The 53,599-nt window shown below is 73.6% G+C and carries 54 protein-coding genes; 37 read left to right on the top strand and 17 right to left on the bottom strand.

The annotated features are described in order from the left end of the window. Window positions 1-81: 81 nt before the first annotated feature. From ADK60_RS24940 to ADK60_RS24960, 5 genes are all read left to right on the top strand, one after another. Window positions 82-1,788 (top strand): lipid II flippase MurJ, encoded by a 1,707-nt coding sequence (locus ADK60_RS24940; RefSeq protein WP_107094709.1) that lies wholly within the window; start codon window positions 82-84, stop codon window positions 1,786-1,788. Then, a complete protein-coding gene (locus tag ADK60_RS24945) occupies window positions 1,778-2,761 on the top strand; it encodes a polysaccharide deacetylase family protein (RefSeq protein WP_079008674.1) in 984 nt (327 codons plus the stop codon). Before ADK60_RS24940 ends, ADK60_RS24945 begins: the two co-directional genes overlap by 11 nt. Next, window positions 2,758-3,873 carry a glycosyltransferase gene (locus ADK60_RS24950; RefSeq protein ID WP_053649033.1) on the top strand — a complete coding sequence of 372 codons (1,116 nt, stop codon included), beginning with the start codon at window positions 2,758-2,760 and terminating at the stop codon, window positions 3,871-3,873. Before ADK60_RS24945 ends, ADK60_RS24950 begins: the two co-directional genes overlap by 4 nt. Window positions 3,874-3,937: 64 nt before the next feature. Continuing rightward, a complete protein-coding gene (locus ADK60_RS24955; RefSeq protein WP_159400572.1) occupies window positions 3,938-4,759 on the top strand; it encodes a YveK family protein in 822 nt (273 codons plus the stop codon). After that, window positions 4,756-5,922: a GNAT family N-acetyltransferase gene (locus ADK60_RS24960; protein ID WP_053649037.1), complete on the top strand. Its 1,167-nt coding sequence runs from the start codon at window positions 4,756-4,758 to the stop codon at window positions 5,920-5,922. The genes ADK60_RS24955 and ADK60_RS24960 overlap by 4 nt, the downstream gene beginning before the upstream one ends. A 12-nt stretch (window positions 5,923-5,934) precedes the next feature. On the opposite strand, the gene ADK60_RS24965 is transcribed toward ADK60_RS24960, so the two are convergent. Then, complete coding sequence (locus tag ADK60_RS24965; RefSeq protein WP_107094710.1) at window positions 5,935-7,266, bottom strand: glycoside hydrolase family 26 protein; 1,332 nt, start codon at window positions 7,264-7,266, stop codon at window positions 5,935-5,937. A gap of 376 nt (window positions 7,267-7,642) precedes the next feature. On the opposite strand from ADK60_RS24965, the gene ADK60_RS24970 reads away from it, so the two are divergent. The 10 genes from ADK60_RS24970 to ADK60_RS25015 all read left to right on the top strand — a co-directional run bounded on the left by ADK60_RS24970 (window position 7,643) and on the right by ADK60_RS25015 (window position 15,020). Continuing rightward, window positions 7,643-8,575: a hypothetical protein gene (locus ADK60_RS24970; protein WP_053649039.1), complete on the top strand. Its 933-nt coding sequence runs from the start codon at window positions 7,643-7,645 to the stop codon at window positions 8,573-8,575. Between the two features lie 243 nt (window positions 8,576-8,818). Next, window positions 8,819-10,417: an ABC-F family ATP-binding cassette domain-containing protein gene (locus tag ADK60_RS24975; protein ID WP_053649041.1), complete on the top strand. Its 1,599-nt coding sequence runs from the start codon at window positions 8,819-8,821 to the stop codon at window positions 10,415-10,417. A gap of 388 nt (window positions 10,418-10,805) precedes the next feature. Beyond that, on the top strand, window positions 10,806-11,039 hold the full coding sequence (locus tag ADK60_RS24980; RefSeq protein ID WP_030398279.1) for a helix-turn-helix domain-containing protein: 234 nt from the start codon (window positions 10,806-10,808) through the stop codon (window positions 11,037-11,039). Between the two features lie 232 nt (window positions 11,040-11,271). Next, window positions 11,272-12,078: an enoyl-CoA hydratase/isomerase family protein gene (locus ADK60_RS24985; protein WP_045940043.1), complete on the top strand. Its 807-nt coding sequence runs from the start codon at window positions 11,272-11,274 to the stop codon at window positions 12,076-12,078. A gap of 273 nt (window positions 12,079-12,351) precedes the next feature. After that, the gene (locus ADK60_RS24990) at window positions 12,352-12,858 is read left to right on the top strand and encodes an Asp23/Gls24 family envelope stress response protein (protein ID WP_045940044.1); all 507 of its coding nucleotides are present in this window, start codon (window positions 12,352-12,354) and stop codon (window positions 12,856-12,858) included. A gap of 27 nt (window positions 12,859-12,885) precedes the next feature. Further along, window positions 12,886-13,077 carry a hypothetical protein gene (locus tag ADK60_RS24995; protein WP_030398276.1) on the top strand — a complete coding sequence of 64 codons (192 nt, stop codon included), beginning with the start codon at window positions 12,886-12,888 and terminating at the stop codon, window positions 13,075-13,077. After that, on the top strand, window positions 13,077-13,436 hold the full coding sequence (locus tag ADK60_RS25000) for a hypothetical protein (RefSeq protein ID WP_045940045.1): 360 nt from the start codon (window positions 13,077-13,079) through the stop codon (window positions 13,434-13,436). The genes ADK60_RS24995 and ADK60_RS25000 overlap by 1 nt, the downstream gene beginning before the upstream one ends. Next, entirely contained in the window at window positions 13,433-13,654 is a 222-nt protein-coding gene (locus ADK60_RS25005) for a hypothetical protein (protein WP_053649045.1), read from the top strand. The genes ADK60_RS25000 and ADK60_RS25005 overlap by 4 nt, the downstream gene beginning before the upstream one ends. Further along, complete coding sequence (locus ADK60_RS25010; protein WP_053649047.1) at window positions 13,651-14,382, top strand: DUF6286 domain-containing protein; 732 nt, start codon at window positions 13,651-13,653, stop codon at window positions 14,380-14,382. Before ADK60_RS25005 ends, ADK60_RS25010 begins: the two co-directional genes overlap by 4 nt. Then, window positions 14,379-15,020, top strand: a complete 642-nt coding sequence (locus ADK60_RS25015; protein ID WP_053649048.1) for a hypothetical protein — start codon at window positions 14,379-14,381, stop codon at window positions 15,018-15,020. Before ADK60_RS25010 ends, ADK60_RS25015 begins: the two co-directional genes overlap by 4 nt. A 40-nt stretch (window positions 15,021-15,060) precedes the next feature. Here ADK60_RS25015 and ADK60_RS25020 read toward each other — a convergent pair whose 3' ends face one another. Continuing rightward, window positions 15,061-15,834, bottom strand: coding sequence for an SDR family oxidoreductase (locus tag ADK60_RS25020; protein WP_045940048.1), 774 nt, complete (start codon window positions 15,832-15,834; stop codon window positions 15,061-15,063). A 149-nt stretch (window positions 15,835-15,983) separates the two neighbouring features. Here ADK60_RS25020 and ADK60_RS25025 point away from each other — a divergent pair, with 149 nt between their 5' ends. Further along, window positions 15,984-16,427, top strand: coding sequence for a MerR family transcriptional regulator (locus ADK60_RS25025; RefSeq protein ID WP_045940049.1), 444 nt, complete (start codon window positions 15,984-15,986; stop codon window positions 16,425-16,427). Window positions 16,428-16,430: 3 nt separating this feature from the next. Next, window positions 16,431-16,763: a thioredoxin gene (trxA, locus tag ADK60_RS25030; RefSeq protein WP_030398269.1), complete on the top strand. Its 333-nt coding sequence runs from the start codon at window positions 16,431-16,433 to the stop codon at window positions 16,761-16,763. A 32-nt stretch (window positions 16,764-16,795) separates the two neighbouring features. Here trxA and ADK60_RS25035 read toward each other — a convergent pair whose 3' ends face one another. Next, window positions 16,796-17,593, bottom strand: coding sequence for an SURF1 family cytochrome oxidase biogenesis protein (locus ADK60_RS25035; RefSeq protein ID WP_053649050.1), 798 nt, complete (start codon window positions 17,591-17,593; stop codon window positions 16,796-16,798). A gap of 31 nt (window positions 17,594-17,624) precedes the next feature. Beyond that, complete coding sequence (locus ADK60_RS25040; protein ID WP_053649052.1) at window positions 17,625-18,623, bottom strand: DEDDh family exonuclease; 999 nt, start codon at window positions 18,621-18,623, stop codon at window positions 17,625-17,627. A 193-nt stretch (window positions 18,624-18,816) separates the two neighbouring features. Between ADK60_RS25040 and ADK60_RS25045 the strand changes: the two genes are divergently transcribed. The 4 genes from ADK60_RS25045 (at window position 18,817) to moaA (ending at window position 23,183) form a co-directional block, all read left to right on the top strand. Beyond that, on the top strand, window positions 18,817-19,860 hold the full coding sequence (locus ADK60_RS25045; protein ID WP_053649054.1) for a zinc-dependent alcohol dehydrogenase family protein: 1,044 nt from the start codon (window positions 18,817-18,819) through the stop codon (window positions 19,858-19,860). 276 nt (window positions 19,861-20,136) lie between these two features. Further along, the gene (locus ADK60_RS25050) at window positions 20,137-20,493 is read left to right on the top strand and encodes a DUF485 domain-containing protein (RefSeq protein ID WP_045940051.1); all 357 of its coding nucleotides are present in this window, start codon (window positions 20,137-20,139) and stop codon (window positions 20,491-20,493) included. Further along, entirely contained in the window at window positions 20,490-22,100 is a 1,611-nt protein-coding gene (locus ADK60_RS25055) for a monocarboxylic acid transporter (RefSeq protein WP_045940052.1), read from the top strand. Before ADK60_RS25050 ends, ADK60_RS25055 begins: the two co-directional genes overlap by 4 nt. A gap of 93 nt (window positions 22,101-22,193) precedes the next feature. Beyond that, on the top strand, window positions 22,194-23,183 hold the full coding sequence (moaA, locus tag ADK60_RS25060) for a GTP 3',8-cyclase MoaA (RefSeq protein ID WP_053649056.1): 990 nt from the start codon (window positions 22,194-22,196) through the stop codon (window positions 23,181-23,183). Window positions 23,184-23,200: 17 nt separating this feature from the next. Here moaA and ADK60_RS25065 read toward each other — a convergent pair whose 3' ends face one another. From ADK60_RS25065 to ADK60_RS25090, 6 genes are all read right to left on the bottom strand, one after another. Then, window positions 23,201-23,434: a hypothetical protein gene (locus ADK60_RS25065; RefSeq protein WP_030398262.1), complete on the bottom strand. Its 234-nt coding sequence runs from the start codon at window positions 23,432-23,434 to the stop codon at window positions 23,201-23,203. A 324-nt stretch (window positions 23,435-23,758) separates the two neighbouring features. After that, window positions 23,759-24,148: a DUF3099 domain-containing protein gene (locus tag ADK60_RS25070; protein ID WP_045940071.1), complete on the bottom strand. Its 390-nt coding sequence runs from the start codon at window positions 24,146-24,148 to the stop codon at window positions 23,759-23,761. Between the two features lie 102 nt (window positions 24,149-24,250). Continuing rightward, a complete protein-coding gene (locus tag ADK60_RS25075) occupies window positions 24,251-24,799 on the bottom strand; it encodes an RNA 2'-phosphotransferase (RefSeq protein ID WP_053649058.1) in 549 nt (182 codons plus the stop codon). Window positions 24,800-24,828: 29 nt separating this feature from the next. Beyond that, window positions 24,829-26,232 (bottom strand): metallopeptidase TldD-related protein, encoded by a 1,404-nt coding sequence (locus ADK60_RS25080; RefSeq protein ID WP_053649060.1) that lies wholly within the window; start codon window positions 26,230-26,232, stop codon window positions 24,829-24,831. Next, complete coding sequence (locus ADK60_RS25085; protein WP_053649081.1) at window positions 26,232-27,794, bottom strand: TldD/PmbA family protein; 1,563 nt, start codon at window positions 27,792-27,794, stop codon at window positions 26,232-26,234. Before ADK60_RS25085 ends, ADK60_RS25080 begins: the two co-directional genes overlap by 1 nt. A gap of 177 nt (window positions 27,795-27,971) precedes the next feature. Next, complete coding sequence (locus ADK60_RS25090) at window positions 27,972-29,117, bottom strand: MBL fold metallo-hydrolase (protein ID WP_045940059.1); 1,146 nt, start codon at window positions 29,115-29,117, stop codon at window positions 27,972-27,974. Between the two features lie 370 nt (window positions 29,118-29,487). On the opposite strand from ADK60_RS25090, the gene fabG reads away from it, so the two are divergent. After that, a complete protein-coding gene (gene fabG / locus ADK60_RS25095; protein WP_030398256.1) occupies window positions 29,488-30,210 on the top strand; it encodes a 3-oxoacyl-[acyl-carrier-protein] reductase in 723 nt (240 codons plus the stop codon). A 3-nt stretch (window positions 30,211-30,213) separates the two neighbouring features. Then, complete coding sequence (gene fabI / locus ADK60_RS25100; protein ID WP_045940060.1) at window positions 30,214-30,981, top strand: enoyl-ACP reductase FabI; 768 nt, start codon at window positions 30,214-30,216, stop codon at window positions 30,979-30,981. Window positions 30,982-31,059: 78 nt separating this feature from the next. On the opposite strand, the gene ADK60_RS25105 is transcribed toward fabI, so the two are convergent. From ADK60_RS25105 to ADK60_RS25120, 4 genes are all read right to left on the bottom strand, one after another. Next, window positions 31,060-32,124 (bottom strand): hypothetical protein, encoded by a 1,065-nt coding sequence (locus ADK60_RS25105; protein ID WP_053649062.1) that lies wholly within the window; start codon window positions 32,122-32,124, stop codon window positions 31,060-31,062. Continuing rightward, window positions 32,121-34,286 carry a DUF6571 family protein gene (locus ADK60_RS25110; RefSeq protein ID WP_053649064.1) on the bottom strand — a complete coding sequence of 722 codons (2,166 nt, stop codon included), beginning with the start codon at window positions 34,284-34,286 and terminating at the stop codon, window positions 32,121-32,123. Before ADK60_RS25110 ends, ADK60_RS25105 begins: the two co-directional genes overlap by 4 nt. 2 nt (window positions 34,287-34,288) lie before the next feature. Further along, window positions 34,289-34,630 (bottom strand): hypothetical protein, encoded by a 342-nt coding sequence (locus ADK60_RS25115; RefSeq protein ID WP_052709073.1) that lies wholly within the window; start codon window positions 34,628-34,630, stop codon window positions 34,289-34,291. Window positions 34,631-34,750: 120 nt separating this feature from the next. Further along, window positions 34,751-35,422: a FadR/GntR family transcriptional regulator gene (locus ADK60_RS25120; RefSeq protein WP_053649066.1), complete on the bottom strand. Its 672-nt coding sequence runs from the start codon at window positions 35,420-35,422 to the stop codon at window positions 34,751-34,753. Window positions 35,423-35,498: 76 nt separating this feature from the next. Here ADK60_RS25120 and ADK60_RS25125 point away from each other — a divergent pair, with 76 nt between their 5' ends. The 3 genes from ADK60_RS25125 (at window position 35,499) to ADK60_RS25130 (ending at window position 37,680) form a co-directional block, all read left to right on the top strand. Further along, on the top strand, window positions 35,499-36,824 hold the full coding sequence (locus ADK60_RS25125; protein WP_063783259.1) for a CynX/NimT family MFS transporter: 1,326 nt from the start codon (window positions 35,499-35,501) through the stop codon (window positions 36,822-36,824). Window positions 36,825-36,889: 65 nt separating this feature from the next. Then, window positions 36,890-37,012 carry an SGM_5486 family transporter-associated protein gene (locus ADK60_RS47815; RefSeq protein ID WP_266274030.1) on the top strand — a complete coding sequence of 41 codons (123 nt, stop codon included), beginning with the start codon at window positions 36,890-36,892 and terminating at the stop codon, window positions 37,010-37,012. Window positions 37,013-37,152: 140 nt separating this feature from the next. After that, entirely contained in the window at window positions 37,153-37,680 is a 528-nt protein-coding gene (locus ADK60_RS25130; protein WP_045940063.1) for a SixA phosphatase family protein, read from the top strand. A gap of 88 nt (window positions 37,681-37,768) precedes the next feature. On the opposite strand, the gene serB is transcribed toward ADK60_RS25130, so the two are convergent. Next, window positions 37,769-39,043: a phosphoserine phosphatase SerB gene (gene serB, locus ADK60_RS25135; RefSeq protein ID WP_045940075.1), complete on the bottom strand. Its 1,275-nt coding sequence runs from the start codon at window positions 39,041-39,043 to the stop codon at window positions 37,769-37,771. Between the two features lie 276 nt (window positions 39,044-39,319). Here serB and ADK60_RS25140 point away from each other — a divergent pair, with 276 nt between their 5' ends. From ADK60_RS25140 to ADK60_RS25150, 3 genes are all read left to right on the top strand, one after another. Continuing rightward, the gene (locus tag ADK60_RS25140; protein WP_053649070.1) at window positions 39,320-41,887 is read left to right on the top strand and encodes an FHA domain-containing protein; all 2,568 of its coding nucleotides are present in this window, start codon (window positions 39,320-39,322) and stop codon (window positions 41,885-41,887) included. A 380-nt stretch (window positions 41,888-42,267) separates the two neighbouring features. Beyond that, on the top strand, window positions 42,268-43,365 hold the full coding sequence (locus ADK60_RS25145) for a GAF domain-containing sensor histidine kinase (protein ID WP_045940076.1): 1,098 nt from the start codon (window positions 42,268-42,270) through the stop codon (window positions 43,363-43,365). Next, on the top strand, window positions 43,358-44,008 hold the full coding sequence (locus tag ADK60_RS25150) for a response regulator (protein ID WP_199839755.1): 651 nt from the start codon (window positions 43,358-43,360) through the stop codon (window positions 44,006-44,008). Before ADK60_RS25145 ends, ADK60_RS25150 begins: the two co-directional genes overlap by 8 nt. Window positions 44,009-44,019: 11 nt before the next feature. On the opposite strand, the gene ADK60_RS25155 is transcribed toward ADK60_RS25150, so the two are convergent. Next, window positions 44,020-44,820: an Rv1486c family protein gene (locus ADK60_RS25155; protein ID WP_045940065.1), complete on the bottom strand. Its 801-nt coding sequence runs from the start codon at window positions 44,818-44,820 to the stop codon at window positions 44,020-44,022. 148 nt (window positions 44,821-44,968) lie between these two features. On the opposite strand from ADK60_RS25155, the gene ADK60_RS25160 reads away from it, so the two are divergent. The 7 genes from ADK60_RS25160 (at window position 44,969) to ADK60_RS25190 (ending at window position 51,028) form a co-directional block, all read left to right on the top strand. Next, window positions 44,969-45,760, top strand: coding sequence for an ABC transporter ATP-binding protein (locus ADK60_RS25160; protein ID WP_045940066.1), 792 nt, complete (start codon window positions 44,969-44,971; stop codon window positions 45,758-45,760). A gap of 233 nt (window positions 45,761-45,993) precedes the next feature. Continuing rightward, window positions 45,994-46,416, top strand: a complete 423-nt coding sequence (locus ADK60_RS25165) for an NfeD family protein (protein ID WP_030398242.1) — start codon at window positions 45,994-45,996, stop codon at window positions 46,414-46,416. Between the two features lie 10 nt (window positions 46,417-46,426). Then, on the top strand, window positions 46,427-47,479 hold the full coding sequence (locus ADK60_RS25170; protein ID WP_030398241.1) for an SPFH domain-containing protein: 1,053 nt from the start codon (window positions 46,427-46,429) through the stop codon (window positions 47,477-47,479). 176 nt (window positions 47,480-47,655) lie between these two features. Beyond that, window positions 47,656-48,414, top strand: coding sequence for a sulfite exporter TauE/SafE family protein (locus tag ADK60_RS25175; RefSeq protein ID WP_053649072.1), 759 nt, complete (start codon window positions 47,656-47,658; stop codon window positions 48,412-48,414). Between the two features lie 17 nt (window positions 48,415-48,431). Beyond that, on the top strand, window positions 48,432-48,608 hold the full coding sequence (locus ADK60_RS25180) for a DUF1272 domain-containing protein (RefSeq protein ID WP_053649074.1): 177 nt from the start codon (window positions 48,432-48,434) through the stop codon (window positions 48,606-48,608). Between the two features lie 38 nt (window positions 48,609-48,646). Then, on the top strand, window positions 48,647-48,949 hold the full coding sequence (locus ADK60_RS25185; RefSeq protein WP_053649076.1) for a 4a-hydroxytetrahydrobiopterin dehydratase: 303 nt from the start codon (window positions 48,647-48,649) through the stop codon (window positions 48,947-48,949). Between the two features lie 135 nt (window positions 48,950-49,084). Then, window positions 49,085-51,028 (top strand): outer membrane protein assembly factor BamB family protein, encoded by a 1,944-nt coding sequence (locus tag ADK60_RS25190; protein WP_053649077.1) that lies wholly within the window; start codon window positions 49,085-49,087, stop codon window positions 51,026-51,028. Between the two features lie 97 nt (window positions 51,029-51,125). Here ADK60_RS25190 and ADK60_RS25195 read toward each other — a convergent pair whose 3' ends face one another. Next, window positions 51,126-51,662: an HNH endonuclease gene (locus tag ADK60_RS25195; RefSeq protein WP_045940078.1), complete on the bottom strand. Its 537-nt coding sequence runs from the start codon at window positions 51,660-51,662 to the stop codon at window positions 51,126-51,128. 343 nt (window positions 51,663-52,005) lie between these two features. On the opposite strand from ADK60_RS25195, the gene tyrS reads away from it, so the two are divergent. After that, the gene (gene tyrS, locus ADK60_RS25200) at window positions 52,006-53,268 is read left to right on the top strand and encodes a tyrosine--tRNA ligase (protein ID WP_045940079.1); all 1,263 of its coding nucleotides are present in this window, start codon (window positions 52,006-52,008) and stop codon (window positions 53,266-53,268) included. Window positions 53,269-53,599: the final 331 nt, after the last annotated feature.

Raw genomic sequence — 53,599 nt, forward strand, 5'->3', positions numbered from 1 at the left:
GCCCCCCACCCCCCCCGGCCCCCCCCCCCCCCCGGCCCCCCCCCCCCCGGGCCCCCCATACCGCCGGCCCAACCGCCGGCCGTGCCCCCCCCCCTGCCGGCCCCCCCCCCCGCCCCGCCCGGACCGGGACCGGCCGCCGCCCCGCGCGGCCGCTTCCTCGCCAGGGCCTTCGGCGTCACCGCCGTCCTCAGCGCCGCCGGCTCCGCCCTCGGACTGCTGCGCGACCTCCTGCTCGCCCGCTACTTCGGCGCCAACCAGGGCACCGACGCCTTCCTGGTCGCCTGGACCGTCCCCGAGACCGCCGCACCCCTGCTGATCGAGGACGCCATGTCCTTCCTCATGGTGCCCGCCTTCGCCCTCGCCCTGGTCCTCCGCGAGGAACGCCCCGACGGCCCCGACCCCGTCCGCCAGGTCGTCCGGGCCACCCTGCCCTGGCTGCTCCTCGCCCTCACCACCCTCTCCCTCGGCGCCGCCCTCGGCGCCCCCCAACTCGTCGACCTGCTCGCCCCCGGCCTCGCCGACCCCCGACTCGCCGTCACCTGCACCCGGATCACCGCGATCACCGTGCTGCCGTTCGGCGTCGCCGGCTACCTCGCCGCCGCCCTGCGCGCCCACCACCGCTTCACCGCCCCGGCCGGCATCTACGTCGCCTACAACCTCGGCATCCTGGTCGTCCTGCTCAGCTGCCACGCCCTGTGGGGCGTGCGCTCCGCCGCGATCGGCGTCGCCCTCGGCAGCCTCCTCATGGCCGGCCTGCTGATCGGCCCCTTCCTGCGCGCCCTGCGCACCGGCCCCGGCCGCGCCGCCCGCGGCCGCCGCTCCCGCAACGCCCTGGTCCTGATCCCGCTCGCCCTGCTCCCCGTCGGCGCGTTCACCCTCACCCGCCAGGCCCAGGTCTTCATCGAGCGCTACCTCGGCTCGGGACTGCCGCCCGGCACCATCTCCCACCTCAACTACGCCGCCAAGGTCTCCCAGCTCGCCATGACCGCCGGCATCCTGATCTGCACCGTCACCTTCCCCCTGGTCGCCCGGGCCCTCGCCGCCGGAGACCTCACCGCCGCCCGCGACCGGGTCGAGAAGGACCTCGGCCAGGCGGCGGCCGTCGTCCTCCTCGGCACCGCCTTCCTGATGGCCTGCGCCCCCTCCGTGGTCGCCCTGCTCTTCGAACGCGGCGCCTTCGGCCCCCGGGACACCGCCGCCACCGCCGCCGTCATCCGGGTCTACAGCTTCGGCCTGCTCGCCCAGGCACTGATCGGCGTGATGATCCGCCCCTACTTCTCGCTGCGCCCGGCGGTCCGCCGGGCCGGCGACCCCAGCCCCGAGGACGGCGGCCGCCGACTGCTCGACTGGTACCCGGCCGCCGCGATGGCCATCGGCCTCGTCGTCACCGTCACCGTCGGACTGCTCGCCACCCCCCGCTTCGGCGCCCTCGGCCTCGCCGCCGGCAACGCGGCCGGCATCACCGCCGCCGCCGCGCTGCTGCTGCGCGGCCTCGTCCTGCGCGGCATCCCGCTGCGCCTGCGACGGGTCCTCGGCGGCCAGGCCCGGCTGCTCGCCGCCGCGGCGGGCGCCGCCGCCCTCGGCATGCCGGTGGCCGGCCTCACCGCCGACCCGCTGCTCTCCACCGTCCTCGGCGGCCTCACCGTCGCGCTGGCCTTCGCCGCCCTGGGCACCGGTCTCGGCGCCCACGAGGTGCGCGGCCCGGTCCGCGCCGCCGTCCGGGTCCTGGGACCGGTCCCCGACCCGTCACCTGTCGCCGATGAAGGGAACCCTCCTCATGGACGCTGAACGGGGAACCGTCCGGTCGGCCCCGCCGGGCGTACGCCGCCCGGCCGCGCCGACGGCCGGCGGCCGGCGCACCGACGCGCCGCACACCGAAGCCCCGCGCGCCGCTGGGCCGCTCACCGAAGCCCCGCGCACCGACCCGCCGCACCCCGGCACCCGTCGACCACCGGCCCGGCTGCCCAGGAGCCGGCGCCCGCTCGCCGACCTCCCCGCCACCGGGACCACCTCGCCGTGGATCCTGATGTACCACTCGGTGGCCGTCGAGAAGGAGGACCCGTACCGGCTCACCGTCAGCCCCGAACGGTTCGCCGAGCAGATCGCCTGGCTGCACCGGCGCGGCAAGCGCGGCGTCTCGGTCCGCGAACTGATGCGGGCCCGGGCGGCCGGACGGGCCGACCGGCTGGTCGGGCTGAGCTTCGACGACGGCTACGCGGACTTCGCCCGCCACGCCGTACCGATCCTCCAGGCCTACGGCTTCACCGCCACCGCCTACGTCGTCGCCGACCTGCTCGGCCGCGCCAACGACTGGGACACCGAAGGCCCCCGGAAGACCCTGCTCACCGTGCAGGAGGTCACCGACCTCGCCGCCGCCGGCTGGGAGATCGGCTCGCACGGCCTCGGCCACCAGGCCCTGCCCGGACTGCCCGCCGAGGTACTGGCCGCCCAGACCCGGGACAGCCGGCGGCTCCTGGAGGAGGTCGTCGGCGGCCCCGTCACCGGCTTCTGCTACCCCTACGGCGCCGTCGACCTCGCCGCCACCCTGGCCGTCCGCGACGCCGGCTACGACTACGCCTGCGCCATCGCGCACTCCCCGCTCACCGGCCGGTACGCGCTGCCCCGCTGCTACGTCGGCGACCGCGACGGCGCCTGGCGGCTGCGGGCCAAACGCGGCCGCCACCGCCTGCGCGACACCGTCACCGAACTCCGCCGCCACCGCCTCGCCACCCGCGCCGGGCACCTCCGGAGGGTGCCGTGAGGATCCTGCACATCGTCACCGGCCTCGCCTCCGGCGGCGCCGAACGCCAGCTCCACCTGCTGCTCCGCCACCTGCCGGCCCACCAGCAGTGCGAGGTCCTCGCCCTGACCAACCCCGGCACCGTGGCCACCGCGCTGCGCGCCGACGGCGTCACCGTCCACCACCTCGGCATGCGCGGCAACCGGGACCTCGGCGCACTGCCCCGGCTGGCCAGCCTCGTCCGGGCCGGCCGCTACGACGTGGTGCACACCCACCTCTACCGGGCCGGACTCTACGGACGGCTCGCCGCCCGGCTGGCCGGCGTCCGGGCCGTGGTCGCCACCGAGCACTCGCTGCACGCCGGAGTGATCGAGGGCCGCCCGGTCACCCGCGGCGTCAAGGGCCTCTACCTGGCCGCCGAACGCCTCGGCACCACCACCGTCGCGGTGTCCCGGCAGGTCGCCCAGACCCTGCACGCCTGGGGCGTACCACCGGCCAGGGTCGAACTGATCCCGAACGGCATCGACGCCGCCCGCTACCACCACCCGCCCGCCGACCGGGCCGGCACCCGCGCCCGGCTGCGCGCCGAACTCGGCCTGCCGCAGGACAGTTGGGTGATCGGCGGGATCGGCCGGCTCGTCCCCGGCAAGCGCTTCGCCGTCCTGCTGGAAGCGCTCGCCGGACTGGACGGCGCGGCCCGGCTGGTGCTGATCGGCGAAGGCCCCGAACGCGCCGCCCTGGAGCGCCGGGCCGACGAACTCGGCGTCCGCGACCGCCTGGTGCTGACCGGCGAACGCGACGACGTCCCAGAACTGCTCACCGCGCTGGACGTGCTCGCCGCCCCCTCCACCGAGGAGACCTTCGGCCTCGGTGTGCTGGAGGGGCTCGCGGCCGGCCTGCCGGTGCGCCACAGCGCCTGCCCGGCCCTGGACGAACTGCCGCCCAGCGCCGCCCCGCAGGCCCGCCGGATCCCCTCCGAGGCGGCCGCCTACACGGCCGCGCTGCGCGACCTGCGCCACCTCGACGACCTCGGCACCGACCCGCTGCCCAGGCCGCCCGCGGTCGGCCACTACGACATCGTCCGGGTCGCCGCCGACCTCGGTGCGCTCTACGACCGGCTGGCCCGGGCTTGAGCCGGCAGCACCCCCGCAGACACCGGGCCGCCGGCCGGGCGGCCCTCATAGCCAAGGAGTCCCCATGAGCGAATCGCGCCGTAGCGCCCGTCGGCTCGTCGGCCGATGGTGGCCGATGGCCCTCGCGGTGCCGCTGGGCGCCGCCGCCGGCGCCGGGTACGCCGTCGTCGCCCACCCCTCGTACGCCGCCAACTCCTATGTGATCGTGGTGCCCGACGCCCAGGGCCAGGCCGCCACCGCGGTCAACTTCGCCCAGGCGTACGGGCGGCTGGCCGGCCAGCCGCAGGTGCTCGCGGCGGCCGCCGCCGAGAGCGGGCACAGCCGCGGCGAGCTGGAGGCCCTGGTGCACGGCACCACCTCGCCGGACGCCCCGATGATCGAGATCACCGGCACCGGCGCCGAGCCCGGGGAGGCCGTCCGGGCGGCGGACGCGGTGGCCCGCTCGCTGGTGGCGTTCGCCAACGGCAGCAGCAAGGAGACCGGCGTCCGCCTGGTCCCGCTGGCGGGCGCCGCCGAGCCCGACCGGCCGACCACGCCCTCCGGCAAGCTGGACGTCGCGGTCGGCGGCGCGGCCGGGGTGCTGATCGGCGCGCTGGTGATGATGACCCGCCGCCGGGGCACCGGGGCCCCCGCCGAGGAGGCGCCCGCCGCGGCCGGGCCGGCGACCACCCCGCGCCCGCGCGCCGCCGAACCGGACCCCGACCCCGTCGACCCGGCCGGGCCGGCGAAGGCCGAGGTGGTGAAGTCCGGGTCCGCCAAGTCCGAGGCCGCGAAGCCCGACACCGCCAAGTCCGACACCGCGAAGCCCGAACCGGCGAAGGCGGGAGCCAGGAACGGGGCACGGTCCGACGCACGGGCCGACGCGACGGCAGGGGGCGGACGATGAGCACCGAGGCCGTCACCCCCACCGCGGGCCTCCCCGCCCAGGCCCGCTCGCCCCGCTGGACCACCGAGCTGCGCCGCGAGGACGACGCCCTCGACGCCCTCGCCGAGGAGTGGGACGACCTGGCCGCCCGCTGCCGTACCGCCACCGCCTTCCAGACCTCGGTCTGGCAGCGCTCCTGGTGGCGCCACTACGGCCGCCCCGGCGCCCTCGTGGTGCTGCTGGTGCGCCGCGAGGGCCTGCTCGTCGGCGCGGGCGCGTTCCGCCGGCGCGGCGGCCCGCTCGGCGGACTGACCGGCCTCGGCGCCGGACTGATCGACTTCACCGACATCCTGCTCGACGACGCCTGCGCCGACCGGGCCGCAGCCGAGTTCGCCGCGGCCCTCCCGCTCACCCGCCCCTGGCACAGCCTGGAACTGCGCGAGGTCCACCCGGAGGCGGCCGTCCAGCGGGTCTTCGAGCAGTGGCGCGGCCGGCGCCACCGCTTCGCCGACTCGCTCTGCCAGTACCTGCCCGCAGTCCCGATGGACCAACTCCTCAAGCGGCTGCCGGGGAAGACCGCCCAGCGCAGCCGGGTCAAGCAGCGCAAGATCGCCGAATCCGGCGTCGAGGTGCGGTCGACCACTCCGGAGGAGGTCCCGGAGGCGCTGGAGGCGCTGCTGCGGCTGCACTTCGTCCAGTGGGAGGAGCGCGGGGTGACGCCGGAGCACCGCACCGAGCGGTTCTCCCGGCACCTCGCCGAGTCCACCGCGGCGCTGGTCGCCTCCGGCGGCGCGGCCGTGCACCGGTTCTGGCTGGACGGCGAGCTGCTGGCGGTCAACCTGGTGCTGCTCTGCCCCTCCTACAGCGGCCTCTACCTGTACGGCGCGCACCCCCGGCTGCGGGAGCGGCTGGACATCGCCGGCCTGCTGTTCGGCGCCGCGCTGGACGAGACGCTGGCGGCGGGGATCCCGGTGATAAGCCTGCTGCGCGGCCAGGAGGCGTACAAGCAGCGCTGGCGCCCGGACCGACTGCCGAACCAGCGGCTGCTGTTCGGCCCACGCGGTCCGGCCCCGGCGGCCGCGGCCCGGGGCGGCGCGGTCCGCGCCCGGCGGGCGACGGTCCACCTGCTCACCACCCGGATGCCGCGGCTCAAGGAGGCGCTGGCCGCCCGCCGCCGCAGCTGACCGCCCGCCCCGCTACCACCAGGGCCACCAGTGCCACCCGGGCCGGGCGGTCGGGGCGGGGGAGGGCACCGCGGACGGCGCCTCCGGCGACGCCGGGGCGGTCGGACTTGCCGGGGCCGTCGGGGCCGTCGGGGCCGCCGACGGCGACGGCTCGCCCGGCCCCCCGGGGCTCGGCGGCGCCGTCGGAGTGGCGGCCGGGGAGGCCGGCGCGGTCGGCGCACCGGGCGGCGTCGGCTGCGCCGGAACGCTCGGCGCCACCGGCGCGACCGGGGCCGAGGGCGGTGTCGGCGGCGTCGGCGCGGCCGGGGCCCCCTTGGAGCCCGTCATCAACTGCTTGAACCGGGCACCGGCCCGCGGGTTCCGGTCGCACTGCCAGAACCCGTGCGGGCAGTAGTCGGTGACGGTCTGGTAGGCCGTGTCGTGGGTGCGGATCCACTCGACCATCCGCTGCACGAACTCCGGGTTGTCCCCGTTCCGGAACAGCCCCCACTCCGGGTACGAGACCGGCTTGCCGCGCTTGGCCGCGAACTCCACCTGGTCCTGCAGCCCGTACGGCTCGCGCACGTAGTCGTCGAAGGTGCCGCCGGCCGGCTGGTCGTAGCTGTCCATGCCCAGGATGTCGACCACGTCGTCCCCGGGGTAGCACTTCGTCCACGGGATCGCGTCCAGCCCCCGGTTCGGCGTGAAGTCGAAGCGGAAGTGCTGCCCCGGCACCGAGCGCATCACCGTGACGATCCGCCGCCAGTAGGTCTTCCAGGCGGCCGGATCGGGCTTGCAGCGGTGGGTGTAGGTGACGCCGTTCATCTCCCAGCCGAGGGTGAGCACGGTGTCCGCACCGCCGAGTGCCACCAGCCGCCGGGCCAGCTTCAGGAAGTGCCGGTCGAAGTCGCCGCGCGCACCCTGGGCCAGCAGCCGGGCCACCTCGCCGTCCGGCACATCGGCCTCGTTCGGCACCAGCATCGGCACACCGAGGATCAGCATCCGGGACGGGTCCGCCAGCCGCCACTGCGACCACATGCCGAGCACCGCCGGCTCGCCCTCGATGTCCGCCCAGCCGTTGCCCGCCAGATAGGTGTGCCCGACCTGGAGGTTCGCGTTGCCCAGCCACTGCGAGTACCGCCCGATCTGCGGGATGTACCTGTCCCAGGAGCCGACGAAGGCCCCGAACGGCGGCTCGTGCGGCGGCCGCTGCACCACCGGACGGGGCGCGGCCCCGCGCGGCGAGATCCCGTCGGAGGAGAGGGCGTGCCGCTCGGTCTGGCTCAGCGGCGTCCCGGCGGGAACGCCGGCCGTGGTGAGCAGCAGCAGGGTGGCGGCGGCCAGCGCCAGGCGGCCGAATCGCATGGTCTCTCCTCGGGCGTTTCCCCGGACGGTGCCACGCGCGGGGCGGAGCAGGCTGGGCGGAGGCGGGCAGGGCACGCACAGTGGTGTCCCGATTGCCGACAGTAGGGCCGCCCGGCCGGGGAAAAGCCGAATGTCACCCTAAAGTGGGCGATATTCGAACGCCGTCCGGCGGTGTGCCGTGTATCACCTCCGTAACAGTCCTGACGGCCCCGGGAGCCCTACCGCGAGGCCCCGCCCGGGCCCCGCCGGGCCCGACGGCGCAGGTCGCCGGGCGGGTACGGGACAACCCCGCCCGGCCGCCACGAGGGACTGCGCCGTTCGGCGGTACGGCGAATCGCGGCTGACTCGCGCGGGCGCCGAAAGGTACGCTCCGCCCGTGTCCTGGAAGTCGCGCGCCCTCAGCCCCCGATCGATCCTGCCTGCCCTGGCGGTACTGCTGGTCCTTGTGGCGGGCGCCGCCGCGCACGCCAACAAGCCGGTCCCGTTCGGCGACCGGGTGGCCGCGCGGAGCGCCGCCGACCCGAGCGCCGACCCCACCGCGACCCTCGCCGCCGCCGACCTCGACCTGCGGGTCGGCCCCGGCCTGGAGGCCTACCACCGGGCCACCGGCGAGCACGCCTGGTCCTACCAGCGGGAGGGCGCCACCGCGCTCTACCTGTCGATGGCCGGCGAGAACGCCGTAGTGGTCTGGGACGACGGCCTGGTCACCTCGGTGCGCCCCGGCGACCAGCAGGTCCGCTGGCACCGCGCGGTACCCGGCCTCGCGGACTGGCTGCGCGCCGCGGGCGAGCCCGGCGCCGACAAGCGCACCGAGGAGCAGCGCAAGCAGCAGGCGACCGAGCGGGCCTCGGCCGCGCTGCGCACCGTCCAGCAGTCCACCCCCTGGGTGGCGGTGGTCACGCCCCAGCTGACCATGGGCTTCCGGGACGCCGACGGCGACCTGCGCTACAACTCCAAGCCCGCCGGCAACTGCGTCTACGACCCGGAGCGCACGGTCGCCACCGACTACGCGGTACTGGTCCCGCGCAGCTGCGCCAACAGCACCGGGCAGCAGGTCTCCGGCGGCATCTCCGGCTACCGGCTGGACAGCACCGGCTGGCAGCTGAACTCCGGCCCCGGCGTCTCGATGAAGGCGCTGGACGGGCGCCGGGTGCTGATCTCGGACGGGCCGATCGTCACCCCGCGGGTCTTCGACACCTGGGCCGCCGCCCCCGAGGCCGCCTGCGGCAGCGCGGCCGAGCCGTTCGCCGCCGTCCCCCCGGCGGGCGGCTGCGCGGCGCCGGACGCGGACAGCCCGCAGGCCCGGTAGCCGCCGCCGTCCGGCCCCCGGGCCGTCCGGCCGGGGCCCGCCCGGTACCCCGGGCGGGTAGCTCCTCCGGGGCCGCGCGCGCGGCCCGGTAGACTTGCCGTCATGGCTGTTCTCTCCGGGCACTAGCGGGTGCGCGGCACCGCCCCGAGCGGTCCGCCGAACCCCGTCGACGACGCCCCTTCCCGCCGCCCCGGCCCGAGTCCGTCCGGTCGCCCGCCCACGTCCCAGGAGTAGTGCCCAGCCATGATTTCCGTCAACGGCCTCGAACTGCGCGCCGGCGCCCGGATCCTGATCGAGTCCGCGAACTTCAAGGTCGCCGCCGGCGACCGGATCGGCCTGGTCGGGCGCAACGGCGCCGGCAAGACCACGCTGACCAAGGTGCTGGCCGGCGAGGGCATCCCCGCGGCCGGCAGCGTGATCCGCTCCGGCGAGGTCGGCTACCTGCCGCAGGACCCGCGCACCGGCGACCTCGACGTCCTGGCCAAGGACCGCATCCTCTCCGCCCGCGGCCTCGACACCGTGCTGAAGAAGATGCGCGAGAACGAGGACCGGATGGCGAACGGCAAGGGCGCCACCCAGGAGAACGCGATGAAGAAGTACGCGCGCCTGGAGACCGAGTTCCTCACCAAGGGCGGATACGCGGCCGAGGCCGAGGCCGCGACGATCGCGGCCGCGCTGGGCCTGCCGGACCGCATCCTCAACCAGCCGCTGCACACCCTCTCCGGTGGCCAGCGCCGCCGCGTCGAGCTCGCCCGGATCCTGTTCTCCGACTCGGACGTGCTGCTCCTCGACGAGCCCACCAACCACCTCGACGCCGACTCGATCGTCTGGCTGCGGGACTTCCTGAAGACCTACAAGGGCGGCTTCATCGTCATCTCGCACGATGTCGACCTGGTCGAGACGGTCGTCAACAAGGTGTTCTACCTGGATGCCAACCGCTCCGCGATCGACGTCTACAACATGGGCTGGAAGCAGTACCAGCAGCAGCGCGAGGACGACGAGAAGCGCCGCAAGCGCGAGCGGGCCAACGCCGAGAAGAAGGCCGCGACCCTGAACGCGCAGGCCGACAAGATGCGCGCCAAGGCCACCAAGACCGTCGCCGCGCAGAACATGGCCCGCCGCGCCGACAAGCTGCTCTCCGGCCTGGAGCAGGTCCGGATGAACGACAAGGTCGCCAAGCTGCGCTTCCCGGACCCGGCCCCGTGCGGCAAGACCCCGCTGACCGCCAGCGGGCTGTCCAAGTCCTACGGCTCGCTGGAGATCTTCACCGACGTCGACCTGGCCATCGACCGGGGCTCCCGGGTCGTCGTGCTGGGCTTCAACGGCGCCGGCAAGACCACCCTGCTGCGGATGCTCGCCGGGGTGGAGAAGCCGGACACCGGCGAGGTGATCCCGGGCCACGGCCTGAAGATCGGCTACTACGCCCAGGAGCACGAGACCCTGGACCCGGAGCGCACGGTGCTGGAGAACATGCGCTCCTCGGCACCGGACACCGACCTGGTGCAGATCCGCAAGATCCTCGGCTCGTTCCTGTTCTCCGGCGACGACGTCGACAAGCCGGCCGGGGTGCTCTCCGGCGGCGAGAAGACCCGGCTCGCGCTGGCCTCGCTGGTGGTCTCCAGCGCCAACGTGCTGCTGCTCGACGAGCCGACCAACAACCTGGACCCGGCCAGCCGCGAGGAGATCCTCGGCGCGCTGCGCGAGTTCAGCGGCGCAGTCGTGCTGGTCACCCACGACGAGGGCGCGGTCGACGCGCTCCAGCCGGAGCGGATCATCCTGCTCCCCGACGGCGTCGAGGACCTCTGGAGCCCGGCCTACGCCGACCTGGTCACGCTGGCCTGATTCCGCCACGTCAGGGCCCGGTCGTCCGTACGGACGACCGGGCCTTCGTGTTCCCGTCCGGCCGGCGGTAGACGCTCACTCCACTTTCTGCGCCAGAAAAACTACTCCTTCCGGCGTGTCCGGGAATGAAGGGGTCGCGCATTCCGTTTGAGGAGCTTCCGTCAGCCCACCACTCGATCGTGGTCGGGCCCACGCTGCTGATCAGCCCATTCGCACCGAACGGCGGTAGACCTCCGGGGGCGTGCACTCAGCGTGAGCGCCCTTGTGCGCTCGGATCACCACCGCAGGACCGCCCATTCCAGACATGGACCTTGTCGAATGGGTGGCCAGGACGCGGTGGATGGGTGATCATGGGAATCTGACCGAGCAACGCTACGAGGAGGCACGGGTGGCCGAGACTCTGAAAAAGGGCAGCCGGGTAACCGGTGCCGCGCGTGAGAAGCTCGCGGCCGATCTCAAGAAGAAGTACGACTCCGGGGCGAGCATTCGTGCCCTCGCGGAGGAGACCGGTCGCTCGTACGGCTTCGTGCACCGAATGCTGAGCGAATCCGGAGTGATCCTCCGGGGCCGCGGCGGTGCTACGCGGGGCAAGAACAAAGCCGCAGCCGGGGCCGGTTCCTGACGCCCCGTCACTTCATCGGACAGATGACTCGGCGGCAGGGCGCCGACCGGGAAGGCGACCGTCGATCGCCCGCCCCCGGCCAGAGCGAACCGGCCGCCGATCGTCATGTCGCGGCCCGGCCGTGACCCGGTCGCGGACCGCAGCACGACGATCGTCGGTGGGCCCCTGCCGCTGCGCCGTCAGTTTTGTTACTCTCCGGTAGCCAAGCACCCTCGCCACCGGAGGTCCCCGCATGACCGCTCCCGCCACCGATCCGCAGACCCCGAGCCGGGAGCAGGACGGCGTTCGCCTGGAGCTCGACGGCGACCTCGCCGTCGTCACCCTCTGTCAGCCCGCGCGGCGCAACGCGCAGTCCCCCGCGATGTGGCGCGCCCTCGCCGCCGTCGGCCGCGAGCTGCCCGGGAACGTCCGGGTGGTGCTGCTCCGTGCCGAGGGCGTCTCCTTCTCCGCCGGCCTGGACCGCGCGATGTTCAGCCCCGAGGGCATCCCCGGCGAGCCCAGCTTCCTCCAGCTGGCCGCCGCCGAGGACAAGGAGCTCGACGCGACCATCGCCGGCTACCAGGAGGCCTTCACCTGGTGGCGGCGCCCCGACCTGGTAACCCTCGCCGCCGTCCAGGGCCACGCCGTCGGCGCGGGCTTCCAGCTCGCCCTCGGCTGCGACCTGCGGGTGGTCGCCGAGGACGTCCAGTTCTCCATGAAGGAGACCTCGCTCGGCCTCGTCCCCGACCTCGGCGGCACCAAGCCGCTGACCGACCTGGTCGGTTACGCCCGGGCGCTGGAGATCTGCGCCACCGGCCGCTGGGTCGGCGCGGCCGAGGCCGCCGCGATCGGCCTGGCCAACCTCGCCGTCCCGGCCGCCGAGCTGGACGCCGCTGCCCGCGACCTCGCCGCCGCCCTGCTCGCCGCGCCGCGCAACGCGGTCATCGAGACCAAGGCCCTGCTCCAGGGCGCCGCCGGCCGCTCCTACGACGAGCAGCGCTCGGCCGAACGGGCGGCGCAGGCCCGCCGGCTGCGCGACCTGGCCGGCCTCGGCGACTGACCGCGGTTCCCGCCGGGCGGCCGAACACCCGCCCGGGTGGCCGTGTGCCCGGGTGACTTTGCAAAGTCACCTCGGACCCGGCAGGACTTTGCAAACAACTGCTTGAAGGCCCGGGCCCGTGGGAAATCCCACGGGCCCGGGCCTTTTCGTGGGTGTCCGCCCGTCCCTCCGCCGGTCCGGCCGTCCGGCTGCTCCGGGGGCGGGAACCGTGGCGAAATGCCAGAGTTGGAGCGATTTGCGATATAGCTGGAGCCGCACAACGGGAGATGAGCCATGCCTGACACTCCGACACCCGCCACCCTGCACAAGAACCCCTCGGCCGGTGCCGCCACGTCCTCGACGGGCGCCGACGGCGCGACGGTGATCGCCGAGCGCGGCCGCACCGCGCTGGCCGTCGGCGTGGTCGAGAAGATCGCCGGGATGGCCGCGCGCGAGGTCAGCGGCATCCACGCCCTCGGCTCCGGCCTCGCCCGCACCTTCGGGGCGATGCGGGACCGGGTCCCCGGCGGGCGCAGCAGCATCGGGCGCGGCATCAAGGCCGAGGTGGGGGAGAAGCAGACCGCCATCGACATCGCGCTGGTCGTCGAGTACGGCGTCGTCATCCCCGAACTCGCCCGCCAGGTGCGGGAGAACATCATCGACGCGGTCGAGCGGATGACCGGTCTCGAGGTCGTCGAGGTGAACATCGCCGTCAATGACGTCCACCTGCCCGACGAGCCCGACGTCGTGGAGGAGGAAGAGGAGCCCGCCTCCTCCGGCCAGCGCCCCAAGCTGAAGTAGCCCGCAGCGGAAGACGAGGTGGAACGCATGAACCTGGCCATCGTCGGCCTGGTGGTGGGAATGGCCCTGGGCTTCGCCGGATACTTCGGCGGGTTCGCGGCCTTCCTGCTGGTGGCCGCGCTGGGGGTGGTCGGATTCGTGGTCGGCCGTCTGCTGGAGGGCGACATCGAGCTCGGCGAGCTCGGCGACCTGCTGCGCAGTCGCGACCGGCGCCGTTGATGGCGGCCCTCGTCCCCGCGCCCGCGCACGGGGAGCCCGGCACGCGCGGCCGGCTGCGGATCGCCGACCGGGTCTACGCCCGGATCGCCGCCAGGGCCGCCCGGGAGGCGCTCGCCGAGGCCTGGCAGGGCCGGACCGCGCGTGGCGGACCGCCCACGGTCTCGGTGACCGGCCCGTCCGCGCCGAGCGCCCCGGTCACCGTGCGGGTTGCCGTCGACCTGCCCTTCCCCGCCGATCTCACCGCCCTGGCCCGCGCCGTCCGCGACCGGATCAGCGCCGATGTCCGCGCCCTGACCGCCACCCGGGTGGCCGAGGTCGTCGTGGTGGTCGAGCACCTGGTGCCGGAGGTGGCGGGATGAGCACCTGGCGGAGCGCCGGGGTGGGCCGGCGGGAGGTCTGGGCCACCGGTGGCGGCCACTGCGGCGGCAGCACCGGACCGGGCTGGGGCCGGGGCCGGCCGGGGCCGGGTGGCGGGCCGGCCTGCCACGGCGGCTGCTGGATGACCGGGCCCGCCGTGCGGCGGGCGGACCTCGTCGTGCGCCGACCCGGCCGTCAGGGCCCGGAGGGGCGGGCATGAGCGGCGGGGGCGGGGAGCCGCCGGCAGGGGACGCCCCGGAGCACCCGGCCGCCGAACCGGCTCCGAAGGTGCCCCGACTGCGCGCGCCGCGCACCACGGCCGCCGTCGTGGTGGCCACCGTGCTGCTGATCCTGGCCGTGGCGCTGCTGTACGACGTGGTGGCCGTCCGGACCGGGCAGCCGGCCCGGCAGTGGCGCACGGACCTCGCCGACGAGCTGGCCGCCCGCCACCTGGACGATCTCGCGGTACTGCTCGGCGCCGGGGCGGCCACCCTGCTCGGCGGCTGGCTGCTGTGGCTCGCGCTCGCCCCCGGCCTCGGCCGCTGGCTGCCGCTGCGCCCGCACGGGGACACCGCGGCGGCCATCGACCGGTCCGGTGTGGCCGCCCTGCTGGCCGACCGGGCGGCCGGGCTGCCGGGCGTCGAGCACCTCAAGGTGCGGATCAACCGGCGCCGGGTGCGGATCGCGCTGGTCGGACCGGCCGATCCGGCCTCGGTGCAGCGGCAGCTGCGCGCGGAGCTGGCGGCGGTCACCCTGGCCGGGCCGCTGCGGCTGGACGTGCGGACGGCGGGTCGGCGGCGGGCCGGAGCCGGTCCGGTACCGGAGGAGGAGCCGGTGCGCGAGGGCAGCACGGCAGAGGGCAGCACGGCGGTGGGCAGCGCGGCGGAGAGCAGCAAGGCGGCGGGCGGCGGGCCGGAGGGTCCGGCGCGGGGCGGTGGTGGTGCGTGAGCCGGATCGCGGTCAACCGGCTGCTGCTGGGGGTGGTCGGGGCGGTGCTGCTGGTGGCCGGGCTGCTGGTGCTGCTCGGCGGGCTCGACCTGTACCGGCGCCTCGGCCTGGAGCCGCCGTCCCGGTGGCCGCTGGCCTCGCCCGACCGGCCGGTGCTCGGCGACCGCGCGCGCACCCGCTGGGAGGACCGGTCCTGGTGGTGGCCGGTGGTGATCGGGGGCCTCTCGCTGGTGGTCCTGGGCACCGGCTGGTGGCTGTTGGCGCAGCTGCGCCGCAGCGGCCCGACGACCGTCCTGCTGCCGACGCCCGGGGTGGCCGGGTTGCGGCTGCGGCTGCGCACCAAGGCCCTGGAGGAGGCGGTGGAGAGCGGCGCGGTCACCCTGCCGGAGGTCGAGCGGGTGGGCGTCCGGCTGGTGCGCGGGCGTCGGCACCCCCGGTTGCGGGCGGTCGTGCGGATGACGCCGGGCGGTGATCCGGCCGCGCTCGCCGAGCACTTCGAGACCGGCCCGCGCACCGGGGCGCGGGCCAGTCTGGGGCTGCCGGAGCTGCCGGCGGAGCTGCGGATCCAGGTGGTCGCGGCCCGACCGGAGGTCACCGGGCGTCAGCACCGCGGGCGCAAGCGTCCGCGCGTGGTCTGATCCGCCCGGCCCCCGGCGGGGACGGCCGTCCGAAGGCGGCTCAGAGGCCGCGCAGGGCGCCGCCGTCGACCGGGACCATCACTCCGGTGAGGTAGGAGGCGGCGGGGGAGAGCAGGAAGGCGGCGACCTTGCCGAACTCCTCCGGGGTGCCGTAGCGGCCGAGCGGGATCGCGGCGCTGTGGTGGGCGCGGGAGGCCTCCGCGTCGCCGCCGAGCGCGTCGAGCTCACGGACCCGGTCGGTGTCGATCCGGGCCGGGAGCAGGCCCACCACCCGGATGCCGCGCGGCCCGAGCTCGTCGGCCAGCGACTTGGCGGCCATCGCCAGGCCGGGGCGCAGGCCGTTGGAGATGCCGAGGCCGGGGATGGGCTGGCGGACCGACCCGGAGAGCACGAAGCCGATCACCCCGCCCTCGCCGAGGGTCGCGGCGGCGGCGCGGGCGATCCGCAGGGCGCCGAGGAAGACCGACTCGAAGGCGTCCCGCCAGGCTTCCTCGGGGGCGGTGGCGACCGGTCCGGCCTGCGGTCCGCCGACGCTGATCAGGATGCCGTCGAGGCGGCCGAAGCGCTCGACGGCGGCGGTGACCAGCCGTTCGGCGGTGCCGGGGTCGGCGTTGTCGGCCACCAGTCCGTGCACCGAGTCCGGCCCGTCGCCGAGGGCGGCGAGCTCGGCCACGGCGGCGTCGACGGCGGCGGCTCCGCGACCGGTGACCAGCACCCGGGCGCCGTCGGCGGCGAGTTCGCGGGCGGTGGCCAGGCCCAGGCCCCGGGTCGCCCCGGTGACCACGTACACCTTGTGCTGCAGTCCAAGATCCATGGGGACATCCTGCCGGGTGGGCCCGGGCCGGAGGTAGGGGGCGCGGCGGGGCCGGCCGCCGCCACCGCCGCTGGCGTTGACGTCGGCGTCAAGGTCTACCGTCGGTCCCGGCGGCGTTCGGACGGCTGCCGGAAGGGCAGGGTCCGGACATGCGGATCGGTGAACTGGCGAAGCGGGCGGGGACGACCACCCGGGCACTGCGGTACTACGAGCAGCTCGGGCTGCTCCCGGCCCGTCGGGCCGGCAACGGGTACCGCGCGTACGGGGAGGAGGATGTGCGGCTGCTCCGGCAGATCCGCACCCTCCAGGACTTCGGTTTCGGACTGGAGGAGACCAGGCCGTTCGTCGAGTGCCTGCAGGCGGGGCATCCGCACGGCGACTCCTGCCCGGCCTCGCTGGAGGTCTACCGGAAGAAGCTGTCCGAACTGGACGAGTGCATCGCCCGGCTGCAGGAGGTCCGCTCCCAGGTGTCCGAGCAGTTCGCCCGGGCCGAGCGGGAGCGCGACGCGCTGGCGGCCGGGGCCGCCGCGGAGCCGCCGCAGTGCGAGTGGGCCGCGTCCGCGGCCCCCGACCGGAACACAGGGGAGAGGTAGAGCATGATGCGGATCGCGGGAGTGACAGCGGTGACGGACGGGACCTTCGCCGCCGAGGTGCTGGCCGCCGAGGGGCCGGTACTGGTGGACTTCACGGCGGACTGGTGCCCGCCGTGCCGCCAGATGGCGCCCGTCCTGGCGGACATCGCCCGGGAGGAGGCGCACCGGCTGACCGTGGTCAGTCTGGACGTGGACCACAATCCGGAGACCCAGGCGGCCTACGGGGTGCTGTCGATGCCGACGCTGATGGTGTTCCGCGGCGGCGAGCCGGTGAAGGCGGTGGTGGGGGCGCGGGCCAAGGCCCGGCTGCTGCGCGACCTGGAGGACGTGCTCTAGCAGCCGCGCGTCCGGGCCGAACAGCGGCGGGCTCAGGCCGGGACGGCGACCGGCAGGCCCTCGGTCCCGGCGGCCTCCTTGCGGCGGTCCTTGGCCTCGCGCCGGGCCATCACCACGAACCCGACCGGGATCAGCGCGGTGAACAGCCACCACTGGATCGCGTACGCCATGTGCGGCCCGATGTCGGAGTGGTTGGGCTCGGGCAGCAGCTCGGGCTGGTCGGCGGGGGCCGGCTGGGTGGCGGTGAGCTCCAGGTAGCCGCCGAGCAGGGCGGCGCCGGTGTCCTTGGCCTGCTGGGTGGAGCTGATCAGGTTGAACTGCCGGTCCGGCAGTCCGGCCCGGTCCTTGATGCTGCCGCCGGCGGCCTCGTCGGCGCGCAGCCGGCCGGTCAGGGTGACCTGGCCGGTCGGGGCGGCCGGCACGGCGGGGTACTCGACGGCGGAGTTGCCGGAGGCCACCCAGCCCCGGTTGACCAGCACGGTGCCCGCGCCGTCGGCGAGCGCCAGCGGGGTGATCACGAAGTAGCCGATCTTGTCGCCGCTGGAGTCGGTCCGCTTGCGGACCACGAACTCGTGCGCCGGGTCGTACTGCCCGGTGGCCGTCACGGTCCGCCAGGTGAGGTCCTTGGGGACGGCGAAGCCGGGCGCCGCCGACAGGGTGTCGAACGGCACGGGCGGGTCGGTGAGGGACCGGGCGATCAGCTCGTTGCGGTCCACCCGCGCCTCGTGGCGGTGCAGCTGCCAGAACCCCAGCCGGACGGTCGTGGGGATCAGCAGCAGGGCGATCAGCAGGGTGATCAGCCAGCGCCGGGAGAGCAGAAAACGGTACACATGGGCACGGTACGCCCTGTTCACAACCGGCTCACGCACCGGGGTGCGGGGCGACCTCGCGCAGCAGCTGGAGGAAGGCGTCCTCGCCGACGACCGGGGTGCCGAGCTCGCGGGCCCGGCGGGCCTTGCCGCTCCAGCTGCCCGGTTCGTTGGTCACCAGCAGGCTGGTGAGGCGGCTCACCGAGGTGGCGATGTGCAGGCCGGCCTCGACGGCGCGGTCCTCCAGCAGCTCCCGGTCGGTGGCGGTGTCGCCGGTGAAGGCCACCCGCATGCCCTGGACGAGCGGACTGCCGTCCTCCCAGCGCCCGGGGTTGGGGTAGGGGCACGGCGGGCGCTTCTTGGCCTGGCGGTAGGCCGCACCGGTCCAGGAGGCCCGGGAGGGGGAGGCGGGCGCGTCCTCGCCGAGGTCGGTGACGGCCACGCAGGACTGGAGCGGCAGCGGGACACCGCCCGAGCGGGCCAGGTGCAGGCTGGGGCGGAAGGCCTCGGCGAGGACCCGGGCGTCGTCGAGCGCGTTGTGCGCCTGGCGCTGCTTGACGCCGAAGTACTCGGCGAGCGAGGAGAGCTTGCCGTTGGGCAGCGGCAGCCGCAGGTCGCGGGCGAGCACCATGGTGCACAGCCGGTGGTCGACCGGGGCGTGCAGGCCGGCCCGGGAGAACTCGCGGGAGATCATGTTCCAGTCGAAGAGCGCGTTGTGGGCGACCAGGACCCGGCCGCGCAGCCGCTCGGCGAACTCGCCGGCGATCTCCGGGAAGGTGGGGGCGCCGGCCAGCTGGTCGCCGGTGAGGCCGTGGATCCAGACCGGGCCGGGGTCGCGCTGGGGGTTGACCAGGGTGTACCAGTGGTCGGTGACCTCGCCCTCCTCGTCCAGCTGGTAGACGCCCGCCGAGATGACGCGGTCCGTCCGGCCGAGGCCGGTGGTCTCGACGTCCACCACCGCGAAGCCGGCGGCGGGCGCGGCGGACCGCTGTGCCGGGAGGGGGGCGGTCCGCGGAGCTGCGCCGGGGGTCTCGGGCTGGATCGCGTACATGGTGCAACAGAATACGGCCCGTCGGCGGTCCCGGAGGGCGGTCCGGCCAGGTCGGCCCCGGTCCGCCGCTGTCCGGAATGTTGCCGGGGACCGGCCGGAATAGAGTGGGCGGTGCAGTCGTCGTACATCTGGTCGACTGTTTTCCGGTCGTCCGCGCCACCCCTGCGGACACCTCTGCGAAGGACGAACCCTCATGCGCGCCACCGTCATCCACGGTCCCAACGACATCCGGATCGAGCAGGTGCCGGACCCGGTCGTCCAGCAGCCGACCGACGTCGTGGTGCGGGTGGTGAACGCCTGCATCTGCGGCAGCGACCTGTGGGCGTACCGCGGTGTCGCCTCGCGGGTGGCCGGGCAGCGGATCGGGCACGAGTTCCTCGGTGTGGTCGAGGAGGCCGGCGCCGAGGTCCGCGACTTCCGCCCGGGCGACCTGGTGGTGGCGCCGTTCGTCTGGTCGGACGGCACCTGCGACTTCTGCCGCGAGGGCCTGCAGACCTCCTGCCCGCACGGCGGCTTCTGGGGCGAGGTCGGCTCGGACGGCGGGCAGGGCGAGGCGGTGCGCGTGCCGTTCGCGGACGGCACCCTGGTGAAGCTGCCCAAGGAGGCGCTGGGCGACGAGAAGCTGCTGCCGGGCCTGCTGGCGCTGTCGGACGTGATGGCGACCGGTCACCACGCGGCGGTCTCGGCGCGGGTCCGGGCCGGCTCCACGGTGGCGGTGGTCGGGGACGGCGCGGTCGGCCTGTGCGGCGTGCTGGCAGCGCACCGGCTGGGTGCCGGGCGGATCATCGCGCTGGGCCGGCACACCGCCCGGACCGATCTGGCCCGCCGGTTCGGCGCGACCGACGTGGTCGCCGAGCGCGGCGAGGCGGCGATCGAGGCGGTGCGCGAGCTGACCGGCGGGCAGGGCGCGCACGCCGTGCTGGAGGCGGTCGGCACCGAGGAGTCGATGCGCACCGCGGTGTCGATCGCCCGGGACGGCGGGGCGGTCGGTTACGTGGGTGTGCCGCACGGCGGCAGCGCGGGCGTGGACATCGGTCAGATGTTCGGCCGAAACGTTTCGCTCAACGGCGGCGTCGCGCCGGCCCGCGCCTACATCCCCGAGCTGCTCCCGGACGTCCTGTCCGGCGCGATCGAGCCGGGCCTGGTCTTCGACCGCACGGTCGACCTGGACGGCGTCCCGGACGGCTACCGGGCGATGGCCGACCGCTCCGCGCTGAAGGTGCGGATCGAGTTCTGAACCCAGGCTCTCGACGGAGCCTGTCGCGAAGAGGTCCTGACGGGTGGTCGGGGCGGCACCGAATGGCCGGTGCCGCCCCTTTCGTTTGCCCGGATACGGTGGTTTTCGGCCAATCGGTTAGTGCAGAGGGGTGAACGTCTGGCTGGTCACGGTCAAACCCTTTCGGCTTACGCGCCACCCTCCTAGCATTGCGCGGCGCGCATCCGGACTGTGACGCCGCTCACGTCCGATCGTTCCACTGGTGCGACCACTACGCCGAACGAGTGAGGAGTCAGAGTGGAATCGCCGCCGATCGACACCACCGCCACCGAAACCCAACTCATCGAGGAGAGCGCCGAGTTCCGCGGCCTCCGGTCCTCGTTCCGGAGCTTCGCGTTTCCGGTCACCATCGGTTTCGTGCTCTGGTACCTGCTCTACGTCCTGCTCTCCAGCTATGCCCCCGGCCTGATGGGCACCAAGGTCGTCGGGCACATCAATGTCGCCCTCGTCCTCGGACTGCTCCAGTTCGTCACCACCTTCGCCATCGCGGCCTGGTACGCGCGCTACGCCGCCCGGAGGCTGGACCCGCCCGCGGCCGCCATCCGCGAGGCGCGCGGCGCCGTCGTCCACGCCCCCCGGGAGGCCGCCGAATGAACCTGCTCGCCACATCCGCCACCGACCACCGCGGCCTCACGATGACCCTGTTCGGGGTCTTCGTGCTCGCCACCCTCGGCATCACCGTCTGGGCCGGCCGCCAGACCAAGGACGCCGCCGACTTCTACGCCGGCGGCCGGGGCTTCTCCGGCTTCCAGAACGGCCTCGCCATCTCCGGCGACTACATGTCCGCGGCCTCGTTCCTCGGCATCGCCGGCGCCATCGCCCTGTTCGGCTACGACGGCTTCCTGTACTCGATCGGCTTCCTGGTCGCCTGGCTGGTCGCGCTGCTGCTGGTCGCCGAGCCGCTGCGCAACTCCGGCCGCTACACCATGGCCGACGTGCTGGCCTTCCGGATGCGCCAGCGCCCGGTGCGCACCGCCGCGGGCATCTCCACCATCGTGGTGTCGATCTTCTACCTGCTCGCCCAGATGGTCGGCGCCGGCAGCCTGGTCGCCCTGCTCCTCGGGGTCAGCGGCGACGGGGCCAAGCGCTGGACCATCGTCGCGGTGGGCGCGCTGATGGTCCTCTACGTCGCCATAGGGGGCATGAAGGGCACCACCTGGGTGCAGATCGTCAAGGCCGTGCTGCTGATCGCCGGCACCGCGCTGATGACCGTCCTGGTGCTGGCCAAGTACCACTTCAACATCTCCAGCCTGCTCGGCGCCGCCGCCGACGCCAGCGGCAAGGCCAACGCCTTCCTGGAGCCGGGGCTGAAGTACGGGGCCACCGGCACCAGCAAGCTCGACTTCCTCAGCCTCGGCCTCGCGCTGGTGCTGGGCACCGCCGGCCTGCCGCACATCCTGGTCCGCTTCTACACCGTGCCCACCGCCAAGGCCGCCCGGAAGTCCGTGCTCTGGGCGATCGGCATCATCGGCGGCTTCTACCTGATGACCCTCGCACTCGGCTTCGGCGCCGCCGCGCTGGTCGGCCCGAAGACCATCAAGGCCTCCAACGCGGCCGGCAACACCGCCGCCCCCCTGCTCGCCGAGAACCTGGGCGGCGGCGCGGGCACCACCGGCGGCGCCGTGCTGCTCGCGGTGATCTCCGCGGTCGCCTTCGCCACCATCCTCGCCGTGGTCGCCGGACTCACCCTCGCCTCCTCGGCCTCCTTCGCCCACGACCTCTACGCCAACGTGATCCGGCGCGGCAAGGTCTCCGAGCGCCAGGAGGTGTACGTGGCCAAGTGGGCCGCCGCCGGGATCGGCGCGGTGGCGATCGCGCTCAGCCTGTTCGCCGACAAGCTCAACACCGCCGCCCTGGTCGCCCTGGCCTTCGCGGTCGCCGCCTCGGCGAACCTGCCCACCCTGCTGTTCTCGCTCTTCTGGAAGCGGTTCAACACGGTCGGCGCGGTCAGCTCCGTCTACGCCGGACTGGTCACCTCGGTGGTGCTGGTGCTCTTCTCACCGGTGGTCTCGGGCGGGAAGAACTCGCTCTTCCCGCACTCCGACTTCCACTGGTTCCCGCTGGAGAACCCCGGCCTGGTCTCGATCCCGGTCGGCTTCCTCGCGGGCTGGCTCGGCACCGTGCTCTCCCGCGAACAGGCCGACCCGGCGAAGTACGCTGAACTGGAGGTCCGCTCGCTGACCGGGCTGGGCGCCCACTGATGAACAGCTGATGACTAAGCTGGCCCGGCGCCGCCGCGACGGTGGCCGGGCCGGCCGCTCACCGGGCGGCACCTCACTCGGGAAGGGACCGCCGTGCTGCTCGACACCTTCGGCCGCCGCGCCGTCGACCTCCGGGTCTCCCTCACCGACCGGTGCAATCTGCGCTGCACCTACTGCATGCCGGAGCAGGGCCTCCAGTGGCTGCCCAAGCCCGAACTGCTCACCGACGAGGAGATCGTCCGGCTGGTGACGGTCGCGGTGCGCGACCTCGGCGTCCAGGAGGTCCGCTTCACCGGCGGCGAGCCGCTGCTGCGCCCCGGCCTGGTCGGCATCGTCCAGGCCTGCGCCGCCCTCGACCCGCGCCCCGAGCTCTCGCTGACCACCAACGGCATCGGCCTCGCCCGGACCGCGGCGGCGCTGCGCGCGGCCGGCCTGGACCGGGTCAACGTCTCGCTGGACACCCTCGACCCGGACACCTTCCACACCCTCACCCGGCGCAACCGCCACCAGGACGTCCTGGACGGCCTGGCCGCCGCCGAGGCCGCCGGGCTCACCCCGGTCAAGCTCAACGCGGTGCTGATGCGCGGGGTCAACGAGGACGAGGCGCCCGCGCTGCTCGCCTGGTGCCTGGAGCGCGGCTACGAGCTGCGGTTCATCGAGCAGATGCCGTTGGACGCCCAGCACGGCTGGGACCGCTCCTCGATGGTCACCGCCGAGGAGATCCTGGAGCGGCTGGCCGCCCGCTTCGACCTCACCCCCGAGCCCTCCGCGACCCGGGGCGCGGCCCCCGCCGAACGCTGGCTGGTGGACGGCGGGCCGGGCCGGGTCGGGGTGATCGCCTCGGTGACCCGTCCGTTCTGCCGCGCCTGCGACCGCACCCGGCTCACCGCCGACGGCCAGGTCCGCGACTGCCTGTTCGCCACCGGCGAGACCGATCTGCGCACCGCCCTGCGCTCCGGCGCCGACGACGCCGAACTGGCCGACCGCTGGCGGACGGCGATGTGGGGCAAGAAGGCGGGCGCCGGGATCGACAGCCCGGAGTTCCACCAGCCCACCCGCCCGATGTCGGCGATCGGCGGCTAGGGCCGGTCTGCCGCGGCTCAGCCCGCGTCGGGGGTCCACCCGGCGAAGGGGAGGACCTCCTTGAGGAAGCCGCGGACGCCCAGGAACTGGGAGAGGTGCTCGCGGTGCTCGTCGCAGGCGAGCCAGGTCTTGCGGCGGTCCGGGGTGTGCAGCTTGGGGTTGTTCCAGACCAGGACCCAGACGGCGTCCGCGCGGCAGCCCTTGGCGGAGCAGATCGGGGTCTGCGGCTGAGGGGCGTCGGGGAGCAGCATCGGAATCGTCCTCGGGCGTTCGGCGGCAGATCGGCGCGTGATCGGTGGGGGACCGGCGGGGATGGTCACCGCCAGTCTGTCACGCTCCGGAGCCGTTCCTCCGGGAGGAGGGCGGGGGAGCCGGACTCGGAGAACACATGGCGACGCCGGGCAGCCACGGGGGGAGCTGCCCGGCGTCGGTCCGTCGCTCCGACGGGGGATGCGGAGCGCGTACGCAGTATGTCACGGCAGGGGAGGGGTATGGGGAGGTCTTGCATGATTAATCTGAGCTTCTTTTGAGCTTTCCACTCAGGCAAGGGTGGGAAAGCCGGGCAAAGCGGGCGCTCAGCTCTGAGCCTGTGAAGAATCGGTGGGCACACGGCCCGACCCATCGGCACCGTGAGTCACATTCGCCCCTCGGCCACCGGTGCCCCCGGGGCCCAGCATCAGCGGAGTCTCCGGCGGTACGTCGAAGGTCGACGGCAGGCCCGGCGCGCGCTCCCGGCCCGCGTTGGCGAGCAGCACCGCGAAGTACGGCAGCAGTACCCCGCCCGCCAGTGCCGCGAGCGCCAGCCACCGCTGCACGTCCCACAGCACCACCGCGAGCAGGACGCAGACCGTCCGCAGCAGCATCGACACCACATAGCGGCGCTGGCGGCCCCGGACGTCCTCGGTGAGGCTGCTGCGGGCCCCCGTGATCCGGTGGACCTGTCCGGTCCCGGTGCTCTTGACCATGTCCCTACCGCCCTCGTCCACGCTCCCGCGCGCCTCGCCGCGCGGCCACCTCACGGTACGCCCGGAGGGGTCCGGCGACGAGACCGGGTCGGCGGACACGCCTCAAAGAGGCCGGGAGAGGTACTCCGGCGGCACCGCGTCCGTCAGCCAGACCCCGTTGGCGCTCACCCGGAACTCGTGGCCCGCGGCGGCCATCGCGGCCGCGTCCACCACCAGCACCACCGGGCGGCCGTGCCGGGAGCCCACCCGGGTCGCGGTGTCGGAGTCCGCGGACAGGTGGACGTCCTGCCGGGCCATCGGGCGCAGCCCCTCCCGGAGGATCGCCCCCAGGCTCCGGGTCGCCGTGCCGTGGAACAGCACCGGCGGGGGCTCGGTGGCGGCCAGACCGAGGTCGACCGCCACCGTGTGCCCCTGGCTGGCCCGGATCGAGAGGCCGTCCGGCGAGTAGGCGAAGCGGCGCTTGTTGTTGGTCGCCACCACGTGGTCCAGCTCCGCCCTGGTCAGCCGGGTGCCCCGGGCCGCCAGCGCGGCGAGCAGGACGTCCACCCGTACCCAGCCGGCCGGGTCCAGGGCGACCCCGACCCGCTCCGGCTCGTGCCGCAGGATCCGCGACAGCATCTTGCTCGTCCTGACTGTGCGCTTCTCGTCCATCCCCGTCGTTCCCCCCAACGGCCGCCCGGCTACGAGGCCTGGCTGACCGAACTCATGTTGAATCCCGTGACCCGGACCGGCGGCATCGCCGTCCGGGTGAACCAGTCGCTCCACTCGCGCGGCAGGCAGCGCTCGGTCCGGCCCACCTCGGTGATCCGGCCGAGCAGGTCCACCGGCGACTCGTTGAAGCGGAAGTTGTTGACCGCCCCGACCACCTCGCCGTTCTCCACCAGGTAGACGCCGTCCCGGGTCAGCCCGGTCAGCAGCAGCGTCGCCGGGTCCACCTCGCGGATGTACCAGAGGCAGGTGAGCAGCAGGCCGCGCTCGGTGCCGGCGATCATCTCCTCCAGGGTCGGCGCGGACTCCTGGCCGGCCGCCTCCAGGACGAGGTTGTCGACCGCGGGTCGGGCCGGCAGGCCGCCCAGCGCGGCCGAGTGGCGGCTGGTGACCAGCGAGGCCAGCTCGCCGTCGCGGATCCAGTCGGTGGCGGTCAGCGGCAGGCCGTTGTCGAACACCGAGGACTCGTCCTCGCTGGCGTGCGCCAGCACGAACGGCGCGCACTCCAGGCCCGGTTCGGCCGGGTCGGAGCGAAGGGTCAGCGGCAGCCCGGCCAGCTTGTCGCCGATCCGGGTGCCGCCGCCGGGCCGGGAGAACACCGTCCGGCCCTCGACGGCGTCCCGGCCGCCGGACGACCAGTTCAGGTGGATCATCAGGTCGGCGACGGCCGACGGCGGCAGCAGCGTCTCGTACCGGCCGGCCGGCAGGTCGATCCGCCGGGCGCCCCAGCCGAGCCGCCGGGTCGCCTCGGCGTGCAGCGCCGTGACGTCCACGTCGGCGAAGTCCCGGGTGGCGGCGCCGACCCAGGCCGAGTCGGACAGGTCGGCGGCCTTGGCGTTCAGCTCGACCATGCCGGTCGGCTGGTCGTGCCGCAGCCGCAGGCCGGTGGAGGTGCCCAGGTAGCTGGTGACCATCTCGTGCCGGGCGAAGCCGTACAGCAGCTCGCCGCGCCCGGCCGCGTCGGCGAAGGCCCGGCCGAGGGCGGGCGCGAACCGCGCGAACACCTCGATCGAGGTCTCCGCCGGGGGCGCGGTGAAGTCCGGCGAGGGCGTCTGCTCGGCGGTGGTGACCAGCGGCCGGGCGTCCTCGGCCGGCCCGGCCGCGCGGGCGGCCTCCTCGGCGGCCAGGACCAGCGCGGCCACCTCCTCCGGGACGACGGCCTCGCGGGAGACCACGCCGGAGGCGGTGCCCTCGGCGCCGTCCACCGTGGCGATCACGGTGAGCCGCCGGCCCCGGGTGACGCCGTTGGTGGTGAGGGCGTTGCCGGCCCAGCGCAGGTTGGCGGTCGACTCCTCGTCGGCGATCACCACGCAGCCGTCGGCGCGGGAGAGGCCGAGCGCGAGCTCGACGAGTTCGTGGGGCTGCGTCGCGGCCATCAGTGACCCGCCTCCTGCTGGGTGTTGAGCACATTGACGTTCCGGAACAGCGCCGAGGGGCAGCCGTGGCTGACCGCGGCGACCTGGCCGGGCTGCGCCTTGCCGCAGTTGAAGGCGCCGCCCAGCACATAGGTCTGCGGGCCGCCGACGGCCGCCATCGAGCCCCAGAAGTCGGTGGTGGTCGCCTGGTAGGCGAAGTCCTTGACCTGGCCCGCGAGTTCGCCGTTGCGGATGGCGTACGCGCGCTGCCCGGTGAACTGGAAGTTGTACCGCTGCATGTCGATCGACCAGGAGCGGTCGCCGACGATGTACAGGCCGTTCTCGACGCCCGCGAACAGGCCCTCGGTGGACGGGCCGTCGGCGGCGGGCTGCAGCGAGACGTTCGCCATCCGCTGCACCGGGACGTGCGCGGGGGAGTCGGCGAAGGCGCAGCCGTTGGACCGCCCGAGCCCCTTGAGCCCGGCCATCGCCCGGTCGAGCTGGTAGCCGACCAGCACCCCGTCCTTGACCAGGTCCCAGGACTGCGCGGCCACCCCCTCGTCGTCGTAGCCGATCGTGGACAGGCCGTGCTCGGCGGTGCGGTCGCCGGTGACGTGCATCAGCTCGGAGCCGTACTTCAGCGAACCGAGCTTGTCGTAGGTGGCGAAGGAGGTGCCGGCGTAGGCGGCCTCGTAGCCGAGCGCGCGGTCCAGTTCGGTGGCGTGGCCGATCGACTCGTGGATGGTCAGCCACAGGTTGGACGGGTCGATCACCAGGTCGTAGCGGCCCGCCTCGACGCTCGGCGCCCGCATCTTCTCGGCCAGCAGGACGGGCAGCTCGGCGAGTTCGGCGTCCCAGTCCCAGCCTGCGCCGGTGAGGTACTCGAAGCCGCGGCCGACCGGCGGGGCGAGGGTGCGCATCGACTCGAAGGCGCCGGTGCGCCCGTCCACCGAGGTGGCCTCCAGCTCCGGGTGCAGCCGGATCCGCTGCTGGGTGGTGACGGTGCCGGCGGTGTCCGCGTAGAACTTGTTCTCCTGCACGGTCAGCAGGGTCGCCTGGACGTGCGAGACGCCCTCGGCGGCCAGCAGCCGGGAGCTCCACCCGGCGAGCAGTGCCGTCTTCTCGGCGTCCGGCACCTCGAAGGGGTTCACGTCGTACGCGGACACCCAGGTGACGTCCGGGTGCACCGGCTCGGCGGCCAGTTCCACCCGCTCCTTCGACCCAGCCGCGCGGCTGATCCCGCCGGACAGCCGGGCCACCGCGACGGCCTGCTCGGCCACCCGCGCCGCCGCGTCCGGGGTGAGGTCCACCCCGGCGGCGAAGCCCCAGGCGCCGTCCAGCAGCACCCGGACGGCGAAGCCGAGCTGGACGCTGTCGGAGGTGCCGGCCGGTCGGGCGTCGCGCAGCCGCCAGGAGGCGCTGCGCACCCGCTCCAGGCGGAAGTCGGCGTGTTCGACGCCGAGTTCACGGGCCCGGGTGAGGGCGGCGTCGGCCAGCGCGCGCAGCGGCAGGCCGAGGAAGAGCGGGTCGACGGTGCGCGGGGCGGCGCCGCCGGGGGCCGGGGGCGTGCTGGTCGGGGGCAGCGGAGGCAATCGGGCTCCCTGGTCGGGGGGACGGTGGTGCAGGACCCCCGGGTGAACGGGGGTACCCGCACGGCATCATGGCCCGTCACCGGGGCTTCCGGCCAGCGCATTCCTCCCGGCGTGGCCCCTCGGCGCGCGTCGGCTCCGGCCGCGCCGGTCCCATCGGTCCCGTCCGGCTCAGGCGACGCCCTCCCACCAGCCGTCCGGCTCCGGCGGGTTGTCGACGTCCACCCGCTCGCCCGGGCGCGGCACCGCCAGCGGCACGCCCTGCTCCTTGGCCGCCACCAGCAGCCGCTCGATCGGCTCGGCCCACGGGTGCAGTCCCAGGTTGAAGGTGCACCAGTGCACAGGGACCAGCAGTCCGGCGTCCAGCTCGCGGTGGGCGAGGACGGCGTCCTCCGGCGTCATGTGGATGTCGGCCCACGCCGGGTCGTACGCGCCGACCTGCACCAGCGCGGCGTCGAACGGGCCGTGCTGGGCGCCGATCCGCGCGTAGCCCTCGAAGTAGCCGGAGTCGCCGGTGTAGTAGACCCGGCGGTTCGGACCGGCGATCACCCAGGAGCCCCACAGCGTGGTGTTGCGGGTCAGGCCCCGGCCGGAGAAGTGGTGGGCGGCGGTCAGGGTGACCGTGAGCTCGCCCAGCGTGCAGGTCTCGTTCCAGTCCAGCTCGATGATCCGGTGCTCGGGCACGCCCCAGCGGCGCAGGTGGGCGCCGATGCCGAGCGGCACCGCGAACGGCGCGGACTGGCTGCGCACCAGCCGCCGGACGGTCGCCATGTCCAGGTGGTCGTAGTGGTCGTGCGAGATCAGCACCGCGTCCACCTGCGGCAGCTCCTCCAGCTCCACCGGCACCGGGTGCAGCCGGCGCGGGCCGACCTGCGCGGCGGGGGAGCACCGCTCGCTCCAGATCGGGTCGAGCAGCACCCGCGCGCCCTCGACCTCGACCAGCGCCGAGGCGTGCCCGTACCAGGTGACCGCCACGCCCTCGGCGGCCGTCCCGGCGCCCTCGGCCGGGCGGACGGTGGGCACCGGGTGGCTCGGGGTGCGGCCGTCGCGCTGGAACAGCGCCCGGCGCACCGTCTCCACGTCGATGCCCGCCTGGGCGGTCGGCCGGGCCAGCTCGGAGGGCGCGTTGTGGAAGACGCCGTCGCGGTACTGCGGGGAGTTGCGCAGCCGCTCCTCCCGCTCGCCGTCCGGCCGCCGGCCGAACGCCGCCGGCAGGTCGCGCAGCGCCCAGGCGACCGCTCCCGCGCCGGCCGCCAGTGCGGCCAGGGCCGCCAGTCGTCCGCGCCGGTGGGTCGTCCCGGCCTGTGCCTCGCTCATTCCGCGCTCCGCATCGTCGTCGCCGGGGCCCCTGTCCGGCCGTGGGCCCGGGTCGGCCCCGGTGCGGCGGCCCCGGCTCGTGCCGCACCAGGGGGCACAACGGGCGTGCCCCGCTGCCGGGTTCCCGGACGTGCGGCTCAGTGGACACGACAATACGGCCCCGCCACATGGGGGAATGGCGGGAAATCCGCCCCGGGCCGAATTGTCGGGTACCGACAGTTCCACCGGTGCTGCGCTGTGGGAGCCCGATTCGTCGCCGCGCCGGGCCGACCGATAGCGTCGCAACGCGTACATCGTTTCGACGTGCGCGGACATCACGGAGTGGTACGCGGACACACGGCGTGCGCACACAACGGAGAGAGGTGGATCGTTGAGCCGCTCGGTTCTCGTCACCGGAGGCAACCGGGGCATCGGCCTCGCGATCGCCCTGGCCTTCGCCGAGGCGGGCGACAAGGTCGCCATCACCAGCCGCTCGGGTGAGGTCCCCGAGGCGCTGGCCAAGTACGACGTGCTCGCGGTGCGCTGCGACATCACCGACAGTGCCCAGGTCGACGCCGCGCTGACCGAGATCGAGGCCGCGCACGGCGGCGCGGTCGAGGTGCTGGTCGCCAACGCCGGCATCACCAACGACACCCTGCTGCTGCGGATGTCCGAGGAGGCCTTCACCTCCGTCCTGGACACCAACCTCACCGGCACCTTCCGCGTGGTGAAGCGCGCGTCCAAGCTGATGATGCGCGCCCGCAAGGGCCGGATCGTGCTGATCTCCTCGGTCGTCGGCCTCTCCGGCTCCCCGGGCCAGGCCAACTACGCCGCCTCCAAGGCCGGCCTGGTCGGCTTCGCCCGTTCGCTGGCGCGCGAGCTGGGTCCGCGCAACATCACCGTCAACGTGGTCGCCCCCGGCTTCGTGGACACCGACATGACCGCGGTGCTCACCGACGAGCGCCGCGCGGAGATCGTCGCCGGCGTGCCGCTGGGCCGTTACGCGGCGCCCGCCGAGGTCGCTTCCACCGTGCGGTTCCTCGGTTCGGACGAGGCCGCGTACATCACCGGAGCCGTCATTCCCGTGGACGGCGGATTGGGCATGGGTCACTGAGTCATGAGCGGAATCCTTGAGGGCAAGCGCATTCTGATCACGGGTGTGCTGATGGAGTCCTCCATCGCCTTCCACACCGCCAAGCTGGCCCAGGAGCAGGGTGCCGAGGTCATCCTCACCGCCTTCCCGCGGCCGAGCCTGACCGAGCGCATCGCCAGGAAGCTGCCGAACCCGGTCAAGGTCCTGGAGCTGGACGTCTCCAGCGAGGAGCAGCTGGCCGGCATCGCCGACCAGGTGCGCGAGCACCTGCCGACCCTGGACGGCATCGTCCACTCCATCGGCTTCGCCCCGCAGGACGCCCTGGGCGGCAACTTCCTGAACACGCCGTGGGAGTCCGTGGCCACCGCCATGCACGTCTCGGCGTACTCGCTGAAGTCGCTCACCACGGCGCTGCTGCCGCTGATGCAGGACGGCGGCGCGGTCGTCGGCCTCACCTTCGACGCCCAGTACGCCTGGCCGCAGTACGACTGGATGGGCCCGGCCAAGGCCGCCCTGGAGTCGACCAACCGCTACCTGGCGCGCTACCTGGGCGAGCGGAACATCCGCTGCAACCTGGTCTCGGCCGGCCCGATCGGCTCGATGGCCGCCAAGTCCATCCCGGGCTTCGGCGACCTCGCCGCCACCTGGGAGGACCGCTCCCCGCTGAAGTGGGACCTGAGCGACCCGGAGCCGGCCGGCCGCGGCGTCGTCGCCCTGCTGTCGGACTGGTTCCCGAAGACCACCGGCGAGATCGTCCACGTCGACGGCGGCCTGCACGCCATCGGCGCCTGACGCCTCGGGTAGGTACGAACGCCGCTGCCCGGCACCCCTTTCGTAGGAGGGGGTGCCGGGCAGCGGCGTTTTCCGGGGTTACTTGGGGGCGACCGGCTCGCAGCCGTACTTGGCCGCCATGGCGTTGGCCCAGGCCCGGAAGGCGGAGGTTTCGAGGGCCGAGACCCCTCGGTCCTCGGCCGACGACCGGAAGGCTTCGAGCGTGAGGCTGCCGGTACCGCACGGCGCGACAACCAGATTGTCCTTGCCGGTTCCCCGCCAGCCGGTCGGCAACGGACCCAGGGGGCTGTTGCCGACACTGAGGACGGCGAACTTCGGGTAGCGCGCATCGAGGGTGGCGGTGAACCGGTAGACCGGGGTCGATCGGTTGTCGTCGTAGATCCAGCAGGACTGGACGGGAGCCGAAGGGCTGCTGAGGTCCTGGCGAAGATCGGCCTGGAGTTTTCCGGTTGCACCGGCTCCGGGGACTCCGCAGAGCTGCCCGTCGACGACGACCTGTCCGACCTGCTCGCCGGTGGTCAGGTGGAGGTCGGGCACCTCGGTGGATCCGCAGCCGGAGCGCCGGGCGACGGCAGCCGCGAACCCGGACGCCAGCCGGGCCAGACTCTCCCGCGCGGCGGGCGACGCGGTCGTATCGGCACGGGCGGATTGGTAGGGATCGGGCTGGTTGTCGCGGGTGACGTCCACCGCGACCGCATCGGCGTCCCGGGCCGGGTAGTTCTCGGCGTCCTTGGAAGCGAGCCGGCAGCCTGGTGCCATCAGCAACCAGCCGCGTGAATTGCCGAACGCGCCCACCGGCCCCCGGTCGGGCTGGGACATCGCCGGATCGGCCCGCAGGGCGGGCTCGAAGAGTGCGGCCTTCCTCGTCCGCAGATGGATCTCGGCGACGTACTTGCCGCCGCGCTTGAGGCTGATCGCGCAGTACGCGTCCGGGTCGTTGCGGTCGCTCGACGCGCGGCTGCTGGCGACCACGATTTTGCCCGTGCCGAGGACCCGTTCGGCGTCCTCGGCGGCGACAGCGCCCTCGCAGAGCCGGTCCGGGAGGAACAGGTTGGGGAACTGCCAGGAGACGAGGCCGCCCGCGCCGAGGACGAGAAGGACGACACCCGCGAGGATCGCCAGAGTACGTCGGGAGAGCTTCACTGCTGACCGTTCCGTCCCAGGGCGATCGACGCATTCCTGTGGCCGTTGGTGTGGCCGGTCCCCAGGGACTGCGAAATCACCTCGGTCTCGTCCTGGCTGAGGTGGTTCCGGCGGCCCCACTCGCCGGCCATGACCTGGCTCTGGGTCAGCGCGGCGAAGTGCTCGTTGGAGTTCTTGGTATTGCCTGCGTCCTGAGCTTCCTTCTTCACGTCGTCCACCCAGCCGCTGATACTCGCGTCGATGAAGGCGCCGGCGACGTCCCCGACTTCGGGGATGAAGCCCGTCACGGTGCCGTTCATCGAGGAGGCGAACTCGCCGGTCTTGTCGGCCCACTCCATCCGGTCGTCCTTCTCGTCCAGGATGACGTCCGAGCGGATTGCGTCGTAGGCGCCGAGTGCGGTGCCGATGTTCTGAGCCCGCCCCTCGCGGAGTTCGGGGCCGAGTTGCGGATCGCCCGGGATGGCGGCGAGGAGCTCGGCGGCCTTGGCCCGTTCGGCGTTGTAGAGCGTGGCGTAGGCCTCCGGTTCGTCGGAGGCTCCGCGCATGACCCGGATGAGATGGTCGGCGGTGCCGCCGAGGTGGCCCTCGCCGTTCTCCTCCCAGGCGCCGCCGTGGTCCGCGTTGGTGTGGTGCTGACTGAGGATCTTGTGCGTGTCGTCCACGTAGTCCGACAGCGCGTTGGCGATCGGCATCTTCAGATCGTCGTGGACCTCGCTGCCCTTTCCGTCGGCGTCCAGCGCGTCGATGACGCCCTGCATCACCCGGGCCTGGGCCGGGGTGTGGGGGCCGCCGTTGTGGGCGTTGTCGCCGGGGACGTCGCCGGTGGCGGCGGCCTCGATGGCGGCGGCGAGGCCGGCCTGGTGGGTGCCCTTGTCGTTCATCGGCGGGCCGAAGAGGGTGTTGGTGTAGGTGGTGGGCCACTCGCGGTCGCGCAGCAGGTACTTGAGGCGGTCCTCGGCGCCCGGTCCCTTGGGGTCGAGGAACTGGGTGGCGGCCTCGGGGTTCTGGCCCATCAGCTTGAGCACGCCGTCCACCGGGTCGTGCACCAGGTCCGGGCGGGGGCCGTTGAACTGGTGCGAACTCCAGTGGTTGTCCTTGCGTTCGGCGGCTATGACATCGGCCCCGAGGTCGTTCAGGAACTGCGCGCCGTACCCGGCGTTGCCGTGCTGCAGCAGGGTGGCGAGCGTCTGGTAGCCGTAGATCGGCGCTGTGTTGCCGCCGAAGTGGCGGGCGTCGATGTTCTTGACGCCGGCTTCCTGGAGGCCCTTGCGGAAGTCCTGGTAGAACTTGGTGCTGGTGTCCCTGGTGGCGCCGGCGATGGTGTTGGCGAGGTTGGTCTGCAGTTCGCCGTACTCGCCCTTGAGCTTGCCGCCCCGCTCGTTGAGCCGGACCTCCAGCTCGTCGGCGAGCAGCAGGGTGCCCTCGGGGCCGAGCGTGTTGAGCAGGGTCTGGCCGTAGACGGGGCTGCCGGAGTTGGCCTTCATCAGGTTGTTGAGCTCGGCGAGCTCCTCCGGGCTGAGGGTCTTGCCGTCCTTGAGCCGGGCCGCGAGCTCGGCGGCCCGCTTGCCGTCGGCCTCGTCGCCGCCGCCGACCGCCTGGCCGTTGAACTCGTTCCTCATGTCGCCGACCTTGGCGGCGCGGCGCAGTTGGAGGGCGGCCCGCTGGTCGGCCGCGGTCGCCTCCTCCACATAGATCTTGATCTTCTGCGCCCACTGGCCGGCGGCCTCGTTGCACTCGCGCTGGTAGTCGGGCTCGTGGTGGTAGGCGCTTCGGGTGGCCGGGTCGAGGGCGCCGACGTCGAACATCACGGAGCCGGTGCCGGTCACCTTCATGCCGTCGGCCTGGGCGTCGGCGACGGCCTGCTTCAGCTTCTTCTGCGCCGACTCGAAGTCGGCCTGGGCGTCCTTGATGATCGAGGCGACGGCCTTGGCCTCGGTCTGCGCGTCGATGGCCTGCTGCCGGGTGTAGCTGACGTGCTGGTTGGCGGTGAACGCGGTGTAACCGAGCCAGAGGTTCTGGTTGCCGGTGACCGAGAGCACCTCGGTCTCCAGCCGCTGCTGGACGCCCTGGTACTTGCGGGCCATCTCGGTCCAGTCGGCGACGGCCTTGGCCATCGCGGACGGGTCCGCCTTCATGACGTCCTCGAAACCGAGCAGGCTCATGCTCACGCCTTCCCGGTGAACGACGTGGCGATGCCGTGTTCGACGTTCAGGTAGTTGGTGTGGGTCTGCCGCATCATCCCGGCCTCCTGGTTGAGGCGGCCGTTGAGCTGCGACACCTGCTCGTGCCACTCCTTGACCGCGCCGCGCAGGGCGGCGGCGGTGTCCCAGCCGCTCAGCTTGCCGGCGGCCGCCTCGGTCGACTCGTCGGCGGTCTTGCCGGCCGTGGTGCTGTCGGTGGCGATGCCGTCGAGTGCGGTGGCCGCCTTGTCCAGCGCACTCGTCGACACTTTGGTGGGCCCCCCGCCACCCGGTCCCTGGCCCAGCTTCAGGTCCGGATCCGCCATCAGTTCTCCCCGTTGTGGTCCACTGCGGCCGGAGACCGGCCGTCCGCGAATTTTCACGGGACGTTAGCACGCCAAATCCCGCCGCCCGCAAGGCGCGAGCGGCCGGGGACCGGCCCCCGGTCACCCCTCCCGGTCGCAGGCCCCGATGGCGCGGCCGGCCTCGTGCGAGGCGCGCTGCGCGTCGCGGGCGCGGATGGCGTCGACGATGTCGTCGTGGCCGAGGTAGCGCTCGGGGACGATCTCGGGGCCGACGTCGTGGCGCAGCAGGGCCCGGGTGACCTCGCCGAGGTCGGCGTAGAGGGCGGAGAGCACGTCGTTGTGGGCGGCGGCGACCACGGTCTGGTGGAAGGCGGCGTCGGCCTGGACGAAGTCCTCGGCGTTGCCGGAGTGCCAGGCGTCCTCGCGGCGGGCGAGGGCGGAGTCCATGAGGTCGAGGTCGCGGTCGGTGCGGCGGGCGGCGGCGAGGCCGGCGGCGGCGGTCTCCAGGGTGGTGCGCAGTTCGGCGACCTGGGCCCGGTCGGCGTCGGCGAAGCGGCGGTGCATCACGCCGGCGAGTTCGCTGGCGGCGAGGACGTAGGTGCCGGAGCCCTGGCGGATGTCGAGGAGCCCGTTGTGGGCGAGGGCGCGGACGGCTTCGCGCACGGTGTTGCGGGCCACGCCCAGCTGTTCGACCAGGGCGGCCTCGGTGGGGATGCGCGAGCCGACGGGCCACTCCCCGGAGGTGATCTGCGCGCGCAGCTGGGCGATCACCTGGTCGGACAGCGGGGTGCGCCTCGGCGAGGACAGCGCCACGGGGGACTCCTTGGGTCGGGTGGGTCGGGCCATCATGCCAATTCGAGGATGCGCTAATTCATCCCATCATTCTATGATGGCCCGCATGTCGTCCGCAGCAGACACCGCAGACCCCGTCACCGCTTCCTCCCGGGTCGACCCCCGGGGCGCCGCCCGGCCGCAGGCCGAGCGGCCGGCTCCGCCCAGAAGTCGCCACCTCGGCTGGCTGTTCGCCCTCGCGATCGCCGCCGCCGCGTTCAACCTCCGCCCGGTGGTCACCAGCCTCGGGCCGCTGCTGGACCAGGTCCGCACCGACCTCGGGATGAGCCCGACCGTGGCCGGCCTGCTCACCGCCGTCCCCTCGCTCTGCTTCGCCCTGTTCGGCTTCGCCGCGCCCGGTCTGGCCCGGCGGCTCGGCCCGGTCGCGGTGGTCACCGCGGGCATGGGCGCGATCACCGCGGGCGTGCTGGCCCGCTCCTTCGCCGGCGGCACGGCGGTCTTCCTGCTGCTCACCGCGCTCGCGCTGGCCGGGGTGGCCGTCTCCAACGTGCTGATCCCGGTGGTGATCAAGCGGTACTTCCCGGAGAAGGTCGGGCCGATGATCGGCCTCTACTCGATGGCGCTCTCGGCCGGCACCGCGCTGGCCGCCGCCGTGACCGTCCCGCTGACCAAGGGGCTCGGCGGCGACTGGCGGCTCGGACTGGGGGTCTGGGCCGGGCTCGGCGCCGTCGCCCTGCTGCTCTGGATCCCGGTGCTGCTCGGCCGGCGGCGGGAGTCCGCCGGCGCGGCGCCCGGCGCGCCGGACACCGTGCGGCTGCCGATCACCCGCAGCCGCACCGCCTGGGCGCTGGCGATCTTCTTCGGCTTCCAGGCCACCGGCGCGTACGTGGTGATGGGCTGGCTGCCGACGATCTTCCAGGACGCCGGGGTCTCCTCCGGCACCTCGGGCGTGCTGCTGGCGCTGACCATGGTGATCGGCGTGCCGGTGTCCTTCGTGCTGCCCAACCTGGCCGCCCGGCGCGGTGACCAGCGGCTGTTCGTGGTGGTCCTGGCGGCCTTCGGCATCGCCGGCTACACCGGGCTGGCGCTGGCCCCGGCCGGTGCGCCGTGGCTGTGGGCGGTCCTGGTGGGCCTGTCCAACTGCGCCTTCCCGCTGGTGCTGACCATGATCGGCCTGCGGGCCAGGACGGCCGGCGGGGTGGCCCAGCTTTCGGCCTTCGCCCAGGGCGTCGGCTACCTGATCTCGATCCCCGGCCCGATCCTGATCGGCCGGCTCTACCAGGCCACCGGAGAGTGGTACCTGCCGCTCGGCTTCCTGGCGGTGCTGCTGGTGCCGCAGATGCTGTTCGGCCTGCGGGCGGCCCGGGCCCGGCACATCGAGGACGAGGCGGTGGCGACGGCCTCCGGGGCCGTCGCGGCCTGACGGGTCCCGGTGGGGGAACGGGTCCCGGTGCGGGACGGGCGTGTCCGGGGTGGGAGAATCCGGGCATGCCCGTTCTCGAACCGAACCCCACCGACGGCCACAAGAAGCTCGGCCAGCTCGCCGCGATCATCGGCGGCATCGTCGTCCTGCTGGTGATCGTCGCGATCGTCGCCCGGAACATCGGCTGACACCGTCGCCGCCCGGAACATCGGCCGACCCCGGGGGGACGCCCGGGTGAACCCCGCATGATGGCACTCCCCGACGCCGGGGGTGGCGCCATCGGGCAGCATCGCGCCCGCGGCCGGCTTTTCTGCCAAGCTTGCTGGGTATGAGCGCCGACACGCCCCGCAGGATCATCGTTCTCCGCCATGCCAAGGCCGACTGGCCGGACGGCGTCGACGACCACGAGCGGCCGCTGGCCGACCGGGGCCGCCACCAGGCCCCGGAATCCGGCCGCTGGCTCGCCGATTCCGGTATCAACCCCGACTACGTGCTCTGCTCCACCGCCCTGCGAACCCGGGAGACCTGGAAGCTCGCCGCGCACGAGCTGCCGAAGCGGGTGCGGCGGACCGTCTACGAGGACCGGGTCTACGACGCCAGCCCCGGCGAGATCATCACCGTCCTCCAGGAGACCCCGGAGGAGTACGCCGACGTGGTCCTGGTGGGCCACAACCCGGGGGTGCTGGGCCTGACCCAGGTGCTGGCCGGCGACGAGGGCGACCGGGACGCGCTGGAGCGGCTGCGGCTCGGCGGCTTCCCGACCGCGGCCGTCGCGGTGCTCAGCTTCTCCGGCTCGTGGAAGAACGTCGAACCGGGTGTGGCGCAGTTGGTCTCGTACTTCACGCCGCAGGACTGAGCGGCGGGCAGCGGACCGGATCGACGACGAGGGGCGCGCGGACATGGTCCGCGCGCCCCTCGGTGCGTCCGGTCGGCCCCGCGCGCCGTCAGTCCCGCGCGCCGGCCTCCGGGTGGTCCAGGACGTCCACCACATCGGCCGCCTCGACCTCCTCACGGGTGATCCCGAGCAGGTACAGCACGGTGTCCAGGAACGGCACGTTCACCGCGGTGTCCGCCGCCTCCCGCACCACCGGCTTGGCGTTGAACGCCACGCCCAGCCCGGCCGCGTTCAGCATGTCCAGGTCGTTGGCGCCGTCGCCGATCGCCACCGTCTGCTCCAGCGGCACCTTGGCCTGCGCGGCGAACCGCTCCAGCCAGCGGGCCTTGCCCGCCCGGTCGACGATCTCGCCGACCACCCGGCCGGTGAACTTCCCGTCCACCACCTCCAGGGTGTTCGCCGCCGCGTAGTCCAGGCCCAGCTGCTCCACCAGGTGGTCGGTGACCTGGGTGAAGCCGCCGGACACCACCGCGACCTGGAAGCCCAGCCGCTGCAGGGTGCGGATCAGGGTGCGGGCGCCCGGCGTGAACCGGACCTCCGCCCGCACCTTCTCGGTCACCGCGGCGTCCAGCCCGGCCAGCAGCGCCACCCGGGCGCGCAGCGACTCCGCGAAGTCCAGCTCGCCCCGCATCGCCGCGGCCGTCACCTCGGCGACCTCCTGCTCGCAGCCAGCGTGGGCGGCGAACAGCTCGATCACCTCGTCCTGGATCAGCGTCGAGTCGACGTCCATGACGATCAGCCGCTTGGCCCGCCGCTCCAGCCCGGCCGCCACCACCGCGACGTCCACCCGCTGGGTGGCCGCCTCCTGGGCCAGCTCGGCCCGCAGCCGGTCGGTGGCCACACCCGAGACGGCCAGCTCGACGGCGGTCACCGGGTACTTGGCGAGCCGGAAGACCCGGTCGATGTTGCCGTCCGCGGCCGTGATCCGCGCGGTGAGCGCGGCGACGGCGGAGGCGGTCAGCGGGTGGCCCAGCACGGTGACGTGGGAGCGGCCCTCGCGGCGCGGCCGGTTGTCGCCGATGCCGGAGATGATCTCGGCCTGGAGCTTCTGCTCCTCGGCCCAGCGGTGCACCACGGCCCGCAGGTCGCCCTCGGCGCCCCGCGCGGCGGGGGCGGAGACCAGGGCGCACAGCGTTATCCGGCCACGGGTGACCACCTGCTCGATGTCGACGACCTCGACGCCGAACCCGGCCAGGGTGGCGAAGAGCCCGGCGGTGATGCCGGGGCGGTCCTTGCCGAACACCTTGACGAGCAGGGTGCGCCCGTCCTCGGTCCGGGGCTGCGGGGCGGGGAACGGCTCGGCGGCCAAGGGCGATGCGTTCATGGTGCCACCCACGCTACCCGGAGCCGGACGGCGCGACGGCACCCGTCCGGTTCGTGGACGAGCCCGCGGTCCCGCCGGACGACGAGCCCGCCGTCCGGCCGCACCAGGTCGTACAAGGGCGGTCCGTGAATCGTTGCCGCCTGGTCACAGTCCGCGGGGGCGGCTTTCACCCGCGGCCGACGGGCTGGAATGATTCCCCCGTCAGATTCACGATCATTTCGCCCCACCTGGCCGGGGCGCACCATCGGGGGAACCGAGAGAGCGGGGCAGGCGAGAGTGCCGCAACTCGTCATCGAGATCAACGGACAGCAGCGGGTCATGGAACCCGGGCGGTCCTACACCATCGGTCGCAATCCGCAGTCGGACTTCCAGTTCGACGACGCGCGGGTGTCCTGGCAGCACGCCACCATCTCCTTCAACGGGGCGGGTTGGCAGCTGGACGACCACGGCAGCACCAACGGCACCTACACGGGCGGTGCCCGCACCTTGCAGGCCCAGCTGTTCCCGGGGGCCGTGGTCAACCTCGGCAACGCCGAGAACGGCCCCAGGCTCGCGTTCTCCGCGCCGGCCGCCCAGCAGGCCGCCCAGCCGGCCTGGCACGAGGCCGCGACCAGCCGGAGCGCCGCCCCGCAGCAGCAGTGGCAGCCCCCGGCGGCGCAGCAGCCCTACCCGCCGCAGCAGCAGTGGCAGCAGCAGCCGGCGCCGCAGGCCCAGCCGCAGCCGCAGGTCCAGCCGCAGCACTTCCCGCAGCAGCAGGGCTTCCCGGGGCAGCACGCCCCGCAGGGGTTCCCGCAGCAGGCGCCCGCCCCGCACGACGGCGGCCCGCAGCCGACGGTCATCCGCAACCTGACCGCCGGCATGAACACCATGCGGATCGGTCGTGCGCTGGACAACGACATCGTCGTCTCCGACCTCCAGGTCTCCCGCCACCACGCCGAGCTGCGCCAGCTGCCCGACGGCCGGTACGAGATCGTCGACCTCGGCAGCCACAACGGCATCTTCCTCAACGGCCTGCGGGTCGAGCGGCAGCTGATCGGTCCGCAGGACCGGCTGACGGTCGGCCACTCCAGCTTCGTGCTGGTCGGCGACCAGCTGCAGGAGTTCGTCGACACCGGCGCCGTCTCCTTCTCCGCCCGCCACCTGACGGTCGAGGTCGACTTCAAGGGCGGCAAGAAGGTCCTGCTCAACGACGTCAGCTTCGGCGTCCCGGAGAAGTCCCTGGTCGCCGTCATCGGCCCCTCGGGCTCCGGCAAGTCGACCCTGCTGCGCGCCCTCACCGGCTACCGCCCGGCCGACCGCGGGGACGTCCTCTACGACGGCCGCAACCTCTACAAGCAGTTCGCCGAACTGCGCTCGCGGATCGGCCTGGTGCCGCAGTCGGAGATCCTGCACAAGGAACTGACCGTCCGCACCGGCCTCAAGTACGCGGCCCGGCTGCGCTTCCCCGGCGACACCGAGCCGCGCGAGCGCGAGGCGCGGATCGACGAGGTGCTCTACGAGCTGCGCCTCGACAAGCGCGCGGACAACCGGATCACCGCCCTCTCCGGCGGCCAGCAGAAGCGCGTCTCGGTTGCCCTGGAGCTGCTCACCAAGCCCTCGCTGATCTTCCTGGACGAGCCCACCTCGGGCCTCGACCCGGGCATGGACCGTGAGGTCATGCAGATGCTGCGCGGCCTCGCCGACGACGGCCGCACGATCCTGGTCGTCACCCACTCGGTGGCCGAACTCGCGCTCTGCGACCGGCTGCTGGTGATGGCGCCGGGCGGTTCGGTGGCCTACTTCGGTCCGCCGGACGAGGCGCTGCACTTCTTCGGGTACGAGACCTGGGCCGATGTCTTCCAGGCCTTCGAGAACTACCCGGACCACGACTGGGCCGGCCGCTACCGCAGCTCGGTGCACCACCAGCAGTACTCGGCGGACGTGGAGTCCGGCGCCGTGCAGTCCGCGCAGATCGTCCAGGAGGCGGTCCGCCCGCCGAAGCCGCAGAGCTGGGGCTCGCAGCTGTGGACGCTGATCCGCCGCTACGCCTCGGTGCTCGCCTCCGACCGGGGCTTCCTGGCGCTGTCGGTGCTGCTGCCGGCGGTGCTCGGCGCGGTCAGTGTGCTGATCCCCAACGAACCGGGGCTGGCGCCGAACCCGAAGTCGCAGCTGGGCCTGAACAGCGGCGCCGCGACGATCATGCTGATCCTGGCGATCGGCGCCTGCTTCTCCGGCGCGGCGAACTCGGTCCGCGAGCTGATCAAGGAACGGGCGATCTACGAACGGGAACGGGCCACCGGCCTGTCCCGCTCGGCGTACATGATGTCCAAGATCATCGTGCTGGGCTTCTTCAGCGTGATCCAGGGCGCGATCATCTCCGCCGTCGGCTTCCTGCCGCGCAAGCTGCCCGCGCACGGCCTGGTGGTCAAGGACCTGCCGATCCTGGAGATGAGCTTCGGCCTGATCCTGCTGAGCTTCGCCTCGATGATGTTCGGCCTGGCGATCTCGGCGCTGGTGAAGACCGCCGAGAAGACCATGCCGCTGCTGGTGATGTTCGCGATCATCCAGGTCGTCTTCACCGGCTGCCTGTTCCAGATCTTCTCCAAGCCCGGCCTGGAGCAGTTCGCCTGGCTGATGCCGGCCCGCTGGGGCACCGGCATGGTCGCCACCACGCTGGACCTGTCGCACCTGCTCGGACCCTGGAACAAGGACTTCCAGAACCCCGAGTACGACGCGCTCTGGGGCCACAACTCGGGCCAGTTCTGGTTCGACGCCGGCGTGCTGATCCTGATGTCCGTCGTCATCGGCGTCATCGTCACCCGCCTCCAGCGCCGTCACGAGCCCGAGGTCATGCAGAAGGGCTGACGCCCGGCACCGCCACCAGCACGGGGGCGGCCCACCCCGACCGGGGCGGGCCGCCCCCGCGGCGTTCCCCGGCCCGTTCCCTGCCCTGTTCCGCGCCTCGTCCCTGCCCCGTTCCGCGCCCCGCTCCCCGCCCCCGTCCGGCGCGGTCCGGAGGGCACGACCTAGGTCGCTGGACCTGCGCCCCACCCGGCCGGGGACCGACGCGCGGGCCCCGCGGACGGCGGTAGGTTGGCGTCATGCCCACCGTGCCAAGCGACCACCGGCACGCCGGACCGCTGCCCGCCGACCGGGTCCCGGTCGGCCCGCCGCCGGACGGCACCCTGCCCGCCTGCGAACCCTGCCTGGCCAGCATCGAGGCCGTCAGCCAGGCCCTGCTCGGGATGAGCCGCCACCTGGAGGTCCGCGAGGTCCTGCGCCGGATCACCGCCTCCGCCCGCCGGCTGCTCGGCGCCGAGTACGCCGCCCTCGGGGTCCCCGACGACCACGGCGGCTTCGCCCAGTTCGTCGTCGACGGCGTCACCGACGAGCAGTGGCGGGCGATCGGACCGCTGCCCCGCCAGCACGGCGTGCTCGCCGCGATGCTCCACGAGACCGGCCCGATCCGGCTCGACGACGTCCGCCGCGCCCCCGCCTTCGGCGGCTGGCCCGAGGCCCACCCCGAACTCGGCGCCTTCCTCGGCATGCCCATCGTCGACGCCGACCACGACGAGGACGAGCCCGAGGTGATCGGCGTCATCTACCTCGCCAACAAGCGCGGCGGCGGCGGCTTCACCGACCACGACGAGGAACTGCTGCGGATACTGGCCGCGCACGCCGCGCTGGCCCTGACCAACGCCCGCCTCTACGAGCGCAGCCGCGAACTCACCCTGGCCGGCGAGCGCGCCCGGATCGCCCACGACCTGCACGACGCCGTCTCGCAGAAGCTCTTCTCGCTGCGCCTCACCGCCAAGGCCGCCGCCAAGCTCGTCGACCGCGACCCGGCCCGGGCCCGCGCCGAACTCGCCGAGGTCGCCCGGCTCGCCGCCGAGGCCGCCGACGAACTGCGCGCCGTCGTCGTCGAACTGCGCCCCGCCGCACTGGAGGAGGACGGCCTGAGCGCCACCCTGGCCTCCCAGGTGCAGGTCCTCGACCGCGCCCACAACGCCGACATCGCCTTCGCCGCCGACCGCGTCCGGGCTCTCCCGCAGGCCCAGGAGGCCGCCCTGCTGCGGGTCGCCCAGGAGGCCCTGCACAACGCGCTGCGCCACTCCGGCGCCGGCCGCGTCACCGTCACCCTGGCCGGAACGCCCGAACGCGGCGCCGTGCTGCGGGTCAGCGACAACGGCCGCGGCTTCGACCCCGGGGCCGTCCGACGGGCCGGCCGCCACCTCGGCCTGGCCTCGATGCGCGACCGCGCCGCCGCCGTCGGCGGCCGGCTCACCCTGGACTCGTCCCCCGGAACGGGCACGATCGTCGAGATGGAGGTCCCCGGTGCCTGACTCCCTGTCCGCGATCCGCGTCCTGCTGGTCGACGACCACCAGGTCGTCCGCCGCGGCCTGCGCACCTTCCTGGAGGTGCAGGACGACATCGAGGTGGTCGGCGAGGCCGCCGACGGCGCCGAAGGTGTCGACCGGGCCCGCGCGCTCGACCCCGACGTGGTCCTGATGGACCTCAAGATGCCCGGCGTCGACGGCATCGAGGCGCTGCGCACGCTCAAGGAGGAGGGCAGCCGGGCCCGGATCCTCATCGTCACCAGCTTCACCGAGCACCGCACCATGGTCCCCGCGCTGCGGGCCGGCGCCGCCGGGTACGTGTACAAGGACGTCGACCCGGAGGCACTGGCCGGCGCGATCCGTTCGGTCCACGCCGGCCATGTGCTGCTCCAGCCGGAGCTGGCCGAGGCACTGCTCGCCGACGACGGCCCGCGCCCGCCGCAGGGCCGCGGCGGCACCCTCACCGAGCGCGAGCGCGAGGTGCTCGGCCACATCTCCGACGGCCGCTCCAACCGGGAGATCGCCCGCAGCCTCCACCTGTCCGAGAAGACGGTGAAGACCCACGTCTCCAACATCCTGATGAAGCTGGACCTCGCCGACCGCACCCAGGCCGCGCTCTGGGCCGTCCGGCACGGCGAGACCCGCTAGGGGTCGGCCGCTTACGGCTCCCGCTCGTCCACCAGCGCGTTGTACGCCGCCACCTGGGCCCGGCGGGCCGTGCGCCACAGCGGCGCCAGCGCCTCCTGCCGGGCCGCCATCTCGGAGGCGCTCACCGCCGCGCCGTGGCCGCCGGAGGCGATCGACAGCAGCGCCGCCACCTGCCGGGCCGACTCCAGCACCCGCACCGCGCGCGGCGGGTACCCGGGCGCCAGCAGTTCGGCGTGCCCGCGCCGCCGGTACGCCTCCAGCGCCCGCAGCGACTCCGGTCCGGCCCCGGCCACGTCCAGCCGGGTCAGCAGCACGGTGGCCCGGCGCAGCCCGTCGGCCAGCTCGAACTCGGCCTCGTGCAGCGAGGGCACATCGGCCGGCGGCGCGTCGTTCACCTCGGCGCAGCGCCACAGCACGGTCGCCGACCGGTCCCCGGGCGGGCCGAACACCTCCACCTCGGGCACCAGCCCCAGCGGCACCCCGACCGCCAGCACGGCCTCCCCGGCCGCCAGCGCGCGCGTGTTGAACGGCGCCGGGCCGGTCAGTCCCAGCGGGTGCCCGGCCGACGGCAGGGCCAGCCGCAGGCCCTTCACCCCGAGCACCCGCAGCCGTCCCAGCGCCCAGGTGAGCCCGTGCCGCTCGTCCGGGCCGTCCCCGGGCAGACCGGTCACCCGGTGGCTCTCGTCGGCCCCCAGGACCGCCGCGGCGGCGTTGTCGGGCGGCACCAGTCCGGCCAGCAGAGCGTTGCCCCAGGCGGCCAGCCGCCCCGAACGGGGCTCTTCGTACGGATTGTCGGCAGGTGTGGCGAGCATCCGGCCAGCCTACGGAATCGGCGGACACCCGGGTGGCGTAGGTTTGCCCATGCGCGTGCGGCGCACCCAATCCCGTGCCCACCGGCCGCCGGGACGGGACGCCGCTCGCACCGACGGCCGTATATCTGTTTTTGGGGAAGGCATAGGCATGAGCGACGTGCTGGAGCTGGTGGACGTTTCCGTGGTCCGGGAGGGGCGCGCACTGGTCGACCAGGTCTCGTGGTCCATCTCCGAGGGCGAGCGCTGGGTCATCCTCGGCCCGAACGGCGCGGGCAAGACCACCCTGCTGCAGATCGCCTCCTCGTACCTGTTCCCGACCTCCGGCAAGGTCAGCGTCCTCGGCGAGAAGCTCGGCGAGATCGACGTCTTCGAGCTCCGCTCGCGGATCGGCCTGGCCGGCGCGGCCATGTTCGACAAGCTGCCCGCCGAGCAGACCGTGCTGCAGACGGTGCTCACCGCCGCGTACGGCATGACCGTCACCTGGCAGGAGTCCTACGAGCAGGCCGACGAGTCCCGCGCGCTCGCCCTGCTCGACCGCCTCGGCATGGCCGGCATGACCGACCGCCGCTTCGGCACCCTCTCCGAGGGCGAGCGCAAGCGCACCCTGATCGCCCGCGCCCTGATGACCGACCCCGAGCTGCTGCTGCTCGACGAGCCCGCCGCCGGCCTGGACCTCGGCGGCCGCGAGGACCTCGTCCGCCGCCTCGGCGCCCTGGCCCAGGACGAGTTCGCGCCGGCCATGGCCATGGTCACCCACCACGTCGAGGAGATCGCCCCCGGCTTCACCCACGTCCTGATGATCCGTCAGGGCAAGGTGCTCACCGCCGGACCGATCGACACCGAGCTCACGGCCCGCAACCTCTCCAGGTGCTTCGGCCTCCCGCTGACCCTGGAGCGCCACGGCGACCGCTGGTCCGCCCAGGGCCTGCCGCTCGGCTGAACCGGCCCGGCCCGGCCCGCACCGGCCCGGCCCGCACCGGCCCGGCCCGCACCGGCCCGGCCCGCACCGGCCCGGGCGGGGCCCTTCCGCGGCCCGACCGGGCCTCGGCCGGACGCCACTGAACTCCGCTGAACTAGGCCGAACCGGAACCGGTCGCACGTGCGACCGGTTTCCGCCCCTCCACCTGCGGGAACTGACCGCCTCATAGGCCCTTCCCTCCCTAGGATGGACACGTGGACAGCTGGATCTGGTGGCTCCTGGTCGCCGTCGGCCTCGGCATACCGTTGGTGATCACCACGATGCCGGAGCTCGCGATGTTCGCCGTCGGCGCGCTCTTCGCGGCCGGCGTCGCCGGTCTGGGCGCCGACGTGGTGTGGCAGGTGCTGACCTTCGTCGCGGTCTCGGTCGCGCAACTGGTCGTCGTCCGCCCGATCGCCTACCGGGCACTGCGGAAGGGCCCGCAGATCAGAATGGGCATCGAGGCGCTCAAGGGCGCCACCGCGGTCGTCGCGGAGAAGGTCGACGGGGAGGGCGGTCGGATCAAGCTCAACGGTGAGATCTGGTCGGCCCGCGCGCTCCACCCCGAGCAGGTGTACCAGCCGGGTGAGCAGGTCGACGTCGTCGAAATCCAGGGCGCGACCGCCCTGGTCGTCTAGGGGAGAGTCCGTGGAACCCGTCCTTATCGTCCTGGTCGTCCTGGTCGTGGTGGCCTTCATCGCGCTGATCAAGACGATTCAGGTCATCCCGCAGGCCAGCGCCGCGATCGTGGAGCGCTTCGGCCGCTACACCCGGACGCTCAACGCCGGCCTGAACATCGTGGTCCCGTTCATCGACCGGGTCCGCAACCGGATCGACCTGCGCGAGCAGGTCGTGCCGTTCCCGCCGCAGCCGGTGATCACCCAGGACAACCTGGTGGTGAACATCGACACGGTGATCTACTACCAGGTCACCGACGCGCGGGCGGCCACCTACGAGGTCGCCAGCTACATCCAGGCGATCGAGCAGCTCACCGTCACCACGCTGCGCAACATCATCGGCTCGATGGACCTCGAGTCCACCCTGACCTCGCGCGAGGTCATCAACGCCGGCCTGCGCGGCGTCCTCGACGAGGCCACCGGCAAGTGGGGCATCCGGGTCAACCGGGTCGAGCTGAAGGCCATCGAGCCGCCGACCTCGATCCAGGACTCGATGGAGAAGCAGATGCGCGCCGAGCGTGACAAGCGCGCCGCGATCCTCACCGCCGAGGGCAACCGGCAGTCCCAGATCCTGCGCGCCGAGGGCGAGAAGCAGGCCGAGGTCCTCAAGGCCGAGGGTGAGGCCCAGGCCGCCGTGCTCCGCGCCGACGGTGAGGCCGCCGCCATCCGGACCGTCTTCGAGGCGATCCACGAGGGCGACGCGGACCAGAAGCTGCTGGCCTACCAGTACCTGCAGACCCTGCCCGAGCTGGCCAAGGGCGACTCCAACAAGCTCTGGATCATCCCGAGCGAGGTCGGCGACGCGCTCAAGGGCCTGGGCGGCGCCTTCACCGGTCTGACCGGCGGCGCCAACGGCAGCGCGATGGCCGCTCCCACCGCGGCCCCGGCCGCCCCGCCCGCCGCCACCCAGGTGCCGATCGACCCGGCCGCCGGCCCGCGCCCGCTGGACACCGACACCAAGGGTTCCGCCCGCCCCCGGATCGACCCGCTCCGGGAGTACCGCAAGAACGACCCCGAGCAGTAGCCCGCGCGGCCTGCCCGTCGCTCCACCGAGGGCCCGCCTCCCGTACCGCACGGGGGCGGGCCCTCGGGTCTGTTCGTCCCCGGTGTGTCCTACGTCCCGAATCCTGGTCGAGGCTGGTACCGGCACCCGTCCGTCCGGCATGATCGCGACGGCAGGACCCCAACGGGAGGTGGCTCATGACGGTCTGGGAGGCGATCGCCGTCCTGGTGGCGGGCGTCGGCGCGGGGATGATCAATGTGATCGTCGGCTCCGGCACCCTCATCACCTTCCCCGTGCTGCTCGCCGTCGGACTCCCGCCGGTCACCGCCAACGTCTCCAACTCCTTCGGGCTGGTCCCCGGTTCGGCCAGCGGCGTGCTCGGCTACCGGCGCGAGCTGGCCGGCCAGGGCGCCCGGCTCGCCCGCTTCGGCACCGCCTCCCTGCTCGGCGGCGTCCTCGGCGCCTACCTGCTGATCGAACTGCCCAGCGCCGCCTTCGACGCGATCGTCCCGGTGCTGATCCTGCTCGCCCTGGTCCTCGTGGTGCTGCAACCCCGGGTCGCCAAGGCCGTCGCGGCCCGCCGCCGCCCCGACGGCGATCCGCACGGCGGCCCGCTGCTGCTCGTCGGAATCTTCCTCACCGGCATCTACGGCGGCTACTTCGGCGCGGCCCAGGGCGTCCTGCTGCTGGCCCTGATGGGCATGATGCTCCAGGAGGACCTGCAGCGGATCAACGGGGTGAAGAACGCCCTCGCGATGATCGTCAACAGTGTCGCGGCGCTGTTCTTCCTCTTCACCTCGACCGTGAACTGGACCGCCGCCGGGCTGATCGCGGCCGGCTCGCTGATCGGCGGCATGGTCGGCGCCAAGGTGGGCCGCCGCCTCCCGCCGCAGGCGCTGCGCGCCGTCATCGTCGTCGTCGGCCTGGTGGCCGTCGTCAAGCTGCTCGCCACCTGACCCGGAGGGACCCCGGCATGGCCCTGGAAATGCGACCGATCTGCGAGCGCTGCGAGGTGTCGCTGACCCCGGAGGGCCCGGCCTCTATATGTTCCTACGAGTGCACGTTCTGCGGGCCGTGCACCGAGGAGATGGCCGGCGCCTGCCCGAACTGCGGCGGCGAGCTGGTCGCCCGTCCCCGACGGACGGGCTGACGACCGACCGGCCGCCGGCGACAGGACAAGGAGAGCCGATGAGCCGCGAACGGCTGACCGAGGACGAGACCACCGCCGGGCTGGCGGGCCTGCCGCACTGGACGCGCGAGGGCGACAGCATCGTCCGGACCGCCGACGCCCCCGACTTCCCGGCCGGGATCCGGGTCGTGGCGGCCGTCGCCGAGGCCGCCGAGGCGATGGACCACCACCCGGACATCGACATCCGTTGGCGCACCCTGCGCTTCGTGCTCTCCACCCACAGCGCCGGGGGTCTCACCGCCCTCGACCTCGCCCTCGCCGCCCGGATCGACGCCGCCCTCGCCGCCGAGTCCGCCCGGTAGGCGGATCCACTGCTGGACCGCCGGACCGGTGCGGTCGGGCCCCGTCCGACCACACCGGAACCGTCCGCTCCGCCCCGCTCCGGGGGCGTGAGATGCTGACTGCCGCATTGCAGGCGGTCGGGAGGGACGGAACGGATGGCTCAGGATCCCCTCGGCGACGGCCACCCGCAGCAGTGGTACCCGCAGCAGGCGCCCCAGGAGTGGCCCGCCGGACAGCCCGAGCACCCCGAGCACCCGGAGCACGCCGAGTACCCGGCGTACCCCGACGGGACCGGGCAGGCCCACGCCGAGTACCCGGCGCAGCAGGCGTGGCCGGGGGAGTACGGGCAGCAGGCGTACGGCCAGCACGGGTACGTGGAGCAGGGCTACGGCCAGCAGGGGTACGCGCAGCAGGGTTACGTGCAGCAGGGCTACGCCACTTACGACCCCCACACCTCCCGGGCCGGGTACGGCCACGGCCACGTCGCTCAGCAGCCCTGGTCCCACGGCGCCGTCGACGGACCGGACCAGCACCAGCAGTACGCGCCCTACGTCGTGGTCCCGCAGCAGCCGACCGGCGGGGAGCTGTACGCCCCCGCCGGGGCCGAGTACTCCGCCGACGGCTATGTGCGACTGGAGCCGGAAGCGGAGCCGGAGCCCGTCACCGAGCCCGCGCCGGAACCGGAACCCGAGCCGGTGGCGCCCTCGTCGCGGCGGGCGGACCGCACCGCCGGCCGGTCCGGCCTCGCCGCCAGGGCCAGGGCCGCCGCGGACGCCGTCGTCGCCGCCGAGCACACCCCCGGCCGCCGGGCCCTGCTGGTGCGCACCGGGGCGGGTGTCGCCGCGCTCGGTGTCCTGGTCGCGGCCGGTCTCATGGTCGGCCTGGAGGGCGGCGGCTCCGCCGACAACGCCACCGGCGGCGAGCCGGGCTTCACCGTCGCGCACACCCGGACCTGGGCCGCCGGTTCCGCTGTCGCCCAGTCCGGCGGTGACGACACCCTGGTCGGCAGCTGGCTGCTGGCCGGCACCGTGGTCCGCGCCGACGCCACCGGCGTCCGCGCCTACGACCTCACGGACGGCCGTCCGACCTGGTCGATGGAGCCGCCCGCCGCCGGCGCCGTGCCCTGCGGCCTCTCCCCGACCGTCAACCTGACCGGCCTCGGCGCCGTGCTGTTCCGGCCCCGGGCCGACCCCAAGAGCCCCTGCTCAATGGTCGCGGCCGTCGACACCGGCACCGGCCGGACGGCCTGGACCAAGTCGCTCTCCGACGCCAAGGGCGCCTACGGGGCGAGCGTCGGGGTCACCGACGACAAGGTGATAGCGGTCGGCGACAGCCACGCCGTCGCCTGGGAGGCCACCGGCGGCAACGACCTCTGGCAGTACACCGGGCAGGGGAAGTTCTGCACCCTCTCCGGCGGGGCGTCCGGCGGTACCGTCCTGATCGCCAGCTCCTGCGCCGACTCCGCCCCCGTGGACCAGGCCGTCGCGCTGAACGCCGTCGACGGAAAGGTCACCTGGTCGCGCGCCCTGAACAACCGGCCGAGGACCGCGACGGTGCTCTCGGTCGAGCCGCCGGTGGTCCTCACCACCGGTGAGAAGCCCGAGGACGACCGGGTCCTCGCCTGGGGCGCCAACGGCGACCCCGCCACCGAGATCCCGGTCGCCGGCTCCGGGGGCCGACTCGACGTCGCCCACGGGATGTTCTCGGCCACTCCCGGGGCCTTCTTCCAGGACCGCACGATGATCACCACGGTCGCTCCGGCGAACGGCGCCGGCGGCTCCGTCGCGGTGGTCGGCTACGACCTCGACAGCGGCAAGCAGCGCTGGCGGACCACCGCGCGGGAGAAGGGCGCGGCCCGGGCGGTCGCGGTGGACCGCGGCGCGCTGGTGCTCGCGGTCGACGAGCGCCTCGACCAGCCGGCCCACCTCAGCCGCTTCGCCCTGGCCGACGGGCGCCAGACGGTCGGCGGCAACTTCCCGCCCGGCACCGGCTCGCTGCTGGTCTCCGGACGGGTGCTGATCGGCGGCGGCCGGGTCGTCGCCGTTCCCGAGCACTCGACCAACTTCGGCACCGCGACCGGCTACCGGGCCCAGGAGTAGGGCCCACGCCCTGACCCGGCCGCGCACCGACTTCCCCCCGTCGATGCGCGGCCGAGCTTCCCCCGGTTCCCCCGTCCCCGCTGGTCCGGGTGCCGCCTCAGGCGGCGGAGGGCGCGGCCGACGCGACCACCTGGGCCGGCAGCCAGGCGGCCAGCTCCCGGACGTCCGCGCCGCGCAGGCCCAGCGCCATCATCAGGGTGGCCTGCGGCGTCGGCACGAACGGCCGGCGGAGCAGCTTCATCCCCGCCTGCTCCGGCGTCCGGTCGGCCTTGCGCTGGTTGTCCTCGGAACAGGCGGCCACCGTGTTCATCCAGGTGTCCGTACCCCCGCGCGACCTGGGCTGCAGGTGGTCCACCGTGGTGGCCCGCCGCCCGCAGTAGGCGCACAGGTGCTGGTCCCGGACGAGCACCCCGCGGCGGGACCACGGAGCCTGTTGTCGGAACGGCACCCGGACGTAGCGCTGGAGTCTGATCACCCGCGGCACCGGCACGGTCACCCCCGTCCCGCGCACGGTGCGCAGTGGGTGAGCCTGCTCGACCACGGCCTTGTCCTGGAGCACCAGGACCACGGCACGCTGGAGCGACACCGTCGTCAGCGGCTCGTAGCTTGCGTTCAGAACCAGCGTGCTGCGCACCTCGGCCACCCTTCCGCGGGCGTGCCACGGCGGCACGACCGTCTCCACACACGTCACTGCCGCCGCGCGGCGGTGGGACCACTCTGAAGGGGCACGGGGCCGTCGAACAACGGAATTTCCGGTGTCGCCGAGGGGCACGGCCACGAGCGGACCGACGGGAATCGGATCCGGCCGGAATCGGCCCCTCCCGGAATCCGGCCTGCCCGGCGCGTCCATGCCAGTGCGGAGAAAACTCGTTGGCCGGGACCGCGTAGGCTCTACAAAGCTGGAGTCGTCCCGCACCCGGGCCCGGACGAACCGGGCCCGCACCGGGCGGGCGCCCGATCGAAGGAGAAGCGTGACCGTGACGGACATCGTCGACGAGCTGCAGTGGCGTGGGCTGATCGCCCTGTCCACCGACGAGGACGCACTGCGCAAGGCGTTCGCGGACGGCCCGGTCACGTTCTATTGCGGCTTCGACCCGACGGCCCCCAGCCTGCACCTCGGCAACCTGGTCCAGATCCTCACCATGCGCCGCATCCAGCAGGCGGGGAACCTCCCGCTCGGCCTGGTCGGCGGCGCCACCGGTCTGATCGGTGACCCGAAGCCCACCGCCGAGCGTGTGCTCAACGACCCCGAGACGGTGGCCGGCTGGGTCGAGCGGCTGCGCGGCCAGATCTCGCGGTTCCTCGACTTCGAGGGCCCGTACGCGGCGCGCATGGTCAACAACCTGGACTGGACCTCCGGGATGTCCGCGATCAGCCTGCTGCGCGACGTGGGCAAGTACTTCCGCGTCAACAACATGATCGCCAAGGAGGCCGTCGCCCGACGGCTCAACTCGGACGCCGGCATCAGCTACACCGAGTTCAGCTACCAGATCCTCCAGGGCATGGACTACCTGGAGCTGAACCGCCGCTACGGCTGCAGCCTGCAGACCGGCGGCAGCGACCAGTGGGGCAACCTCACGGCCGGTACCGACCTGATCCGCAAGGCCGACGGCAAGTCGGTGCACGCGCTGGCCACGCCGCTGATCGTCAAGGCGGACGGCACCAAGTTCGGCAAGACGGAGTCCGGCACGGTCTGGCTCGACCCCGAGCTGACCACTCCGTACGCCTTCTACCAGTTCTGGCTGAACGCGGACGACCGGGACGTCCCCAACTTCCTGCGGATCTTCAGCTTCCGCTCGCAGGAGGAGGTCGAGGAGCTGGAGCGCGAGACCACGGAGCGCCCGGCCGCCCGCCTCGCCCAGCGCGCGCTCGCCGAGGAGCTGACCACGCTGGTGCACGGCGCCGAGCAGTACGAGCGCGCGGTCGCCGCGTCCAAGGCGCTGTTCGGCCAGGGCGACCTCGCCGACCTGGAGGCCCCGACCCTGGCGGCGGCGCTGGCCGAGGTCCCCAAGGCCGAGGTCACCGAGCTCCAGCCGATCGTCGACCTGCTGGTCGCCGTGGGTCTCTCCCCGAGCCGTTCGGCCGCGCGCCGGACGATCAAGGAGGGCGGCGCCTACCTCAACAACGTCAAGGTGACGGACGAGGAGGCGGTGCCGGCCGAGGCCGATCTGCTGCACGGCCGTTGGCTGGTCCTGCGCCGCGGCAAGCGGAACCTGGCCGCCGCCGAGTTGATCAAGTGACCGAAACCCGACGCCGCTGACCTGCGGCTTCGACTCTCAGGGGCGGGATCCAGCCGGATCCCGCCCCTGATGTTTGACGATGTCCTCCAGGTGGACTAGTGTTGAACGAGTCGCTGAAAACGGCCCCCATCGAGTGCGTGTCGCTCGGAGCATGAATTTCGAGTAACACTCGGAATGCGCTAATGTGGAGGACGTCGCAAGAAAGCGACCCCGGCCAGTTCGGGAAATCCGATGAATGAAACTCCGGAAAACGGAGCGGAAAACATCTGATAAGCTGGAAACACGAAAGAACGAAGCGCCCGGAGGGCCGGTGTGAAAGCCGCCTGAAGGA

Source organism: Streptomyces sp. XY431, from assembly GCF_001279805.1.
Classification (GTDB): Bacteria; Actinomycetota; Actinomycetes; order Streptomycetales; family Streptomycetaceae; genus Kitasatospora; species Kitasatospora purpeofusca.

Bases quoted from the DNA above. Each gene is read 5' to 3' on its own strand.
- ADK60_RS24945 (WP_079008674.1), top strand. From the start codon at position 1,778: ATGGACGCTGAACGGGGAACCGTCCGGTCGGCCCCGCCGGGCGTACGC.
- ADK60_RS24955 (WP_159400572.1), top strand. From the start codon at position 3,938: ATGAGCGAATCGCGCCGTAGCGCCCGTCGGCTCGTCGGCCGATGGTGG.
- ADK60_RS24960 (WP_053649037.1), top strand. From the start codon at position 4,756: ATGAGCACCGAGGCCGTCACCCCCACCGCGGGCCTCCCCGCCCAGGCC.
- ADK60_RS24965 (WP_107094710.1), bottom strand. From the start codon at position 7,266: ATGCGATTCGGCCGCCTGGCGCTGGCCGCCGCCACCCTGCTGCTGCTC.
- ADK60_RS24975 (WP_053649041.1), top strand. From the start codon at position 8,819: ATGATTTCCGTCAACGGCCTCGAACTGCGCGCCGGCGCCCGGATCCTG.
- ADK60_RS24985 (WP_045940043.1), top strand. From the start codon at position 11,272: ATGACCGCTCCCGCCACCGATCCGCAGACCCCGAGCCGGGAGCAGGAC.
- ADK60_RS24990 (WP_045940044.1), top strand. From the start codon at position 12,352: ATGCCTGACACTCCGACACCCGCCACCCTGCACAAGAACCCCTCGGCC.
- ADK60_RS24995 (WP_030398276.1), top strand. From the start codon at position 12,886: ATGAACCTGGCCATCGTCGGCCTGGTGGTGGGAATGGCCCTGGGCTTC.
- ADK60_RS25000 (WP_045940045.1), top strand. From the start codon at position 13,077: ATGGCGGCCCTCGTCCCCGCGCCCGCGCACGGGGAGCCCGGCACGCGC.
- ADK60_RS25005 (WP_053649045.1), top strand. From the start codon at position 13,433: ATGAGCACCTGGCGGAGCGCCGGGGTGGGCCGGCGGGAGGTCTGGGCC.
- ADK60_RS25010 (WP_053649047.1), top strand. From the start codon at position 13,651: ATGAGCGGCGGGGGCGGGGAGCCGCCGGCAGGGGACGCCCCGGAGCAC.
- ADK60_RS25020 (WP_045940048.1), bottom strand. From the start codon at position 15,834: ATGGATCTTGGACTGCAGCACAAGGTGTACGTGGTCACCGGGGCGACC.
- ADK60_RS25025 (WP_045940049.1), top strand. From the start codon at position 15,984: ATGCGGATCGGTGAACTGGCGAAGCGGGCGGGGACGACCACCCGGGCA.
- trxA (WP_030398269.1), top strand. From the start codon at position 16,431: ATGATGCGGATCGCGGGAGTGACAGCGGTGACGGACGGGACCTTCGCC.
- ADK60_RS25040 (WP_053649052.1), bottom strand. From the start codon at position 18,623: ATGTACGCGATCCAGCCCGAGACCCCCGGCGCAGCTCCGCGGACCGCC.
- ADK60_RS25045 (WP_053649054.1), top strand. From the start codon at position 18,817: ATGCGCGCCACCGTCATCCACGGTCCCAACGACATCCGGATCGAGCAG.
- ADK60_RS25055 (WP_045940052.1), top strand. From the start codon at position 20,490: ATGAACCTGCTCGCCACATCCGCCACCGACCACCGCGGCCTCACGATG.
- ADK60_RS25065 (WP_030398262.1), bottom strand. From the start codon at position 23,434: ATGCTGCTCCCCGACGCCCCTCAGCCGCAGACCCCGATCTGCTCCGCC.
- ADK60_RS25070 (WP_045940071.1), bottom strand. From the start codon at position 24,148: ATGGTCAAGAGCACCGGGACCGGACAGGTCCACCGGATCACGGGGGCC.
- ADK60_RS25075 (WP_053649058.1), bottom strand. From the start codon at position 24,799: ATGGACGAGAAGCGCACAGTCAGGACGAGCAAGATGCTGTCGCGGATC.
- ADK60_RS25080 (WP_053649060.1), bottom strand. From the start codon at position 26,232: ATGGCCGCGACGCAGCCCCACGAACTCGTCGAGCTCGCGCTCGGCCTC.
- ADK60_RS25090 (WP_045940059.1), bottom strand. From the start codon at position 29,117: ATGAGCGAGGCACAGGCCGGGACGACCCACCGGCGCGGACGACTGGCG.
- fabI (WP_045940060.1), top strand. From the start codon at position 30,214: ATGAGCGGAATCCTTGAGGGCAAGCGCATTCTGATCACGGGTGTGCTG.
- ADK60_RS25110 (WP_053649064.1), bottom strand. From the start codon at position 34,286: ATGAGCCTGCTCGGTTTCGAGGACGTCATGAAGGCGGACCCGTCCGCG.
- ADK60_RS25115 (WP_052709073.1), bottom strand. From the start codon at position 34,630: ATGGCGGATCCGGACCTGAAGCTGGGCCAGGGACCGGGTGGCGGGGGG.
- ADK60_RS25125 (WP_063783259.1), top strand. From the start codon at position 35,499: ATGGCCCGCATGTCGTCCGCAGCAGACACCGCAGACCCCGTCACCGCT.
- ADK60_RS47815 (WP_266274030.1), top strand. From the start codon at position 36,890: ATGCCCGTTCTCGAACCGAACCCCACCGACGGCCACAAGAAGCTCGGC.
- ADK60_RS25130 (WP_045940063.1), top strand. From the start codon at position 37,153: ATGAGCGCCGACACGCCCCGCAGGATCATCGTTCTCCGCCATGCCAAG.
- serB (WP_045940075.1), bottom strand. From the start codon at position 39,043: ATGAACGCATCGCCCTTGGCCGCCGAGCCGTTCCCCGCCCCGCAGCCC.
- ADK60_RS25145 (WP_045940076.1), top strand. From the start codon at position 42,268: ATGAGCCGCCACCTGGAGGTCCGCGAGGTCCTGCGCCGGATCACCGCC.
- ADK60_RS25155 (WP_045940065.1), bottom strand. From the start codon at position 44,820: ATGCTCGCCACACCTGCCGACAATCCGTACGAAGAGCCCCGTTCGGGG.
- ADK60_RS25160 (WP_045940066.1), top strand. From the start codon at position 44,969: ATGAGCGACGTGCTGGAGCTGGTGGACGTTTCCGTGGTCCGGGAGGGG.
- ADK60_RS25175 (WP_053649072.1), top strand. From the start codon at position 47,656: ATGACGGTCTGGGAGGCGATCGCCGTCCTGGTGGCGGGCGTCGGCGCG.
- ADK60_RS25180 (WP_053649074.1), top strand. From the start codon at position 48,432: ATGGCCCTGGAAATGCGACCGATCTGCGAGCGCTGCGAGGTGTCGCTG.
- ADK60_RS25185 (WP_053649076.1), top strand. From the start codon at position 48,647: ATGAGCCGCGAACGGCTGACCGAGGACGAGACCACCGCCGGGCTGGCG.
- ADK60_RS25190 (WP_053649077.1), top strand. From the start codon at position 49,085: ATGGCTCAGGATCCCCTCGGCGACGGCCACCCGCAGCAGTGGTACCCG.